Source organism: Winogradskya humida (assembly GCF_016862215.1).
Taxonomy (GTDB): domain Bacteria; phylum Actinomycetota; class Actinomycetes; order Mycobacteriales; family Micromonosporaceae; genus Actinoplanes; species Actinoplanes humidus.
This window is the reverse complement of record NZ_BOMN01000115.1, coordinates 115,344-159,410: the sequence shown is the minus strand read 5'-3', so window position 1 is coordinate 159,410 and position 44,067 is coordinate 115,344. Positions and strand designations below refer to the sequence as shown.

42 protein-coding genes and 1 pseudogene (1 of these 43 cut by a window edge) are annotated in these 44,067 nt (G+C 70.1%); 18 read left to right on the top strand and 25 right to left on the bottom strand.

Annotation, left to right across the window (positions count from 1 at the left end; all coding sequences use genetic code 11):
* Positions 1-78: 78 nt before the first annotated feature.
* Positions 79-534, top strand: a complete 456-nt coding sequence (locus Ahu01nite_RS40650; RefSeq protein WP_203842087.1) for a hypothetical protein — start codon at positions 79-81, stop codon at positions 532-534.
* Entirely contained in the window at positions 513-1,553 is a 1,041-nt protein-coding gene (locus Ahu01nite_RS40645; RefSeq protein ID WP_203842086.1) for a hypothetical protein, read from the top strand. The genes Ahu01nite_RS40650 and Ahu01nite_RS40645 overlap by 22 nt, the downstream gene beginning before the upstream one ends.
* A gap of 269 nt (positions 1,554-1,822) precedes the next feature.
* Here the strand turns inward: Ahu01nite_RS40645 and Ahu01nite_RS40640 are convergent, their stop codons facing one another.
* From Ahu01nite_RS40640 to Ahu01nite_RS40625, 4 genes are all read right to left on the bottom strand, one after another.
* Positions 1,823-2,218, bottom strand: coding sequence for a hypothetical protein (locus Ahu01nite_RS40640; protein WP_203842085.1), 396 nt, complete (start codon positions 2,216-2,218; stop codon positions 1,823-1,825).
* Positions 2,219-2,271: 53 nt separating this feature from the next.
* Positions 2,272-3,183: a VHL beta domain-containing protein gene (locus Ahu01nite_RS40635; protein ID WP_203842084.1), complete on the bottom strand. Its 912-nt coding sequence runs from the start codon at positions 3,181-3,183 to the stop codon at positions 2,272-2,274.
* A 60-nt stretch (positions 3,184-3,243) separates the two neighbouring features.
* Positions 3,244-4,353 (bottom strand): glycoside hydrolase family 26 protein, encoded by a 1,110-nt coding sequence (locus Ahu01nite_RS40630; RefSeq protein ID WP_203842083.1) that lies wholly within the window; start codon positions 4,351-4,353, stop codon positions 3,244-3,246.
* Positions 4,354-4,476: 123 nt separating this feature from the next.
* The gene (locus Ahu01nite_RS40625) at positions 4,477-5,505 is read right to left on the bottom strand and encodes an LLM class flavin-dependent oxidoreductase (protein WP_203842082.1); all 1,029 of its coding nucleotides are present in this window, start codon (positions 5,503-5,505) and stop codon (positions 4,477-4,479) included.
* Positions 5,506-5,575: 70 nt separating this feature from the next.
* Here Ahu01nite_RS40625 and Ahu01nite_RS40620 point away from each other — a divergent pair, with 70 nt between their 5' ends.
* Complete coding sequence (locus Ahu01nite_RS40620; protein WP_203842081.1) at positions 5,576-6,169, top strand: MarR family winged helix-turn-helix transcriptional regulator; 594 nt, start codon at positions 5,576-5,578, stop codon at positions 6,167-6,169.
* On the opposite strand, the gene Ahu01nite_RS40615 is transcribed toward Ahu01nite_RS40620, so the two are convergent.
* From Ahu01nite_RS40615 to Ahu01nite_RS40605, 3 genes are all read right to left on the bottom strand, one after another.
* Positions 6,112-6,684, bottom strand: coding sequence for a hypothetical protein (locus Ahu01nite_RS40615; protein ID WP_203842080.1), 573 nt, complete (start codon positions 6,682-6,684; stop codon positions 6,112-6,114). The genes Ahu01nite_RS40620 and Ahu01nite_RS40615 overlap by 58 nt on opposite strands.
* A 167-nt stretch (positions 6,685-6,851) precedes the next feature.
* Entirely contained in the window at positions 6,852-7,055 is a 204-nt protein-coding gene (locus tag Ahu01nite_RS40610; protein WP_203842079.1) for a cold-shock protein, read from the bottom strand.
* Positions 7,056-7,241: 186 nt separating this feature from the next.
* The gene (locus Ahu01nite_RS40605) at positions 7,242-8,102 is read right to left on the bottom strand and encodes a L,D-transpeptidase (protein ID WP_239159526.1); all 861 of its coding nucleotides are present in this window, start codon (positions 8,100-8,102) and stop codon (positions 7,242-7,244) included.
* Positions 8,103-8,307: 205 nt separating this feature from the next.
* Here Ahu01nite_RS40605 and Ahu01nite_RS40600 point away from each other — a divergent pair, with 205 nt between their 5' ends.
* Positions 8,308-9,501 (top strand): PP2C family protein-serine/threonine phosphatase, encoded by a 1,194-nt coding sequence (locus Ahu01nite_RS40600; protein WP_203842078.1) that lies wholly within the window; start codon positions 8,308-8,310, stop codon positions 9,499-9,501.
* Between the two features lie 64 nt (positions 9,502-9,565).
* Positions 9,566-10,141: a hypothetical protein gene (locus Ahu01nite_RS40595; protein ID WP_203842077.1), complete on the top strand. Its 576-nt coding sequence runs from the start codon at positions 9,566-9,568 to the stop codon at positions 10,139-10,141.
* Here the strand turns inward: Ahu01nite_RS40595 and Ahu01nite_RS40590 are convergent, their stop codons facing one another.
* Positions 10,142-11,932 carry a sensor histidine kinase gene (locus Ahu01nite_RS40590; protein WP_203842076.1) on the bottom strand — a complete coding sequence of 597 codons (1,791 nt, stop codon included), beginning with the start codon at positions 11,930-11,932 and terminating at the stop codon, positions 10,142-10,144.
* Positions 11,932-12,630 carry a response regulator transcription factor gene (locus Ahu01nite_RS40585; RefSeq protein ID WP_203842075.1) on the bottom strand — a complete coding sequence of 233 codons (699 nt, stop codon included), beginning with the start codon at positions 12,628-12,630 and terminating at the stop codon, positions 11,932-11,934. The genes Ahu01nite_RS40590 and Ahu01nite_RS40585 overlap by 1 nt, the downstream gene beginning before the upstream one ends.
* Before the next feature lie 90 nt (positions 12,631-12,720).
* On the opposite strand from Ahu01nite_RS40585, the gene Ahu01nite_RS40580 reads away from it, so the two are divergent.
* The 3 genes from Ahu01nite_RS40580 to Ahu01nite_RS40570 are packed head-to-tail and all read left to right on the top strand — an operon-like array spanning position 12,721 to position 15,823.
* Positions 12,721-13,932 (top strand): efflux RND transporter periplasmic adaptor subunit, encoded by a 1,212-nt coding sequence (locus tag Ahu01nite_RS40580; protein WP_203842074.1) that lies wholly within the window; start codon positions 12,721-12,723, stop codon positions 13,930-13,932.
* On the top strand, positions 13,929-14,621 hold the full coding sequence (locus Ahu01nite_RS40575) for an ABC transporter ATP-binding protein (RefSeq protein ID WP_203842073.1): 693 nt from the start codon (positions 13,929-13,931) through the stop codon (positions 14,619-14,621). The genes Ahu01nite_RS40580 and Ahu01nite_RS40575 overlap by 4 nt, the downstream gene beginning before the upstream one ends.
* A complete protein-coding gene (locus tag Ahu01nite_RS40570) occupies positions 14,618-15,823 on the top strand; it encodes an ABC transporter permease (protein WP_203842072.1) in 1,206 nt (401 codons plus the stop codon). Before Ahu01nite_RS40575 ends, Ahu01nite_RS40570 begins: the two co-directional genes overlap by 4 nt.
* Positions 15,824-15,841: 18 nt before the next feature.
* Here Ahu01nite_RS40570 and Ahu01nite_RS40565 read toward each other — a convergent pair whose 3' ends face one another.
* Positions 15,842-16,294: a MarR family winged helix-turn-helix transcriptional regulator gene (locus Ahu01nite_RS40565; RefSeq protein WP_203842071.1), complete on the bottom strand. Its 453-nt coding sequence runs from the start codon at positions 16,292-16,294 to the stop codon at positions 15,842-15,844.
* 64 nt (positions 16,295-16,358) lie between these two features.
* Between Ahu01nite_RS40565 and Ahu01nite_RS40560 the strand changes: the two genes are divergently transcribed.
* Positions 16,359-17,243 (top strand): cyclase family protein, encoded by an 885-nt coding sequence (locus Ahu01nite_RS40560; protein WP_203842070.1) that lies wholly within the window; start codon positions 16,359-16,361, stop codon positions 17,241-17,243.
* A gap of 57 nt (positions 17,244-17,300) precedes the next feature.
* Here the strand turns inward: Ahu01nite_RS40560 and Ahu01nite_RS40555 are convergent, their stop codons facing one another.
* Positions 17,301-17,873, bottom strand: a complete 573-nt coding sequence (locus Ahu01nite_RS40555; RefSeq protein ID WP_203842069.1) for a hypothetical protein — start codon at positions 17,871-17,873, stop codon at positions 17,301-17,303.
* 98 nt (positions 17,874-17,971) lie between these two features.
* Positions 17,972-19,048 (bottom strand): spore photoproduct lyase family protein, encoded by a 1,077-nt coding sequence (locus tag Ahu01nite_RS40550; RefSeq protein ID WP_239159525.1) that lies wholly within the window; start codon positions 19,046-19,048, stop codon positions 17,972-17,974.
* A gap of 106 nt (positions 19,049-19,154) precedes the next feature.
* Here Ahu01nite_RS40550 and Ahu01nite_RS40545 point away from each other — a divergent pair, with 106 nt between their 5' ends.
* Positions 19,155-20,519, top strand: a complete 1,365-nt coding sequence (locus tag Ahu01nite_RS40545; protein WP_203842068.1) for an NAD(P)/FAD-dependent oxidoreductase — start codon at positions 19,155-19,157, stop codon at positions 20,517-20,519.
* On the opposite strand, the gene Ahu01nite_RS40540 is transcribed toward Ahu01nite_RS40545, so the two are convergent.
* Positions 20,468-21,193, bottom strand: coding sequence for a helix-turn-helix transcriptional regulator (locus Ahu01nite_RS40540; protein ID WP_203842094.1), 726 nt, complete (start codon positions 21,191-21,193; stop codon positions 20,468-20,470). The genes Ahu01nite_RS40545 and Ahu01nite_RS40540 overlap by 52 nt on opposite strands.
* A gap of 58 nt (positions 21,194-21,251) precedes the next feature.
* On the opposite strand from Ahu01nite_RS40540, the pseudogene Ahu01nite_RS40535 reads away from it, so the two are divergent.
* A pseudogene (locus tag Ahu01nite_RS40535) lies at positions 21,252-21,745 on the top strand (HAD family hydrolase).
* Here the strand turns inward: Ahu01nite_RS40535 and Ahu01nite_RS50920 are convergent.
* Positions 21,710-21,937: a Rossmann-fold NAD(P)-binding domain-containing protein gene (locus Ahu01nite_RS50920; RefSeq protein WP_239159524.1), complete on the bottom strand. Its 228-nt coding sequence runs from the start codon at positions 21,935-21,937 to the stop codon at positions 21,710-21,712. The pseudogene Ahu01nite_RS40535 and the gene Ahu01nite_RS50920 overlap by 36 nt on opposite strands.
* Before the next feature lie 166 nt (positions 21,938-22,103).
* Positions 22,104-22,532 (bottom strand): SDR family NAD(P)-dependent oxidoreductase, encoded by a 429-nt coding sequence (locus tag Ahu01nite_RS50915; protein ID WP_239159523.1) that lies wholly within the window; start codon positions 22,530-22,532, stop codon positions 22,104-22,106.
* Positions 22,533-22,698: 166 nt separating this feature from the next.
* Here Ahu01nite_RS50915 and Ahu01nite_RS40525 point away from each other — a divergent pair, with 166 nt between their 5' ends.
* Positions 22,699-23,193 (top strand): DUF6624 domain-containing protein, encoded by a 495-nt coding sequence (locus tag Ahu01nite_RS40525; RefSeq protein WP_203842067.1) that lies wholly within the window; start codon positions 22,699-22,701, stop codon positions 23,191-23,193.
* A 1-nt stretch (position 23,194) separates the two neighbouring features.
* Here the strand turns inward: Ahu01nite_RS40525 and Ahu01nite_RS40520 are convergent, their stop codons facing one another.
* The 9 genes from Ahu01nite_RS40520 to Ahu01nite_RS40480 form a co-directional block, all read right to left on the bottom strand.
* Complete coding sequence (locus Ahu01nite_RS40520; protein WP_203842066.1) at positions 23,195-24,919, bottom strand: allophanate hydrolase; 1,725 nt, start codon at positions 24,917-24,919, stop codon at positions 23,195-23,197.
* On the bottom strand, positions 24,916-25,548 hold the full coding sequence (locus Ahu01nite_RS40515) for an urea amidolyase associated protein UAAP2 (protein WP_203842065.1): 633 nt from the start codon (positions 25,546-25,548) through the stop codon (positions 24,916-24,918). The genes Ahu01nite_RS40520 and Ahu01nite_RS40515 overlap by 4 nt, the downstream gene beginning before the upstream one ends.
* The gene (locus Ahu01nite_RS40510) at positions 25,545-26,435 is read right to left on the bottom strand and encodes an urea amidolyase associated protein UAAP1 (protein ID WP_239159522.1); all 891 of its coding nucleotides are present in this window, start codon (positions 26,433-26,435) and stop codon (positions 25,545-25,547) included. The genes Ahu01nite_RS40515 and Ahu01nite_RS40510 overlap by 4 nt, the downstream gene beginning before the upstream one ends.
* Before the next feature lie 15 nt (positions 26,436-26,450).
* Positions 26,451-27,251, bottom strand: coding sequence for an MBL fold metallo-hydrolase (locus Ahu01nite_RS40505; protein WP_203842064.1), 801 nt, complete (start codon positions 27,249-27,251; stop codon positions 26,451-26,453).
* Positions 27,248-28,807, bottom strand: coding sequence for an ATP-binding cassette domain-containing protein (locus tag Ahu01nite_RS40500; RefSeq protein ID WP_203842063.1), 1,560 nt, complete (start codon positions 28,805-28,807; stop codon positions 27,248-27,250). The genes Ahu01nite_RS40505 and Ahu01nite_RS40500 overlap by 4 nt, the downstream gene beginning before the upstream one ends.
* Positions 28,804-29,808 carry an ABC transporter permease gene (locus tag Ahu01nite_RS40495; protein WP_203842062.1) on the bottom strand — a complete coding sequence of 335 codons (1,005 nt, stop codon included), beginning with the start codon at positions 29,806-29,808 and terminating at the stop codon, positions 28,804-28,806. Before Ahu01nite_RS40495 ends, Ahu01nite_RS40500 begins: the two co-directional genes overlap by 4 nt.
* Complete coding sequence (locus Ahu01nite_RS40490; RefSeq protein WP_203842061.1) at positions 29,808-30,644, bottom strand: ABC transporter permease; 837 nt, start codon at positions 30,642-30,644, stop codon at positions 29,808-29,810. Before Ahu01nite_RS40490 ends, Ahu01nite_RS40495 begins: the two co-directional genes overlap by 1 nt.
* Before the next feature lie 35 nt (positions 30,645-30,679).
* Positions 30,680-32,296 carry an ABC transporter substrate-binding protein gene (locus tag Ahu01nite_RS40485; protein ID WP_203842060.1) on the bottom strand — a complete coding sequence of 539 codons (1,617 nt, stop codon included), beginning with the start codon at positions 32,294-32,296 and terminating at the stop codon, positions 30,680-30,682.
* 111 nt (positions 32,297-32,407) lie between these two features.
* A complete protein-coding gene (locus Ahu01nite_RS40480) occupies positions 32,408-33,037 on the bottom strand; it encodes a TetR/AcrR family transcriptional regulator (RefSeq protein ID WP_203842059.1) in 630 nt (209 codons plus the stop codon).
* A 106-nt stretch (positions 33,038-33,143) separates the two neighbouring features.
* Here Ahu01nite_RS40480 and uca point away from each other — a divergent pair, with 106 nt between their 5' ends.
* Together uca and Ahu01nite_RS40470 are read left to right on the top strand one after the other, a co-directional pair.
* Entirely contained in the window at positions 33,144-36,689 is a 3,546-nt protein-coding gene (gene uca / locus Ahu01nite_RS40475; protein WP_203842058.1) for an urea carboxylase, read from the top strand.
* A 481-nt stretch (positions 36,690-37,170) separates the two neighbouring features.
* A complete protein-coding gene (locus tag Ahu01nite_RS40470; RefSeq protein WP_203842057.1) occupies positions 37,171-38,148 on the top strand; it encodes a hypothetical protein in 978 nt (325 codons plus the stop codon).
* A gap of 156 nt (positions 38,149-38,304) precedes the next feature.
* On the opposite strand, the gene Ahu01nite_RS40465 is transcribed toward Ahu01nite_RS40470, so the two are convergent.
* A complete protein-coding gene (locus Ahu01nite_RS40465) occupies positions 38,305-39,255 on the bottom strand; it encodes a glycoside hydrolase family 6 protein (RefSeq protein ID WP_203842056.1) in 951 nt (316 codons plus the stop codon).
* Between the two features lie 93 nt (positions 39,256-39,348).
* Here Ahu01nite_RS40465 and Ahu01nite_RS40460 point away from each other — a divergent pair, with 93 nt between their 5' ends.
* The 4 genes from Ahu01nite_RS40460 to Ahu01nite_RS40445 all read left to right on the top strand — a co-directional run.
* Positions 39,349-40,401, top strand: coding sequence for a substrate-binding domain-containing protein (locus Ahu01nite_RS40460; protein WP_239159521.1), 1,053 nt, complete (start codon positions 39,349-39,351; stop codon positions 40,399-40,401).
* Between the two features lie 74 nt (positions 40,402-40,475).
* The gene (locus Ahu01nite_RS40455; protein ID WP_203842054.1) at positions 40,476-42,638 is read left to right on the top strand and encodes a glycoside hydrolase family 9 protein; all 2,163 of its coding nucleotides are present in this window, start codon (positions 40,476-40,478) and stop codon (positions 42,636-42,638) included.
* Positions 42,631-43,596 (top strand): glycoside hydrolase family 6 protein, encoded by a 966-nt coding sequence (locus Ahu01nite_RS40450; protein ID WP_203842053.1) that lies wholly within the window; start codon positions 42,631-42,633, stop codon positions 43,594-43,596. Before Ahu01nite_RS40455 ends, Ahu01nite_RS40450 begins: the two co-directional genes overlap by 8 nt.
* Positions 43,597-43,725: 129 nt before the next feature.
* On the top strand, positions 43,726-44,067 hold the 5' end (the start) of the coding sequence (locus Ahu01nite_RS40445; protein ID WP_203842052.1) for an endo alpha-1,4 polygalactosaminidase. It continues 486 nt past the right edge of the window; the window shows 342 of its 828 coding nt (coding positions 1-342); its start codon is at positions 43,726-43,728; its stop codon lies beyond the right edge, outside the window.

Below are 44,067 nucleotides of genomic sequence, written 5' to 3'. Positions count from 1 at the left end.
ATATGTTCGAATGATAGCCCAAGTCGTTCCGGCGGTCGGGCCGCCGGGTAACCGGGAGGGTGCCCTGTGCTGGAACCGGTGGTGGACTCACGCGCGATATCGAGGCTGGCCGAGGCGCTCATCAAGCGGGCCGGAGTGGAGTCTGAGCGTGACCTGTTCCGGGTGCTGGCCCGGGCCTACTTCCGGGATCGGGAGCGGGCGCTCGGCGGTGCGGACGTGCCGTTCACCACGCTCATGCTGGAGGCCGCCCGGATGATCTCGGACCACCTGATCGAGGTTGCGCTGCGACCCGGCGGTCCGGGTTTCAGGGGCCTGGATCTCGGCGGGGCAGGGCTCGATGGGGCAGGGCTCGGCGGGGCAGGGCGGCTGCTGTCGGGGGATGTTCGGGTTCATTCGATCATCGTTGAGGTGCTGACCGGCGCTGGGCGGTGGGCGCCGGGGCGGGCGCTCCGGCTCGCCGACGCGATCGCGGGGCCGGCGTTGTGGGGCGGGGCATTTCAGGGTGGGGCGTTGTGGCTGGACGGCGCGGCGTGAGGTGGTGGGTGGTCCGGATCGTCGGCGGTGCTGGGATCTGCGCCGTTCTCGCGCTGCTGTCCTATGGTGCGGTGCCCTCGCATGCGGCTGCACTGGTGGCGGTCCGGGAGCAGTGTTCGACGCTGCCCGGCGATGCTTTCCGCGACTGCATCACGCCGGTCGTCGACGGTTTGGTCAGCTGGGTCGCTCGGGTCATGATCGTCGGCGTTGCCATGGTGGTGGGGGTTGCCGCGCTGCATCCGTGGTGGATGCTGCGGGGCAGCGATCAGGTGCCGGAGGGACTCGGGGCGGAATTGGCCGGGTTGGCCGGGTTGGCCGGGCCCGGGCGGGAGCCGGCGTGGGTGCTGGCGCCGTATGCGTACACATCGGAGGGCCGGGCTTTCGGGTTGCCCTGGCGGCCCTGTGTGCGGCTCGATGTAGGGCTGGTCATTCTGTTCCGGACCGACCGGGCACGGTTCCGGGCGGTGATCACGCGGGAGCTCGACCGGTTGCGAGACCGGGCCGTTGGCGCGTGGTGTCTTGCGGCCGGAAGCTTGCTCGTGCTGGCTGCGGCGATACCGGCAGCCGGGTGGCCTGGGCCGCGCACGGTGACTGCGATCGACGCGTGCCTGGTCGGGTTCTGGGCCGAGGTGCCACATCTGCAGCCCGCGTTGCTGCGGGATGCGACGGTTGCCTGGGTCGAACGCCGAGGTGCGATCTGGTCGTTCACCGGCGACGGCGCGGCGACGCTCTATCTTGGCTCGGAGACCGTCTCGGCGGTGGCGCACTCAGGCGCGCAGACCATCGGGACGGTCGCATATTCGGGGGCGGGGACCATCCGGTGGCGGCTGGATGCGCGGCACGGCCGGATGGAGCTGGCCGAGCCCGCCGTCACGGCGACGCTGAGCGAGCCGGGCGGGGCTTCCCTGGTCCCGGAGGCCGGGGACTTCGCCCTGCCCGACTCGTACTCCTGCCGCGGCAACACCACCACCACGCCGACCGAACTGACCACGATCACCCTACGGCGAATCGGACCATGACCATCGCTCCCAACGCCCCGCCCGCCCACCATGCCCGCCCACGCCCATCATGCTTGGCCACGCCAGCCGGGCCCGGCCATACAACCGGGCTCGGCCACACCAAACGGGTTCAGCCACACCAACCCGGCTCGGCTCCAGCAACCGGCTCGGTCGCGCCAAACGGCCTGGCTCACACCAACCGGCCTGGCTCACACCAAGCGGGCTCGGCTCCAGCAACCGGCTCGGCCACACCAATCGGCCTGGCTCACACCAAGCGGGCTCGGTGAGGCCTAGGAGGAGAGGTACCACATGAACAGCGTCATGAGTCCGCCCACGATCAGGACGTCCGCAGCCAGGACCGCGGCCAGGACCGCGGCCAGGCGCAGCTGGGGAGCGGCTGCCCACTTTCCTTGGTAGAGCCGGACCGCGGCGAACGGGGACAGTGCCAGCAGGACCGCGGCCAGTGCGAAGGGGACGGAGTAGAGCATGTTCGTGTTCGAGCACGAGTCACTCATGCACAGGAACGAGGCGAAGGCCAGGAACACGAAGTACAGCGCGGGCAGTGCGGCGATGAGCGCGGTGACGCACAGGACTGCTGTTGCTCCTCCGGAGCGGGGAAGCCAGGCCGATCGTTGCGGACGGGTGATCGGTGGTGCTGTGAGATCGTTCGTCGGAGTTGTGGACATATAGATGATCATGTCAGGTCGGGTGGAGGGCGGTACGGGTGGGCGGGCGGGGGTCAGCGGATGATGGCTCGGCAGGGGTGGGTTGTCGGCTGGAAGACTGCGATCGCCTCGGCGTTGTCGGTGCGGGCGGCGACCCAGAAGTGGCCGACGTAGGTTTTCTGGGTGTAGGTGTCGCCGGGCTTCAGGGTTGCGTACTCGACACGTTTGCCGTCGGTGTCCAGCCACGAGATGCTCACGGTGCCGGCGGTGGTGTTCACGAACGCGACCTTGGTTTCCGGGCCGTCCTTCGCGAAACGCAGTGATGCCTCGGCGCTTCCGGGCAGCGCCCGCAACTCCGGCCAGGATGCGACATCGTCACTGGCCGAGGAATCTGACGAGCCGGTTCCGGATGGCGTGGGGTCCGACGGCGTGGGGTCGGACGACGCGGGATCGGAGGCTGCCGGGTCGGAGGCTGTCGGGTCGGCGGGCGCGGGGGCCGGGGGTGCGGGGGCCGGGGCGGACGAGGCTGTGGCCGCGGCTGCGGGGGTTTGGCCCGCTGTTTTGTCGTGGTGCCAGAGGCTGACGATCACTACCGCGGCGCCGATGAAGAGCAGGGCGCTCAGTCCGATGACGATGCCCGTGAGGCTGCGGTTGCCGGGGACATTGCCGGGCCCGCGGGGAGCATCGAGGGAGCCGGGGTGCTGGGTCCCGAGGTGCTCGGCGCCGAAACTCTGCGTGCCGGCGAGCTGAGGGGCGGGGTGGTGAGCGCCGAAACTCTGAGCGCCAAGGTGCTCGGCGCCGAAACCCTGCGTGCCGGCGAGCTGAGGGGCCGGGTGGTGAGCGCCGAAACTCTGAGCGCCGAGACTCTGGGGGCCGAGAGTCTGGGTGGCGGGGGGCGGGGAGTTGGGGTCGTGCATTGGGGGGTCGAAGGGGTCTACCGGGGGTGCGAGGGGGTGCTGGTACGCGTTGGAGGGCTGATCTGTCACGGGGCAACCGTATTGACAGGCTTTCGTGGCAATGATGCCGGGGGCGGGGCTGCGGCCGGGTTAGCCCTGGAAGTGGGAGTTCGCGGCCATTCGGCGGTAGGCCGCGAGGGACGCTGTGGTGCTGTCTATGCGGAAGTTGGTGTCGTTGTGGGTGTCGGTGTCGAACCAGACTATGGCGCTGAGTTCGGGGGTGCGGCGGGCGTAGGCGGCCAGGTCGTCGGTCCAGTCGGCCTTGGTGGTGCCGCCGAAGTCGATGGCGGCGGTTTCGGTGACGATGATGGGCTTCTTCGCGCCGTAGGCGTTCACGATGGGGTTGAACAGGGTGGCCGGGGATTCCTTGTAGAAGTTGTAGCCGGAGACGCCGACCCAGTCCACATAGTCGTCGCCGGGGTAGTAGCGCTGCATTTTGTTCCAGGCGTCGCCGGGGCTGGAGTTCCAGTTCGGGCTCCAGACCCAGGAGACGTTGTCAGCGCCCTCGTCGGCGAAGATGCCGTGGATGCGGCGCCACGCGGAGACGTACCCGTCGGCGTTTTTGCCGTTGCTCGCGCCGCCCCACTCGAACCAGTCGCCGTTCATCTCCCAGGCCCAGCGGACGAGGAGGGGTTTGCCCTGGGCGGCGAGGTTGCGGGCTGCGGCGGCGATGAGCTTGTCCGAGGCGCCGCCGTTGATTTTGTTCCAGGCAACGCCGTGCCAGGAGATCATGAGCGTGCTGCTGGACGGGACGTTGGAGCGGGTGCGTGGCATTGCCTCGTCCCACGCCCAGAACTGGTGGACGATCCGCTGGTCGCGGCCGAGTTGGGAGCGGCGCAATGCCAGGCTCTCGCTCGCTGACCGGCCGCTGAGGCTGAGGTACGCGCCGAGCATGACCTTGCCGGTGGCCGGCGACACCGGACCGCCCCGGCCGGTGTCGCGGGCGACCTTGGCGTTCTTGGACGCGGTGGCCGAGGCGGACGCGGACGCCGACGGGGAGGCGGTGACGGTGGCCGCGGGGCCGAGGCTGCTCACCGCCGACGCGGAGGCCGCCGGGGATGCCGGCGGCGCGAGCGATGCGGACGGTGAGCCCGCCGGGGTGGGCAACGCGGACGTCTCGGGCGATTGGCGCGAACAGGCCGCCGGGAGGGCGGCCACGGCGGCCAGCGTGAGCAAACTGCGACGCGACACCCGCGACATGCGGTGCACCCTCTTCCCTAGGCAACAGCGACGGACGCTACCGCCCTGAGCAGCGCAAACCCAACCCTGGCGGCCTCACTGAGAGCAAAGCGCCGGACTTCTGCCCGGGAGTCCGAAAGAAAATCACGCCAGCATGTCGCGGACCATGGGCATCACCTTGGAGCCGTAGAGCTCGACGGCGTGCATGCGGGCGCTGACCGGCTGTGCACCGGCCGTGTAGACGAGGTCGAAGCGGCCGACGCCCAGGGACTTCACCGCCGCGGCGATGCGGCGGGCCACGGTCTCGGGGCTGCCGACGTACATGGAGCCGTCCTTGACCTCGGCGTCGAACTCCGCGCGGCGCAGCGGGGGCCAGCCGCGCAGGGCGCCGATCCGGTCACGCATCACCTTGTACGTCGGGTAGTACAGCTCGCGGGCCTGCTCGTCGGTGTCGGCGATGAAGCCGGGCGAGTGCATGCCGACGGGGTGGGCGAGCGTGCCGAGCTGGTCAGCGGCACGCCGGTAGAGGTCGACGTACGGGGCGAAGCGTTCCGGGGCTCCGCCGATGATGGCGAGCATGAGGGGCAGTCCGTAGCGAGCGGTACGCACCACCGACTGCGGCGACCCGCCGACGCCGACCCACGTGTCTAGCCGGCCGGATTCGGTCTTCGGGAACACGTCGGCGTCGGTCAGCGCGGCTCGGGTGGTGCCGTCCCACGTGACGGGTTTCTCGTCGAGCAGCTTCACGAACAGGTCGAGCTTCTCCTCGAACAGGACGTCGTAGTCGCTCATGTCGTACCCGAAGAGGGGGAAGGATTCGGTGAACGAGCCGCGGCCGAGGATCGCCTGCGCGCGGCCGCCCGAGATGGCGTCGACGGTCGCGAAGCGCTGGAAAACCCGGACCGGGTCGTCGGAGCTGAGGACGGTCACGCCGGAGGCGAGCTTGATCCGGCTGGTACGCGCGGCGATGCCGGCAAGCACCGTCTCCGGGGTCGAGATCGAGTATTCGGGGCGGTGGTGCTCCCCCAGCGCGATCACGTCGACACCGAGCTCGTCGGCGAGCACGGCCTCGTCGATGACCTGCCGGATCGCGGCGGCGTGGCTCAGCGGCACCCCGGAGTCGTCATCCGGGACGTCGCCGAACGTGTCGAGACCCATCACGAGGTCGGTCATGGCACTGTCCTCCAGTAATTGACGTGTCAGCTATACGATCGACATGTCAAACAGAGAAGGGTGGATTCTTATGCCCGGTTCCCGGCGCCGTCTGCCGACCCGTGACGAGCTGCGGACATGGCGCGACTTTCTGGAGGCCACCGAGGCCCTGCGCTCGGTGGTGGCCACGCGTCTGCAGAGCGATACGGGGTTGTCGCCGGGCGATTACGGCGTACTCCTGGCATTGAGCGAGGCCCCGGAGACCCGGATGCGGTCGTCGGAGCTGGCCACGACGGTCGGGTGGGAGCGCAGCAGGCTGTCGCACCACCTCGGGCGGATGGAACGGCGAGGGTTGATCCGCCGGGAGAAGACGCCCGCCGACAGCCGGGGTGCGGAGATCAGCCTGGCGGCCGCGGGTGCGGAGGCGTTCCACGCGGCGACGGTGCCGCACCTGCGGGCGGTACGGGAGCTGTTCGTCGACGCCCTCACGCCGGAACAGCTCGCCGCAGCGGGAGAGATAGCCGCGGCCCTTCGGGAGCAACTGCCGCCGCAAAAGCGCGAGCAGCTCCCGGCGCAAAAGCGGGAGCAGCTCCCGGCGCAAGAGCGCGACCAGCTGCCCAGGAGCGGTCAGCGGGCGCAGAAACCGGCCAGCTCCACCGCGTCCGAGGAGCCGATCCACTCATAGGTGCCCCGCAGCAGGTCGGCGCGTTGCGCGACGGTGCTGACCGTGGCGGTCAACTCCCCCCACGGCATCGAGACGTGCACCATCGTGCGCTCGATGTCGGGCGGGAGGGACGGCATGGCGCGCAACAGCAAGCCGACCGTCGAGATGTCCTCCACGCGGCCGGTCAGGGGGACCAGGCGACGCCCGTCGGCGGTCTGGATCTGCGCGGTGCCGACGGCGGGCAGCGCGCCCGAGCGCCGGGGTGCCGAGCGACGCTGAACGATGTCCGTCGGCGCGTCGCCGATCACCCGGAACTGGTCGTCGCGCAGCTCACCCTCGACCCAGGTCAGCCCGGCGGTGGTGACGAGTTCGAGGATGCCGAACCTGCGTACGCCGGGGCCGTCGAGGCTCAGCACGGGAATGGGCGGCAGCTCGGCGATGAAGTCGGCCCGCACCTCGGCCAGGGTGACGAGTACGCGGTCCTGCGTACCGGGGCAGCGCAGGGTGAGACTGCTCCCCGCAGGCACGGTGATCACCAGCCGGACATTACCGGCTACCCTCGGCCCCCACCTGGGAAAACGCGGACAAGGAGACGGCCGATCTCCCCTGGGAGATCACGCGCAGAACGCGGATCTCGACCTGGGGCGACCGGCCGCCACCACACCCGATGTCCCCGTTGCGGGGGTCACTGGGCTGTTTTACATCAGAGCGGGCGAATGTTCTCCGCCTGGAGGCCCTTGGCGCCCTGGGCGACGTCGAACTCGACGCGCTGGTTCTCCTCGAGGCTCCGGAAACCGGAGGACTGGATGGCGGAGAAGTGCGCGAACACGTCAGAGCCCCCGTCGTCCTGGGTGATGAAGCCGAAGCCCTTGTCGCCGTTGAACCACTTTACGGTGCCTGTAGCCATAACCTTCTCCTGCCAACTGGTGGCTTCCGCACTGTGCGGAACCCGCGCTGCTGTCCGGGGAACCCTGAAAGCGACGAAACACCGATAGCCCGGCGGGTTGAGTAACCCACCAGGCGTTGAGAACGTCTAAGGAAACCAAAACTGCAACGGGCCCAAGCTAGCACACCGTCGTCCCCGACGACACGGTCAGTTGATGATGTGTACGACGACACCGGGCTTGACCTGCCGCAACACGGTTCGCTGGGCGGCGGGTGACATGCGGATGCACCCGTTCGAGGTGCTGCGGCCCAGGGCCGACGGGCGGTACCAGGCGTGGATCGCGGTGTGGCCGTCGCGCAGGCTGGGTGCCAGCGCCCCGGGGTTCTCCGGGATCGAGCCGAGAACAAGAGCATCGAGCTGCGCGTACGCCGCCCCGTCCGTCCCGGTCCGGCCCAGCACGAACGTACGGCCGAGGGGTGTCGGTGTGTTCTCGGTACCCGTGGCGACCTTCCACTCCCCCTGTTTCGCACCGTCCCGCAGCCAGGTCAGGCGGTGGGTGCTGAGTTTCATGATCAGCTGATCGCGCAGCGTCGCCGGGGTCCAGCCGCCGTCGGGGATCCAGCCGACGCGCCGGTTGAGCGTGGGCAGCAGAACTCCGACCCAGCCGTTGGCGCGTTCCACGATCGGGACGACCACCGGCATCCCGCTGATCTTCGGCGGCAGCACGGCCCGGGGCCGCCCGCCCTCGGCGTCATAGACGACCAGGTTCCGATGCGGGCTGAGTCCCTCGAGGACCATCCTCACCGACGTCGACGCGCGGTCCGCGGGGAAGCCTGCGGCGGCACCCCAGTAGTCGATCTTCGGCAGCCCGGCGGGGGCGGGGGCGGCCCGCAGCGGCGGGACCGTCCGCACCAGGGCGGCCTGCGGGGGCACAACGGGATCGGCCTGCGCCATGACGCCGTCACGGCCGGCTGCCCGGTTGATGGCCAGGGCTCCCGCACCGATGATGAGCACGAAGGCGACCAGGCCACCGCAGGCGGCGACCCGCGCTCGGGGAAAATCGGGCACGCCACCACGCTAATGGACAAAAGTGCCCACCGGCCACCATATTGACGGGTGACGACGGTTCATTTCGCGTTCCGTTCACCGTCTGGTTCACTCGGGAACCAAGCCGGTTCGCTGCCGGAGGATTCGGTCCGCAGCCGGGCCGGTTCGCTGCCGGAAGAGTTCCGGTCTACCGCCCAGCCGGTTCACTGCCGGAGGAGGAGGTCCCGTGAGCACTCTTGCGGCACTCCGGCAACTGATCCGGCAGGGCTACCAGGCCCGCCCCGAGGATCTTTCCGCCATGGCCATGCAGGCGGCCGGCCTGCTCGGTGTCACCGCACTGGTCATCTACGTCGTCGATCACCGGCAACGGGGGCTGCTGCCGCTGCCCGGCGACCGGGAGCCGCAACCGGAGCCCGTCGCCGTCGACGGCACCGTCGCGGGCCGCGCGTACACCACGGGGAGGCCACAGGTCGTCGAGGTCGACCACGGCGGTCACGTGGTGTGGATCCCGCTGCTGGACGGCAGCGAGCGGATGGGTGTCCTGCAGGTCGTCACCGGTGGCCCGCTGGACGAGCAGGCGGTTGACGACTACGCGACCGTTGCCGCGCTGGTCGGTGAGCTGGTGGTGACGTGCGACCTCTACAGCGACACGATCGAGCGGCTGCGCCGGCGCGAGCCGATGCGGCTGGCCGCCGAGATGCTGCGGGCCCAGCTGCCCCCGCTGACGTTCGCGACGAGCCGCGTCGTGATCGCCGGCATCCTCGAGCCGTGTTACGACGTCGGCGGCGACGCCTTCGACTACGCGGTCAACGAGGACACCGCCCACCTGGCGCTGTTCGACGCCGTCGGGCACGGCTCCGCCGGGGGTATGCGCGCGGTGATCCTGGCTTCGATCGCGCTGGCCGCGTACCGGAATGCTCGCCGGGGTGGTCTGGATCTGACCGCGACCTACCACCACCTCGACGATGCCGTCCGTGACCACGACCGCACCGGCATGATCACCGCGGTGCTCGCCGAGCTCGACCAGGACACCGGCATCCTGCGGGTCATCTCGGCCGGGCACCCCAGCGGCATCGTGCTGCGTGGCGGCCGGGTCGTCACCGTCCTGCCGACCCCCACCGCGCTGCCCGTGACCCTCGGTGACCGCCGGCCGCCGGTGGTGATCCAGGAAGCGCTCGAACCCGGCGATCAGGTGCTGCTCTACACCGACGGCATCACCGAGGCCCGCGGCAAGGACGGCGACCCGTTCGGCGTCGACCGGCTGATCGACTTCGCCACCCGCGCCGTGGCCGACGACCTGCCCGCTGCCGAGACCGCGCGCCGGCTCGTGCACGCCATCCTCGAGTACCAGCAGGACTGTCTGCAGGACGACGCCACCATCCTGCTGCTGCAGTGGCAGGGCGATCTGACAAAGTCCTAACTTCTCGCCGGAAGGCTTTCCGACGGGCCTGGGAACGTCCCGGGCCGGACAGGGAGCAACCGCAATGCGCAGGAGTCACATACTGGTAGCCGCGATTGCGCTGACCGCGCTGACGGCGTGCGGATCGTCGACACAGGCCGACGCCCCGCCCAAGGTCGCCACGCTCGTCAGCGCCGTCCCCGCGGCGAGCCCCTCGCCCACCTCGGAGCGGCCCCGGCACCGCCTCGACGAGACCGACGAGGAGTACGAGGCGCTGTTCACGCCGCTGTACAAGTGCCTCGAGGAACACGGCGTCGACAACCCCAGCAACAACACCGTGACTCTCAAGAAAGCCAGTGACGCGGCGCACCAGCCCGCGACGTCCAAGGGGGACACGACCGCGGTGGCGGCGTTCCGATACTGCGAACCGCTGTACGCACCACTGCCGCCGTGGGAGAAGGACCCGGCCAACCCGGAGGCCCGCGACTTCAACCTCGCCGTGATGAAGTGCCTCAAGGCCAAGGGCGTCAAGCACCTCGAACCGACCGAGGACGGCCTCAGCTATTCGCTCGGCGGGAGCCAGGACGACGAGGCCTCGATCGTCGAGGCCATGAGACTCGAGCCGGACTGCGAGCGCGAAGCGGCCGCCGCGAAGAAGTAGCTAGAGCGGCAGAGTCACAGTGAAGAGCGTGCCGTGGCCCGGTTCGCTCTCGACGTCGATGGTGCCGCCGTGGGCTTCGGTGATCTTGCGGGCGATGGCCAGGCCGAGGCCGCTGCCGCCGGTGGCTCTGCTGCGGGACTCGTCGGCGCGCCAGAAGCGGTCGAAGATCTTCGGGAGGTTCTCGGGGGCGATGCCGATGCCGGTGTCGCGTACGGTGATCGTCCCATGATGGGACGCGACCGTGACCGTGCCGCCGGGTGGGGTGTGGCGGATCGCGTTCGACACGAGGTTGCCGATCAGCTGGCGCACGCGCACGGCGTCGGCGGGCAGGATCGGGTCGCCGCGCACCAGGGAGACCAGCGAGACCCCCGCCGCGTGTGCCGTGCCCCGGTGGCTGTCCACCACCTGCGTGAGGACGTCGCGGATCGGCGTCGGCTCGGCGTGGATCCGCAGGGTGCCCGCGTCCGCGGCGGCCAGGTCGCTCAGGTCGTCGATGATGTGCTGCAGGAGCAGGGCCTCCTCGTGCAGCAGGCCGAGCAGCTGGGCGTCGGTCGGGGCGAGGTCGTCCTGGGCGGCCTCGAGCCAGCTGCGGATGTTGGTCAGCGGGGTACGCAGCTCGTGCGCCACATCGCTGACCATCGCCCGCCGCTGGGCCTCCGCGCGGTCCCGGCGGCTCGCCGAGTCGTTGAGGGCGCGGGCGAGCCGGCCGATCTCGTCGTGCGTCGATACCGGGGCGGTGGTCTGCCCGTCGGCGGCCACGGTGAGCGCGCGCAGCGGCCGGACCAGGCGGCGGCCGGCGAGGACCGTGGCGAGGATGGTGGCGAGCAGGACGGCGCCGGTCACCCCGATGACCCGGGTCCGGTTCTCGCCGGACAGGGTGAACGTGGTCTGGTCGGTGCCGGTGGCCGGGTTGGTCACGAACAGCAGTGCGGGCGGGGCCACGTACGGCCGGAGCTGGGCCTGCCGCGACTTCTCCACGCAGCCGCTGACCCGGCCGGTGGCGCCTGCGTCCATCAGTTCCCGCGCCGCGGCCACCTGGGTTCTCGGCAGGTCGCGCTCGGGGACCTTGTACATGTACGTGGTGAAGTCGGGCCGGACCCCCACCCCCACCTCGTTCTGCACGCCGAGGCAGCGCGCCACCGACCGCCCGAGCGTGACCAGCGCCTTGTCCTCGGACTTGGTGGTGGCTTCGGCGAGTTCCTGCCGGCATCGGGAGGCCTCACCCGCGGGGTCCGGCGTGGTGAGAGTGATCGTGGGACGGCCGCTCGGCAGCCGCTCCACCTTGGCGTCCAGGCCCGTCTTGCGCAGGCAGTTCAGCTCGTCGTCGGCGATCTTGTCCAGCACGGTCCGGTCGGCGGGCGCCACCTTGAACGGCCCGACGACGCGGGCGTCGATGCGCTCGGTGCCCCCGGTCAGGCCGAGGTCCAGGTCGAGCGGGTCGACCTCGGCCGACGGGCGGGCGCTGCGCAGCGACGGGCCGCCGGGGCCGCTGTCGGCGATGACCGCCCGGTCACCGGTCATCAGGGTGATCCGCCGGCCCAGCTTCGCCGCCCGCGCGTCGATCAGCGCCGGGGCGCCGGACCAGTCCGCATGGGTGGCCGCGTAACCGATGAGCATGTCGTAGACGCCCTTGTCGTCGGTGAGCGACTGCCCCCGTTCCTGGGTGATCGCGCGGGTCGCGGTGGTGGTGGCGAGCCAGGCTGTCGCCGCGATGGCCGCCACCGCGATCAGCACCGACGTCACCAGCAGCCGCGTCACCAGGCTGTGCCGCAACGGCACCCGCTTGGGCATCAGGACAGGCCGTTGGTGAGCCGGTAGCCGACGCCGAAGACGGTGAGCAGCTGGGCGGGGCGCTGCGGGTCGATCTCGATCTTCCGGCGCAGGTTCATCACGTGTACGTCGATCGTGCGCTCGGTGGAGCTGCGATCGATCCCGCGCGTGTGGTGCAGCAGCTGCGCCCGGGTGAAGACGCGCTCCGGCTGCTCGGCCATGGCGGCCAGGATCGCGAACTCACCCCGGGTGCATTCCACGGGTACGCCGTCCACGGTCACCTGGTGCCGGGTGGGGTCGAGACCGATCCGCCCGATCCGGCGTACGCCGGGCACGGCCTGCCCGGGTGCCCCGCGCGACGCCCGCCGCAGCAGGGTCCGGACCCGGGCCATCAGCTCGCGCGGGCTGTACGGCTTGGTCAGGTAGTCGTCGGCGCCGAGCTCCAGCCCGAGCAGCAGGTCCTCCTCGCTGGTCCGCGCGGTCAGCATCAGCACCAGCACGTCCGACTCCGCCCGCAGCGTCCGGCACACGTGCAGCCCGTCGAGCTTCGGCATCATCACGTCCAGCACCACGAGGTCGGGGCGCAGCAGGCGGGCCTGGTCGAGGGCCTCCCGCCCGTCGTGCACCACGACGGCCGTGTGACCGTCGGCGGTCAGGTAGCGGCGCACCACCTCGGCCTGGCGGGGATCGTCATCGGCTACCAGGACCTGAGCACCCATGGCGGCGATGATAGGCCCGCCCCGCCCGCGCGAGATCATTCCCGGCGTTACCTGACATCTTTCTAACGAGTCCCGGCCACTCTCGTCGGCATGCCTCCGTTGCCAGACGCCGTCACCGAGCTCATCCCGATCGTCACCGAACCGCCCCCGCGGCGGCGGCGCCGGTTCGCCCGGTGGCTGATCGCGGGTCTCGTCGTGGTGGCGCTGGCGGTCGGGGCGGTCGTGCTCGTGAGCCGCCACCGGGCCGCCACGGCACCACAGCCGGAGCAGACCGTCGCGGCCTCGACGGCGCAGCTCGAACGCAAGGACCTGTCCACGACGATGTCGCTGCCGGGGACCCTCGGTTACGGCACGCCACGCCCGCTCGCCGGGCACAAGGAGGCCACGGTGACGTGGCTGCCGCAGATCGGCGCCACGATCAAGCGGGGCAAGCAGCTGTTCCGCGCCGACGACCGGCCGGTGACGCTGTTCTACGGCAGCATGCCGCTCTACCGCGACATCACCGGCACGAACCTCGTCGGCCGCGACGTGAAGATCATCGCCACGAACCTGTCAGCCCTCGGCTACTCGATCGGCCACCAGCCGTCGGAGGGCTCCTGGGTCTCCGTGCCCCAGCCCGCGGCGGCCACCCCGCCGAGTACGCCGCCTACTCCGCCGCCCACCAAGCCGGTGGAGGTGAAGGATGGCGAGGGCGTGCTGACCGCGGCGTTGAAGAACGCGATCAAGAGCTGGCAGGACGACGCGGGCCTGCCGCGGACCGGGACGATAACGGTCGGTGACGTCGAGGTGCTCAGCGGCGCGGTCCGGGTCGATGCCGTGGCCGTGCAGCCCGGCTCCCCGGCGAACGCGGACCTGATGTCGGTGACCCCGACCCGCAAGGTGATCACGGTGGACGCGCAGCTGACCGAGGCCGGCTCGATCAAGCAGGGCGCGAAGGTCACGGTGGTCCTGCCCGACGAGAAGACGGTCAAGGCCCGGGTCACCGCCGTCGGCCGGAAACTGGCCGCCGAGGGTGACGCCGGCACCGGCCCGCCGACGCTGACCGTGACGGTCACCGCTGACCAGCCGAAGGACCTCGACAAGCTCGACGCCGCCGACGTGAACGTGACCTTCCCCGGGCGTTCGGCGAAAGGCGTGCTCGCTGCCCCGGTCGAGGCGCTCGTGGCGCTCACCGAGGGTGGCTACGCCGTGCAGGGCCCGGCCGGCCTGATCGCGGTGCAGACCGGCATGTTCGCCGACGGCTGGGTCGAGCTGACCGGCGACGGCCTCACCGAGGGCATGGCCGTGGTGGTCTCCTCATGACCGAAGGACCCGTTCTGGAAGTACGCGACGTGAGCATGATCTATCCCGGCGGTGTCACCGCCCTCGCCGGCGCCACCCTCGACATCGCCGCCGGGGAACTCGTCGCGATCGTCGGCCCGTCCGGCTCGGGCAAGTCGACCCTGCTCAACATCATCGGCACTCTCGACCGGCCGAGCTCTGGCACCGTACGCATCTCCGGCCACGACGTCGCGAAGCTCAGCGACCGGCAGCTGTCCGCCCTGCGCGCCCGCGAGATCGGCTTCGTCTTCCAGCAGTTCCACCTCGCCGACGGGCTCAGCGCCACGGACAACGTCGCCGCCGGCCTGCTCTACGCCGGGGTTCCCCGCCGGCAGCGCCGCGAGCTCGCCCGGCAGTCCCTGGCCCGGGTCGGTCTCGCCCACCGCACCGGCCACCGCCCGCAGCAGCTGTCGGGCGGCGAGAAGCAACGCGTCGCGATCGCGCGGGCGCTGGTCAACGAGCCGTCGCTGGTGCTCGCCGACGAGCCCACCGGAGCGCTCGACACCGCGACCGGGCAGGCCGTGCTGGGGCTCCTGCGCCGGCTCAACGAGGAGGGCACCACCATCGTCCTGATCACCCACGACCGGGACATCGCCGCGTCGCTGCCCCGCCAGATCGAGATCCGCGACGGCCGCCTGGTCCGCGACGGTAAGCCCCTGGTGAACAAGTGAGCGCTCAGGTGCGTACGGTCAGACTGGCGCCCCTGGATCTTCTGGGTCTGGGTCTGATCGGCCTGCGGACCCGGCCGGCGCGGGCGATCCTGTCGGCGCTGGGCATCGCGGTCGGCATCGCGACGATGGTCGTGGTGACCGGCATCCCCGCGTCCAGCCAGGCGAAACTGCTCGAAACCCTCACCGCGCTGGGCACGAACACACTGCAGGCCACGGCCGTGCAGGATCAGGACCCACCGGCTCAACTGCCGGAATCGGCGATGGGAATGGTCCGGCGCATCGGCCCGGTCACGGCGGTGAGCGCGGTCGGCAACACCCACACACGGGTACGCCGCAACGACCGCACCGACGAGACCGACGGCAGCGGGCTGACCGTCCTCGCCGGGCAGATCGACCTGCTCCCCGCGATCAACGCGCGGGTCCGCTCCGGAAAGTGGCTGAGCCCGGCCACCGCCGCGTTCCCCACCGTCGTGCTCGGCTCGGTCGCCGCCACCCGCCTCGGCATCACCGAGGTCACCGGCCGGACCCCCGGCCCCCAGGTGATGATCGCGGACCGCCTGTTCACCGTGATCGGCATCCTGGCCACCACGCCGCTGTCGCCGGACATCGACCGCTCGGTGCTGGTCGGCTGGGACACGGCCCGCACCGAGCTGCGCTTCGACGGCCATCCGACCGTCCTCTACATCGCGTGCGAGGAGGCGCAGCTCGAGGCCGTACGCGGCGTCCTGGCCGAGACGATCTCCCCGGAACGCCCGGGCCAGGTCGTGGTCACCCGCCCGTCGGACGCGCTCGCCGCCAAACGCGCCACCGAGAGCAGCCTGTCGGTGCTGTTCCTCGCCCTCGCCGGGGTCGCGCTGGTAGTCGGTGGCATCGGAGTGGCCAACACCATGGTCGTCTCCGTGCTCGAACGCCGCTCCGAGATCGGCCTGCGCCGCGCGCTCGGCGCCACCCGAGGGCAGATCCGCGGCCAGTTCCTCACCGAATCGGTCGTCCTCGCCACGATCGGCGGCCTGGCCGGCACACTCCTCGGCCTGCTCGCCACCGTCGGCTACGCGAGCTGGCAGCAGTGGCCGATCGTGATCCCCGCGTCGTCCCTCGTCGCCGGGGTCGCCGGCGCGGTGGCCGTCGGCGTGCTCGCGGGCGTCTACCCCTGCGTGCGCGCCGCTCGCCTGACACCCACCCAGGCCCTCGCCACGGTGTGACACCGGAGCGGCGGCCGCTCAGGCTCCGAGCGCGGCCAGGATGGCGTGCAGGTCACCGTTGAGTCTCCTGTACGACGCCTCGTCGAGCCCTACGGCTTCCGGAGCGAACGCAGCGAGCACATGCGGAGTGACGTCGTCCAGGAGCGCACGGCCGGCCGGCGTGGCGTAGACCGCGGACGGCCGGCCGCGCCCGGCCGGTGGGGTGCGCTCGATCATGCCCTGCTGTTCCATGCCGCGGAGCAGCTCTCCCACCGACTGGGGCGTGGCCATCAACTCACGGGCCAGGACGGCCTGGCTGCGACCGGGCTCCTGGACGAGATGAAGCAGCACGTTGAACTGCTGCGGGGTCAGGCTGTGGGGAGCGAGCGTGGCGATGAAGACCCGCCGCATCGACAGGGCGGTGCGTACCAGCGTGAGGGCCGTGAACGCATCGGGGTCCCCTCCGCTCCAGCCGGGGGGTGTCGTCGTCATGGCAGGAGTGTAAGGTAACTGATAGACCATAAGTTTCCTTATACCCCCGGCGTGAGGTCATGCGATGAAGCAGGATGCCAGCGATGCGTTCCCGAGCAACTGGGGGCGATGGGGTGCTGACGACGAGCTCGGCACCCTGAACCTGATCACCGACGAGGTTCGCGCGAGGGCCGCCGCGGAAGCGCGCACCGGACGGTGGGTGCCCCTGGCGATGCCCACGCAACCGGCATCGATGCTTGGCGGACCGTTCGCCCCTCCGGCGCCGGCGTCCCCGCCGGTGCAGCAGGCCCTGCTCTACACCGGGACCCCGCCCATGGGCATGGCAGAACTGCTCATCCTGAACCCGCACCACCCCGGGCTGACCCACCTCGACGCGCTGGCGCACATGCCGGTCGGCGGGCTCGTCTATCCGGGTCGCCCGCTGACCGAGGCGGTGACCCCGGGCGGTGTCGTGCACGGGTCGACGACGGCCTTCGCCGACGGCGTGGTCACCCGCGGGATCCTGCTCGATCTGGCCCCCGGCAGCCGTCTCCCGTCCGCGCACCCGATCACCGCCGCCGACCTCGACGCCGCGGAGGCCCGCAGCGGGGTGCACGTGGAACCCGGCGACGCCCTGGTGGTCCGCAGTGGATGGACGTTCTCCTGGGACGGAGGGACACCAGCACCCGGCATGACCGTGGACGCCGTCACCTGGATGCGCCGGCATGACGTCTCCCTCTACGCCGGCGACATCAGCGACACGTTCCCGCCCATGGACCCGCAGGTCCCGATGCCACTGCACATGATCGGGCTGACTCAGCTCGGCATGCCGCTGATCGACGGCGTCCAGGTCGAGGAGCTGGCCGCGGTCTGCGCCGAGCTCGGCCGTTACGCCTTCCTGCTCACCGTCGCGCCACCTCGGCTGCGCGGCGCCACCGGTGTGCCGGTGAACCCCCTGGCGATCTTCTAGTATCGCGCCGGCAGGCGGCCGGACCAGCCGGGTTCCGGCCGCAGCACCGGTGCGGGGTCACTTCTTGGCGGCTACCTCGCGCTCGCAGTCGGGCGCGAGATCCATGCCCTTGCTGATCGACGCGGCATCGTTCTGGTCGCCGCCGAGCGCGTAGCTGAGGCCGTCATCGGCGACCTCGACATACTTGACGCCCTTTTCCTTCAGGCACTTCACCACGGCGACCGCGAAGTCCCGGGCCTCCGGATTCGCCGGGTCCTTCTCCCACGGCGGCAACGGGAAGTACTGCGGCTCGCAGATCTTGCTCGCCGCCGTCAACTTCTCCTCCTCGGCCGAGGTCGCGGGCCGGGCCCCTGCGTCCTGGGCCAGCTTCCGCTTCTCCATCGTGTCGACGCCGTGCTCCTTCATGCACTTGTTGTACGGCGCGAGCAGGGCCTCGTACTCCTCGCTCGTGGTGTCGAGGCGTTCCCGGGGCCGCTGCGACGTGGGCGACGGCTTCGCCGAGGGGGCAGCGCTGACGAGGGTGGCGACCTTGGCATCGTTCTTGACAGGGGCATCGGCCTGCTCCGACGATCCGCACCCCGTCAACGCCGCCACCGCGATCGCTGCTACCAGTACGTGACTCCTGCGCATGCCATTGCCTCCCGGTCGGGTCCGGCCCGGGACACTCCCGGGCCGGCGGCCAGCCTCTCGACCGGAAGTCAGAATCGTGTGAGGTTCGGGCGCTGAATTCAGGTCCAGTAGAGGATGCGGCAGGACGGGATGCGGGTGGCCAGTTCCTGCTCGAACCAGGTACGCAGGGCGGTCATGGTCGCGCGCGGGTAGACGTACTTCACTGCTCCGAACTTGCCGTGTTTGCGGTCCCGGCTGGTCTCGTCCATCTCCAGCTGGGTGAAGGGGTACCAGCCGGTCAGGACCTCTTTGCTGCCGGGCGTGAACCGGTGGGTGATCAGCTCGGCGGTCAGGTCGAGGCCGGGCACGTCGCGCACCGAGCGGGCCACCTCGTCGAGGAGCAGGCCGTAGTGCTCCTGCCAGTCCGGTAGCGCCATGATCGGCGCGATCGTCAGGCCGACCGGGTAGCCCGCGAGGGCGAGGCGGCGCAGGGCGGCGAGCCGGTCCTCCAGGCGTACGGTGCCGCCTTCGAATCTTGTCGTCACCGGGAGGCAGTTGACGCTGAAACGGACCCGGGTGCGGCCCGCGTGCGGCAGCGCGAGGAAGTCGTCGACTCCGGCGAATTTGGTGGTCCAGCGCAGCTGCACGTTCTCGTCCCACGCACCGAAGAACTCGACGGCGCGCTGCCAGCTGCCGGTGAGGTGGTCCAGGGCGAGCGGGTCGGTGTAGCAGGACGCCTCAAAGGTGGTGCCTTCCCCGGGGCGGCGTCTCGCGGTTCCGGCGTACGCCGTGAGCCCTTGCAGGATGTCGTCGAGGTCGGCGTACACCCTGGTCACGGGTGGTCCGCTCAGGGACCCCGCCAGATAGCAGTACTGGCAGTGGGCCGGGCATCCCTCCGCGAGGTCGACCCGCCAGTCCGCGCTCGGCGCGATCGGCTGCAGGGTGCGGCGTGACGGCGGGCTGACCACGATTGCGAGCGTCGACTTCGCCCGGGCGTACGTCTCGCGCTCCGTGTCACCGCGCACACCGGTCAGCCTGTTCCCACGCAGCCGTTCGACCTCGAGTCCCCGCTCGGCGAGCCGCTGCATGATCCGCAACCCGTGCGGGTGGTCGTACGCCGCCGGTGTCGCCACCACCCGCCGCGGCAGCCATCGCCGTCCCGGACCGGCCGCATGTGCTGTTTCCGTCAGGTCCATGCCGGCGGAATACCCCTGGTCAGCGCGATATCACCGGCGCCTGTCACGTTTCGGGAGGCTACGCGGTCCTGTATGTGGGACCACCGAAACACAGGGAGCGTGTGACATGACGGAGAACCACCGGCACCGGGTCGTCATCATCGGGGCGGGCTTCGGGGGTCTCAACGCCGCCCGGGCGCTGCGGAAGGCACCGGTCGACGTCACGGTGATCAACGCGACCAACCACCACATCTTCGAGCCGCTGATCTACCAGGTCGCCGCCGGTGTCCTCTCCCCCGGCGAGGTCGCCGTCCCGATCCGCGAGGCGCTCAGGCACCAGAAGAACATCGAGGTGCTCGTCGGCTGGGCCACCGACATCGACGCCGAGGGGCGTACGGTCACCGCGGCCGGGCCCGACGGCACCCGCTACCAGGTGCCCTACGACACCCTGGTGCTGGCGGCGGGCGCGACCCAGTCCTACTTCGGCCACGACGGGTACGGCCAGTGGGCCCCGAGCCTGAAGACCATGGACGACGCCCTCGAGATCCGCGCCCGCATCTTCGGAGCGTTCGAGGAGGCCGAGCTCGCGACCGACCCCCGGCAGGTCCAGCGTCTGCTGACGTTCGTGATCGTCGGCGCCGGGCCGACGGGCGTGGAGATGGCCGGGCAGATCGCCGAGATCGCCCACCGGACCCTGCCCGGCCGCTACCGCCGCATCGACCCGCGTACGGCCCGCGTCGTGCTCCTCGACGCCGCCGACCGGGTCCTGCCGACCTTCGACGCACGCCTGTCGCAACGCGTAGTCACGAAGCTTCGCAGCATCGGTGTCGAGGTCCGCCTCGGCGAGAAGGTCGTCGACCTCGACGAGACCGGGGTCAAGGTGGAATCCGCCCAGGGCACCGACCGGATCGAGGCCCTGACCAAGATCTGGGCCGCGGGCGTCGCCGGCACCACCCTGGCCCGGCGGCTGGCCACCTCGGTCGGAGCCGAGACCGACCGCGCCGGGCGCATCCTCGTCGGCCCCGGCCTCACCGTCCCCGGCCACCCGGAGATCTTCGTGCTGGGCGAGGCCATGAGCCTGCGCGACCTGCCCGGCGTCGCCCAGGTCGCGATGCAGGGCGGCACGTACGCCGGCCGCACCATCGCCCGCCGCCTCGCCGGCCGGTCCACCGCCAAGCCGTTCTCCTACTTCGACAAGGGCAACATGGCGGCGGTGTCCCGCTTCTACGCCATCGCCGACCTGGGGCCCGTACGCCTGACCGGGCTGATCGGCTGGCTCGGCTGGCTCGCCGTCCACCTCTACTACCTGCCGCGCATGCGTAACCGCGTGACGGTCCTGCTGCGCTGGGCGGTCAGCTTCCTCGGCCGCGGCCGCCCGGAAGCCGTCATCACCTCCCAGCAGGTCCTGGCCCGCGACGCCCTGCGGCACGCCCCGGCCGCTCAGCGCGAGGTCGCCGCCCCGACGACGGAAAGCAGCTCCAGCCTGTCGTAGCTCTCACTGCCCGGCGTCGCCGTGTAGACGACCAGCGACTGCGACTGATCCGGGTCGACCAGCATCTGACAGTGCAACTCCAGCAGCCCGACCTGCGGGTGCAGGAGCCGCTTCGGCGCGCAGTACGGCCCGGACACCGGATGCCCACGCCACAGCCCGGCGAACTCCGGACTGCGCGCCAGCAGGGCCTCCGCCAGCTCGGCGGCCTGAGAACCAGACCCATCCCGGGTGTACGCCGCATGCTGGACACTGTCATCACCGAGCAACGCCACCGCGAGCCGCGTCTGCCGCAACGTCTCCCCCACATGACTGACCACCTGCGCCGCGGCCCCGTCGAGCCCGTCCATGATCCGCATCATCCCCGGATTGACGTGATCGGCGCGCCGCCCCCGCTGCGGCACCGCGTACCCGCCGAGCTGGAACAGATGGTCGCGTTCCTCCAGCGACAACCGCAGCCCCCGGGCCAGCGCAGCCAGCATCTGCTCCGACGGGTGCGGGCCGCGCTTCTGCTCCAGCCGGTTGTAGTAGTCGATCGACATGTCCGACAGCACCGCGACCTCTTCGCGACGCAACCCACCGGTGCGACGCCGCTGCCCACGCGGCAGCCCGACATCCTCCGGCTGCAACGCCTCCCGCCGACTACGCAGAAACTCCGCAAGCCTGGCCCGGTCCATTCTGGTCACGCCTCCTTTCGTCCGCTGACCGCCGAGACCTCCAGGTCAGGCTCGGCGCATGATCCGCGCGGTGGTGTTCGACGTCGGTGAGTGCCTGATCGACGAGACCCGGGAGTACGGCACCTGGGCCGACTGGCTGGGCGTGCCGCGGCACACGTTCTCCGCGATGTTCGGAGCAGTGCGGCCGGCTTCTGGGTCGGCATCGCCGGCAATCAGACGGTTCGGGCGGGCGGCCTGTTGAGGTCCTTGGATCTCCCCTCCGACTTTATCGCGACCTCGGACGACTGGGGTGTCTCGAAACCGGATCCGGGCTTCTTCGAGGCGTTGGCAAGGGAAGTGCCGGCCGCTCCGGAGGAGACGCTGTACGTGGGTGACCGCTTGGACAACGACATCCGGCCGGCGGCTCTGGCGGGCTTCAGGACAGCGCTGATCCGGCGGGGACCGTGGGCGACCATCCAGCAGGACGACGCCGACTCCGCCAGGCTACCGACGCTGCGGATCGACTCCCTCGTAGAGCTACCTGATCGGATCGCCGCGTTGCCATTCTCCTGACGTGGTGCCGCTCAGTTTCTCCAGGACGTCCCAGAGCCGTTTCTGGTCGGCGGGTTGCCGGGCGGACGGGTAGATCTTCAGCTCGGTCGGGGCGCCGGTGAACTGGCCGAGGCCGTCGGGGCCGTAGAGGCGGCCGCCGTGGGCTTCGGGGCTTGTTGCGGCGTAGAGGACGGGCAGGACGCCGCGGTCCACGGTCTGGGCGAGGATGCCCCAGCCCGCGGCTTGCTGCGCCGGTCAAGCTCCAGAGCAAAGATCAAATTCCCGAGCTTGGATTGACCGTACGCCCGGACCGGCCCATATTTCCCGTCGCCCTGCAGATCGTCGTAGTCGATCCGCCCCTGCCGCGCCGCGCTGCTCGTCAGCGTGGTGACCCGCGCGTGCCCGGCCCGCGCAACGGCAGCAACCGCCCGGTGAGCGCGAAGTGACCGATAACGTTCGTCCCGAACTGGAGCTCGAACCCGTCGCTGGTCGTGTGCCGCACGGGCGGCGCCATCACCCCGGCGTTGTTGACGAGGATGTCGATCGGCCGGCCCTCGCGGTTCATCGTCTCCGCGAACCCGGCCACCGACTCGAGCGACGCCAGATCGAGCGTCTCCAACCGGATCCGCGCCCCGGGGACCTGCGACCTCAGCCGCTCAGCGGCCGCCGCGCCCTTCGCCGGGTTGCGAACCGGAAGCACCAGCTCGGCACCGGCCTGCGCCAGCCGCCCCGCCAGCGCGAACCCGACGCCGTCACTGCCGCCGGTCACCACCACGAGCTTCTGCCGCAGATCCTGCACTTGTTCCACAGCTGCTCCTCGATGAGGGGTATTTCCTCAAAGAGTCGCGCTGCGGAACGGCCGTAACCATGCTCTGGCAATACATGCCTGCTCTATAAGTATTCGCGATAGTCGCACGCCTACCCGCGCACAGGGTGTCGCCGTTCACCAACCATGTGTTACCTACGGTGTGGGCATGGTGAATGACGCGCTCGCGCAGGAACTGATCGACATGACCGACGAGGACCGGCGGCTGCAGCCCGGCGCCCTCAGTGATGACTTCGCCGCGCAGCTGGCCCATCGGCGGATCACCGTACGCAACGGCGATCGGCTCGCCGGGATCCTCGACGAACACGGGTGGCCCACCGGGGAACTCGTCGGCCAGGAGGCAGCACGCCGGGCGTGGCTGGTGGCGCAGCACGCGGACCGGCAGCTGGACCTGCAACGCCGGGTGCTGACCCTGATGACCGAAGCGGTCCGGGCCGGCAAGGCCGACACCGCGCAGCTGGCCATGCTGCAGGACCGGCTCCTGATCAACGAGGGCCGGCCCCAGATCTACGGCACCCAGATCGCCGGCGTCGTCGACGGCGCCCCCGTCCCGTGGCCGTGCGAGGACCCCGGGACCATGGACCAGCGGCGGGCCGAAGTCGGTCTCGACCCGTTCGCCGTCCACGTGGCCCGGCATGCCTGAGCTATCGGCCCGCCAGATAGGCGGGCCAGCTGCCCGCGGCGCTGATGTCCTCGGCGCCCTCGGTGGCGACGGTTTCGCACAGGAAGCCGGTCACCGCGGTGCCGTCGGAGAGCTCGACGGTGCCGATGGCCATCGGGGCGGGTAGCGCGGCGACGAACGCCCCGAACGCCGCGGCGGGCAGCGACCACAGCTCCCCGGTGACGGAAGTGCCGCCGTCGGCGACGCGGACCAGTCCCGGTTTCGGCGGTGTGGTGGCAAGAGCGAACATCCGATACCCCTCAGTGGTACGCACACCGCGCACCAGCCGTCCCCCCACGCTCGTCAGCTGGTGGTTGAGCGGCTGTCCACTCAGGTGCGCCCCGAAAACGGCGAGCTCGACCGCCGGATAGCGCAACGCGTCCGAGATGAGGGTGGCGAAGTCGGCCAGCCGCTCGTCGTCGAACGCCGCGCCGGTGAGCATCAACCCGAACGGCAGGCCGTTGACGGTCCCCGCCGGGAGGGCGACGGCGCTGAGGTCGAGCAGGTTGGCGTAATTGGTGAAGCGGCCGAGCGCGGCGTTCGCCCCGATCGGGTCGGCGGCCACCTCGGCGAGCGTCGGGTGGCCGGTCGTGGTCGGGGTGAGGATGGCGTCGTAGCCGGCGAGCAGGTCGCGGGCGGCTGCGCGGGCGGTGTCGAGGCGTTCGAGGTCGTCGAAGAGCTGGACCGCGGACGGGTCGCGGCCGGCCAGGACGATGCCGGCGACGGTCGCGTCCAGGCCGGTGCCGACGAGCTCGGGGTGCGCGGCGATGTGCGCGCCCACGGCGGAATAGCGCTCGGCGACGAACGCGCCGCCGTAGAGCAGTTTCGCCGCGTCGAGCAGCGGGGCGATGCTGACTTCGGTCACCTCGACGCCGGGCAGCGTGGCGATGGCCGATGTGAACGCGTCGGCCCAGCCGGGTGCGAGGGTGCCGAGCTCATCGGCCGGGGGTACGGCGATCCGGCGCACGGGCGGCCTGGCCGGCACGGTGAACGGGCGGCTGAGCATGTCCCCCGCGTCCGGGCCGGTCATCAGTGCCACGGCGAGGCGGCCCAGCGACGGCTCGCGGCTGAACACGGTGACGCAGTCGATGCTGCGGCACGCCGGGACGACACCGGTCGCCGGGATGCGGCCGCGGGTGGGCTTGAAGCCCCAGATGCCGTTGAGGGCGGCGGGGACCCGGCCGCTGCCCGCGGTGTCGGTGCCCAGCGCCAGGTCGGCGATGCCGAGCGCCACCGCCACGGCCGATCCCGAGCTGGAGCCGCCGGAGATGCGCGTGAGGTCCCAGGCGTTGCGCACCGCGCCGTGCGGACTCCGGGTGCCGACGAGACCGGTCGCGAACTGGTCGAGGTTCGTCTTGCCGAGCACGATCGCCCCCGCCGCCCGCAGCCGGGCAACAGCCGGAGCATCAACCGCCGGAGAGTACGCGTAACTGGGCGCCCCCGCCGTGGTGTCGAGCCCGGCCACGTCGATGTTGTCCTTCACCGCGAGCAGCATCCCCGCCAGCGGCAGGTGTTCCCCGGCCGCCACCCGCTCGTCGATGAGCGTGGCCTCGGCAGTCAGGTCGGCAGCGGAACGCAGGCTGATCCAGATCTCCGGCCGGTCCGCCGCGGCCAGCAGGGCCAACGCGGCGTCCATCCGATCACGGACGACCGCGCTCACCGAGCCGGCCCCGCTACCGCGGCTGCCCACCCGGTCGGCGGCGGTCATGCAGCCGCCGGGCGGGTGACGATCATGCGGAGGGGGGTGGGGTTGAAGTCGTTGCAGGGGTTGTTGATCTGGGGGCAGTTGGAGACGACGACGAGGACGTCGCGGTCGGCGCGGAGGGCTACTCGTTTGCCGGGGGCGCTCATGCCGTCGACGATGCCGAGGGCGCCGTCGGGTTCGACGGGGACGTTCATGAAGAAGTTGAGGTTCGAGACCAGGTCGCGGGCGCCGAGGCCGTGGCGGGCGCCCTCGCGGAGGAAGTTCTCGCGGCAGGCGTGCTGGGAGTGGGTGTGGTGGCCGTATCGCAGGGTGTTGCTCTCCTTGCTGCACGCGCCGCCGATCGTGTCCTGCCGGTCGACCTCGTTGCCGACCACGGTCATGAGCGGCCGGCCGGAGCCTGACCGCAGCACGGTGCCCGTACGCACATAGGCGTTGCGCTGGAAAGCGATCGTCTGCTGCGCGTCGTAGCGCTCGACAGTGTCCACGGCGTCGTAGATGAGGGTGTCCGCGGACTGGTTGCCGCCGACGTCCACGATCGTGAGGACGTCACCCGCGTGCACGATCCCGGACCAGGCGGCCCGCTCGGCGACGTGCGCGTCGAGGATCGGCTCGCCGTCAACCAGCGCGGTCATGACAGTTCTCCCGTCGAGGTCAGGTAGTCGAGGGTGTTCAGGTATGCGCGTTCACGCTCGGGGGAGGCGTTCCAGAACTGATCGCCGGCGTTCGTCGGCGCGGAAGCCCATGCGTGAACGCGCAACGGCGTGACGTGGTAGCCGGGCCGGGGATCGATCGGGTGTGGCACGTTGGCCACGAGCACGATCAGCGGCATCTCGGCGACCAGGTCCACGTGTCTGCCCGCGCCCGCCGAGCCGGTGAAGTCGAGGGAGCCGTCCGGGGCGACGCGCACGCCCTGGAAGAACGAGACGCTCGGGGGCAGGTCCCGTTCACCGAGGCCGTGTTTGAGCGCCGCGAGCAGGAACAGTTCGCGACCGGCGGGGGTGGCCGACTCGGGAAGCCAGGCGCCGTAACGCGAACGGGCGAGCTCGGGGCTGCTCGTGCCGCAGAACGCGTCGTGGTGACCGGATGAGTCCTCGACCACCGTGGCGAGGACCCGGCCGTCGCCGCTGAGCAACGGGTGGCCCGTGCCGACGTACGCCTGCCAGGGGATCTTCTGGGTGTCCGCGATGTTGAGCCGTTCGGCGGGTTCGCGGGCGTTGTAGAGCAGCACATGCGCGCACGCGTCGCCCGCCGGGTCCTCGAAACGGATCCGGGCACCACGCGGCAGCAACCGGTGCGTGTAGCCGCCGCCGGCCACGGTTTCGGCCCACAGCAGGCTTTCCGGCGCCACTCCCGGCGGGCAGTAGGGCGAGGTAGAGGCCGGCACGTAGGGCATCGCTTCAGCAACCTCGCCGGCCCGGGCCCGCGCATCGGCCCGCGCGGCGAGCACGGAATCCGTGGTGTGAGAGGCGCGAGCGTCAGACACGGGGTCGGTGGTGTGGGCGGCATGAACCTCAGTCACGAGGGGAACTCCTTACTACAGAACGGTTTGCTCGAGCCAGGACGGCCAGTCGGGGTCGTGCCCGGGCCAGACCTCGGTGCCTTCGGTACGGTCCAGATCCCGCAATCGCCGTGCTGCTGCCGCTGCCAGCGGGGCGTCCTCGGGGCGCATGGTGGTGCCGCAGGCGACCGCGTCGACGATCTGGCCGCGCAGGTCGGCCGCGTCGCAGGCGAGGACGACGGTTCGCGAGGGCAGAGTGACCGCGAAGGACTGGTGGCCCGGGGTGTGGCCGGAGGTGTCGAGGGCGGTGAGGCCGGGGGCGAGGGGGGTGTCGCCGTCGAGGAGGACGATGTCCAGGTCGTCGCGGAGGAAGTCGCTCTGCACCACCGTGCGGGCGAGCGCCTGGGCGGGAGTCAGCTGGGCACCGTACTGATATTCGTTGCGTTGAAACGCGACCGGCACGCCTGGCGGGACCAGACGCAGGCCGCCGGTGTGGTCGACGTGGATGTGCGAGATGGCGCAACCGCGCAACTGCGACCACGCCAGCCCGAGTGCCCCCAATTGATCAGCCAGGGGGTCGCCGGGCGGCACGACGGCCGTGTAGCTGTCGTAGTTGAAGTGCACCCCACGCCGCGCGGGATCGCGGACGATGTCCACGTTGAAGCCGGCGTCGAGCAGCACCCAGCCGTCCGCGTAGACGACCGCGGCGGCGGTGACGGGTTCGAGCAGGTAGCGGGCGGGGTCGCCGCCGAGCACGGAGAGGGATTCGGCGATCGGCTCGTAGCCCACGATCATCGGGTGCAGGCGCAGCGGGTCGCCGGCGACGTCGAACTTCACGATGCCACCGCCGCGAGACTCGGGGACGCTTCGAGCAGTTGCTTGGTGTACGGGTGGGCGGGTGACGCGAAGATCTGTTCCACGGGGCCTTCCTCGACGATGCGGCCGTCGGTCATCACGGCGATCCGGGTGGCTATGCGTTTGGCGACGGCGAGGTCGTGGGTGACGAGCAGCAGCGACACGCCGGTCGAACGGCGCAGGTCGTCGAGCAGATCGACGACCTGGGCGGCGAGGGTGGCGTCGAGCGCGCTGACCGGCTCGTCGCAGAGCAGGATGCCGGGTGACGACGCGAGGGCGCGGGCGATCGCGGCCCGCTGGCACTGCCCGCCGGAGAGCTGGCGTGGTCTGGACGCCGCCATGCGGGCGTCGAGGCCGACCTGGCCGAGCAGTTCGGCGACGCGGGCGGGACGGTCCTTGCGGGGCACTCCGGCGGCGGCGAGCCGTTCGGAGAGCTGGCTGTTGATGCTGAGCCACGGGGTGAGCGACGACCGGGCGTCCTGGAAGATGAGCTGGGGGCGGCCGGCTGCGGGTGGGACGTCGGCGCGGCCGCCGGTCGGGGTTTCGAGACCGGCGGCGATCCGCAGCAGGGTCGACTTGCCGCAGCCGCTCTCCCCCACGAGCACCAGCGATTCGCCGGCTTCGAGGCGTACGTCGACGCCGTGCAGCACGCGCCGCTTCTCGCCACGCTTGTGCGGTGCCGGGAAGTCCTTCACCACCTCGGACAGCGTCAGCACCGGCTCGCCGGCCTCGACGACCGAGGCGGGCGGCAGCGGACCGGCGATGTCCAGCCGCGATTCGAGCAGCTTCTTCGTGTACGCGTGCTGCGGCTCCCTCAGCACCCGCGCCGTGGGTCCGTGCTCGCGGATCTCGCCCTCGCTCATCACCACGATCCGGTCGGCGATCTGCGCGGCGACACCGAGGTCGTGCGTGATGAGCAGGATCGAGCAGCCGTGATCGTCGCGGAGCCGGGCGAACAGCTTGATGATCTGGTCCTGCACCCGGACGTCGAGCGCGGTGGTGGGCTCGTCGGCGACGATGAGTGAGGGGACGCCACCGGGATCCGCGGCGGTGATCGCACCGGCGATGCTCACCCGCTGGCGCAGGCCGCCGGAGAGCTGGTGCGGCCAGTAGCGGATGCGCTGCCCCGGCTCGGGCACCCCGCATTCGGTCAGCGCGTCCAGGGCCCGTTGCGCGGTGGCGCCCCGCTCGCGGACCTGCTTGCCGACGCGCATGGTCGGGTCCAGCGAGGTGAGCGGGTCCTGGAAGACGGCGCCGAGCTCGTTCCGGCGTACCCGTCGCTTGTCCTTCTCGGGGCCGCCCACCATGTCGGTCCCGCCGACCTCGACCCGTCCGGTGATCCTTGTCCGGTGGCCGCCGGGCACGAGGCCGAGCAGGCAGTTGCCGAGTACGGTCTTGCCCGAGCCGGACTCGCCGACCAGCGCGACGATCTCGCCGGGGGCGATGTCGAGGCTGACGCCCTTGAGCGCCCGGAACGGCGTACCCGAGCGGTCGAACTGCACGACCAGCTTCTCGATGCGCGCGACGGCGTCGCTCATACCGGCTCCCTCAGCCTCGGGTCGATCAGGATCTGCAGTGTGTCGACGACGAACGTGATGAGGACGTACGCGAAGCCGAGCACGATCACGACGCCGGCGATCGCCGACAGGTCGGAGTTGGCGATCGCGTCGGACAGGTAGTTGCCGAGGCCCGGCCATGAGAAGAGCATCTCGATGATCACCGAGCCGCCGAGCATGACGCTGACCTGGACACCGGCGATGGACAGCGCCGGGCCGAGCGCGTTGCGCAGTCCGTGGCGCCACACGACGGCGGGCCAGCTGCCGCCCTTCGCGCTCGCGGAGCGCACGAAGTCGGTGGCCATCGTCGCGCGCAACGAGCTGCGCAGCACCCGCCCGATCGCCATCGCCGGGGACAGTGCGAGCACGAGAGCGGGCAGCACGAGGTGATTGACCGTGTCGGCCAGCGCGGCGCCGTCGAGGTGCACGAGGTTGTCGATCAGTCGCAACCCGGTCGGTTCGCTGGCGGCGAGGGCGTCGCCGCGGCCACCGGCGGGCAGCCAGCCGAGATCGCGGTAGAAGACGAGCAGCAGCAGGATGGCGACCAGGAACGTGGGGGCTGACGCACCGGCCACGCTCACGAACCGGACGGCACCCGCGAGCCAGCCGTCGCGGGCACCGATCACGCCGAGGATGAGCCCGCCGATCAGAGCGAGAACGCCCGCGACGACCACCAGCTCCAGCGTGGCGGGCAGGTACGTGCCGATGTCGCTGCTCACCTCGTTGCGCGAGGTAACCGAGATGCCCAGGTCGCCGTGCAGGAGCCGGCCGAGATAGTGGAAATACTCGAGCAGGAACGGCTTGTCGAGGCCGAGCTGCTCGCGGGCGGCGGCGAGGGCCTCCGGGGAGGCGGTCCGGCCGGCCAGGACCCGGGCGGGGTCCGAGGGCAGCTGGCGCTGGATGAAGTAGACCGCGAACGTGAGCACCACGAGGACGCCGAGCATCGACGCGACCCGGCTCGCGATCTGTTTGAGGAGTCCCATCAGCCCATCCGCTCCTGCACGGCGTCACCCGCGAAGTTGGAGATCATGGCGACCGCGAACAGGACGCCGGCCGGGGCCAGGGCGACCCAGGGGGCGCTGAAGACGTAGGTGAACCCGGCCGCGGCCATGCTGCCGATCTCGGCGGCGGGCGGCGGTGCGCCGAGGCCCACGAACGAGAGCCCGGCGAGGACGAGGAGGACGGCGCCGACATCCATCGAGGCGACGACGACGACCGAGCGGAGTACGCCGGGAAACACGTGCCGGGTGACGACACGGAACGTGGAGAATCCCGCCGAGCGGGCCGCGTCGACGTGCGGGAGGCGGCGCAGGACGCGCACCTGGCCGCGGACGATGCGGGCGTACCAGGGCCACCAGGTGACGATGACCGCGATGAGCACGTTACGGAAGCTCGGGCCGAGCGCCGCCACCACGAGCAGCGCGACGAGCGGGCCGGGCAGCGCCAGGAACGCGTCGGTGAGCCGCATGAGCACGGTGTCGACGAAGCGGCCCGACATCCCGGCGACCGTGCCGATCACGGCCCCGATCACCACGCCGCTCGCGATGACCGCGATCGCGCCCCACCAGCTGGCCGACAGCCCGATGACGACGCGGGACAGCACGTCGCGGCCCTGGTCGTCGGTGCCGAGCAGATGCCCGGCGCCGGGAGCGGTGAACGGCACGCCCACGATCTCCGTCTCGCCGGCCGGCATCAGCCGGGCGGCGATCGGCAGCAGCACCGTCAGCAGTGCCACCACCCACAGACAGATCTTCTCCGCGGAGCCGCTTCGTACCCGGCCGGGTACGACACGCCACCGCCGTGGACGCGGATCGGCCACCTCGGCCGACTGTTCCGCCACCGCCCCCGGGCGCATCAGTTACCGGCCCGCTTGAGGGTGCGCAGGTCGAGCGTCAGCGGTGCGGGCAGCCAGTGCCCGCCACCGGTCAGGTCGCTGCGCATGATGAACGAGTCGTTCATGTCGGCGAGCGTGATGTACGAAGCCTGCGCGTGCACCAGATCGCCGGCCTTGGCGTAGTCGGCGTCGATCGTGGCCTGGTCGGTCGCCGCGGCACCCGCGTCGATCGCCGCGTCGGCTTCCTTCGTGCCGCCCACCAGATAGTTCAGCGCACCGTTGCCCTTGGCCGTGTCGGAGTACCAGAACAGCCGCGACCAGGTGTCCGGGTGCGTGGAGTCGGGGTACGCCGTCTCGTAGATCATGTCCGGTGCCGAGGCCAGGTTGCTGCTGAGCCCGTAGATGTCGCTGCCCTGGACGGCGACCAGCTCGACCTTCGCCCCGGCGGCGGCCCACTTCGCCTGCAGCGCCTCGGAGGCCTGCTTGTCGCGGGCGTGCCCGGAGACGTACCCGAGGGTCAGCGTCTTGCCCGCGGCGAGGGTGGTCAGCGCTGTGGGGTCGGTGGTCCAGTCGTCCTTCGCCGTGCCGGCGGGGACGTTCTTCACCGGGTACATCTGCGTCGAGACCGCTGCGTGCGTACCGAAAATCTGTTTGGTGAAAGCGTCCCGGTCGATCGCGGCCCGCAGCGCCTCGCGCAGCTTGACGTCCGCCAGGTTGCCCGTGACCTTGAGGTGCAGCATCGATTTCTGCAGCGTCGGGTACTCCGCGACCTTGTAGCCGGAGTTCTTCGCAAACTGGTCCAGCGTCGCGACCGGCTGGCCGGTGACGATGTCGAGGTCACCGCCCTGCAGCTGGAGCAGCTGGGTCGCCGCGTCCCCGATGACCTTCACCGACACCTTGGCGAAGCCGGGCTTGCCACCCCAGTAGTCGGCGCGGCTGGTCAGCTCGTAGCCCTGGCCCTTGGTCATGCTCGTGAGCTCGTAGGGGCCGGTGCCGGCGGTGTGGTCCTTCAGGTATGTCGTCGCGCTGTCGGCCGCGTTCTTCGTGAGCACGTCCGAGTCGATGATCTTGGGGCCGAACGGGCTCGCGACCAGCGACAGGAACGAGCTGCTCGGCGCGGCCAGGGTCACCACGAACGTGTGGTCGTCGGGCGTCGCGTACTTCGCCACCCCCATCACCATGTACGACATCTGCGACGCGACCTTCTTGTCCGCGAGCCGCTCGAAGCTGGCCTGCACATCCTTGGAGGTCATCGTGCGCCCGCCGGTGAACGTGACGTCGTCGCGCAGGGTGAACGTGTAGGTCAGGCCGTCCTTGGACACGTCGTACTTGCTGGCGAGCTGCGGCACGATCGCCTCGGTGGAGTCCGGGGAGTAGCTGAGCAGGCCTTCGTACACGGCGGTGAGGACCTGGTTGCCCTCGTACTGGTAGACGGTCGACGGGTCGAGCGTCGGCAGGTCACTGGACACCGCGAGCCGCAGCTGGTCGGCGGGCCCGGTGGCCTTGGTGCCCGAGTCGCCCGAACCGCAGGCGGCGAGCGAGAACGTGGCGGCGAGGAGCCCGGCGGCGAGCACGCGCCGTGTCACCCCACGACGCAGGGAGGGCGGAAGGTTATCGGCAACACGGGGAACTGTCATGGATGCTCCTCGTCCGTCAGGACGTTACTTTCGATCGACCGACAGATATTCGGTCGGCCCATTCAGCGCTCGCCGTGTTACAGGCGTACTACGGCCCCATGGCCGATCACGTTAAAAAGCCTGTGCCCGCAACTTCTTCAGCCGCTGCTCAGGGACGCGCAGGACGCGCAGGACGGCGTCGGCGAGGGCCGGGGCGACCGTGTCGGCGTCCAGCTCCGGCTCGGCGCGGCGGCGCAGGATGACCGACTCGACGAGCCCGAACACCAGCCCGGTGACGGCGGCGTCGTCCACGCCCGTCACGGCGGTCACCAGGTCGTGATAGACGGCGTACAGCCGGGCGTGCTCCGCCCGGAACTCCGCGAACGCCTCGTCCCCGACCTCAGGGATCAGGTACAGGGCCCCGATGTTGTCCCGGCCGGAGAGCAGCAGCCGCACGTCGTACGCGCACAGCCCCCACAGCCGGACATCGGCGGGCTCGTCGCGCCCGGCCAGCCCCAGCGCGTACGTGACCGAGGGCCGGACCGTGGCCAGCAGCAGCCGCAACAGGATGGCCTGTTTGCCGGGGAAGTAGTGGTACATGGTGGCCTGGCTGATCCCGGCCGCCGCGGCGATCTTGTGGGTGCTCGCCCCGCCATAGCCCGCCTCGCAGAACAGCCGCGCGGCAGCGACCAGGATGTCCTGCTCGGTGCTGAGCCCCGACTTCGACGGACCCTTGGCGCGCGGGCGTCCCAGCGAAGTCATGCCGGGGAAGGTACAGCACCCGCGTTACGCCGACTTAACGCACCGGAGACGCGATGACAACGCCCGGCTCGTTGACTTTCGATCAGTCAATAGAAAGTCGGGCCGCATGAGCACTCTTCTCATCGCCAACCGTGGCGAGATCGCCTGCCGGATCATCCGATCGGCGCGCGAGCTCGGCCTGCGTACGGTCGCGGTGTTCTCCGAGGCCGACCGCGGCGCCGCGCACACCCGCCTGGCCGACGAGGCGGTCCTGATCGGCCCGGCCGCGCCGTCCGCGAGCTATCTGTCGATCCCCGCCGTGCTGGACGCCGCCCGCCGGACCGGCGCCGACGCCGTGCACCCGGGATACGGCTTCCTGTCCGAGGACGCGGCGTTCGCGGAGGCCGTCGAGGCGGCCGGGCTCGCATTCGCCGGCCCCACCCCGGACCAGCTACGCGTGTTCGGGCAGAAGCACACCGCGCGGGCGGCGGCGCTCGCGGCGGGCGTACCCGTCTTCCCCGGCACCGGGCTGCTCGCCTCGGCCGACGACGCCGTGGAGCAGGTCGCCGCGATCGGGTATCCGGTGATGCTCAAGGCCACCGGTGGGGGCGGCGGCATCGGCATGACCGTGTGCCGCGACGAGGCCGAGCTGCGCGCCGCGTACGAACGCGTCACCCGGCTGGCAGCTCAGAGCTTCGGCTCGTCCGGGGTGTTCGCCGAGCGCTATGTCGAGCACGCCCGCCACATCGAGGTCCAGGTCTTCGGCGACGGTACGGGCGCTGTCGTGTCGCTGGGTGACCGGGACTGCTCGCTGCAACGCCGCCACCAGAAGGTCGTCGAGGAGGCACCGGCCCCTGGTCTGCCTGCGGAGCTGCGTGAACGGCTGCACGCCGCGGCCCGCGACCTGGCGGCGTCGGTGTCGTACCGGTCGGCCGGCACCGTCGAGTTCGTCTACGACCCGGCCCGCGAGCAGGCCTCGTTCCTGGAGGTCAACGCGCGGCTGCAGGTCGAGCACCCGGTCACCGAGGCGGTCACCGGCGTCGACCTGGTGGCCTGGATGCTGCGCCTGGCCGGCGGCGAGACCGGGTTTGTGACCGCCGGCTCTCTTCCTGTCCGGGGGCACGCCATCGAGGCCCGGGTGTACGCGGAAGACCCCGCGGCCGGGTTCCAGCCCAGTGCAGGACGGCTCACCGGCGTACGGCTGCCGTCCGGCCCGGACGTGCGCGTCGACGGCTGGGTGGAGACGGGCACGTCGGTGTCCACGGCGTACGACCCGTTGCTGGCCAAGGTGATCGTGCATGCCGCTGACCGGACCGCCGCGATTTCCAAGCTCGGCGACGCCCTGAACGACACCCGTATCGACGGCATCGAGGTCAATCTGGGGCTGCTGCGGGCTATCACGGCGCTGCCCGCTTTTGCCGGCGTCACGCATCACACAACCACGTTGGACGGTGTCGGCGATCCCTCGCCGCGGATCACCGTCACCCGGCCCGGACTGATGACGACCGTGCAGGACGCGGACGGGCGGCTCGGGCTGTGGCAGGTCGGGGTGCCGCCGAGCGGGGCGATGGACGACCGCTCGCTGCGCGCCGGCAACCGGCTGCTCGGCAACAATGACAACGCACCAGGCCTGGAATGTACGGCGACCGGGCCGGCCCTGACGTTCACCCACGACACGGTTGTCTGCGTGACCGGCGCACCCGCTCCTCTCACCGTCGACGGCGTTGACGTTCCGATGTGGACGATGCTCACGGTGCCGGGCGGATCCACGCTTGATGTCGGGGCGGCCAGCGCGGGGCTGCGTACCTATGTCACCTTTGCCGGTGGTCTGGATGTGCCGTTGTATCTGGGCTCGGCGGCGACTTTCACGCTCGGTGGGTTCGGCGGGCACGGCGGGCGGGCACTGCGGCCGGGTGACGTGTTGCGGACCGGCAGTTCAGGGGGCGCGCCGGCTTCTTTTGTGGAGCCGCTCGAGTTCGGGTCGCACTGGGAGCTCACGGTCGCGATCGGGCCGCACGGCGCGCCGGACTTCTTCACGCCCGCCGACATGAAGGAGATCCTGTCGAGCCGCTTCGAGGTGCACTTCAACTCGGCGCGCACCGGCGTCCGCCTGATCGGGCCGAAACCGGTCTGGGCGCGGCGCGACGGCGGCGAGGCCGGGCTGCACCCGTCGAACATCCACGACAACGCGTACTCGATCGGCGCCCTGGACTTCACCGGCGACACGCCCATCCTGCTCGGCCCGGACGGCCCCTCGCTCGGTGGCTTCGTCTGCCCGGTCACCGTGGTCACCGCCGACCGGTGGAAACTGGGACAGCTAAGGCCGGGCGACACGCTGTCGTTCGTACCTGTCGCTGTGCCTGTGATTTCAAAACCGCGTGGCTGGTCCATGCCCGACGAGGACGGCGTGCTGCTGCGCCGCGATCCCGGCGACGGCAGGCCATCGGTGACCTACCGGCGCAGCGGCGACGACAACGTGCTCATCGAGTACGGCGACATCGTGCTCGACCTCGGCCTGCGCGCCCGCGTCCACGCCCTGCACCAGGCCCTCACCGCGCGGGCCACCCCCGGCGTCATCGACCTCACCCCGGGCATCCGCAGCCTGCAGGTGCACGTCGACCCGCGCACGCTCCCGATCCCCCGGCTGCTCGGCCTGCTCGCCGAGATCGAGGACGAACTGCCCGCGGTCTCCGACCTGGTCGTGCCGAGCCGCCGGGTTCGCCTCCCGCTGAGCTGGGACGACCCCGCCACCCGCGAGGCGATCGCCCGCTACATGGCCGGCGTCCGCGACGACGCCCCCTGGTGCCCCTGGAACATCGAATTCATCCGCCGCATCAACGGCCTCGAAGGCGTCGACGACGTCTTCCGCACGGTCTTCGACGCGGAATACCTGGTTCTCGGCCTCGGCGACGTCTACCTGGGCGCCCCGGTGGCAACCCCGCTCGATCCGCGGCACCGCCTCGTGACCACGAAGTACAACCCCGCCCGCACGTGGACCGCCGAGAACTCGGTCGGCATCGGCGGCGCCTACCTGTGCATCTACGGCATGGAAGGCCCGGGCGGCTACCAGTTCGTCGGCCGTACGACCCAGGTCTGGCGCCCCTACCCGGCCCCCGGCCAGAACCCCTGGCTGCTGGACTTCTTCGACCGCATAAGCTGGTACCCCGTCTCCCCCGAGGAACTCCTCGACCTCCGCGCCGACATGGCCGCCGGCCGGGGCAAGCTGGACATCACCGAGGGCACGTTCTCCCTCGCCGACCACGAGACATTCCTGGCTGACAACGCCGACTCGATCTCAGCGTTCCGCCGCACCCAGGCCACAGCCTTCCAAGCCGAACGCACCGCCTGGGAAGCCGCCGGCGAATTCGACCGCGCCGAAGCCGCCGCGGCAACAGTGGTCACCGACGCCCCCGAGGTCATTGTCCCCCCGGGCGGCGTCCGCATCGACGCCCCATTCGTGGCCAGCGTCTGGAAGGTCTCGGTTGCCGTCGGCGACGTGGTCGCGGCCGGTCAGCCGCTCGTAGCCCTGGAGGCCATGAAAATGGAGACCAACCTGGTCGCCCCGACTGCCGGAGTGGTCACCGCGCTGCCCGCGTCTCCCGGTGCTCAAGTCGCCCCGGGCGACGCCCTCGTCGTTCTGGGCCCCAGCCAGTTGCGACGGCGGGCCATCTGACACCGCGACCACCACGATCCGTCACCCCAGCCAGAATGTATATGTCATGCGCTGAAGAATATTTGCCGCATGTTTGACGACCAGCACCACTGAAAGTTGCGCCATTCCCCATTTCAACGCAATGTCCAACCCCACTCTTTTGATCCACTCCTCGCACACCAGCCGTGGCCACCGTGCGCCGATCGGCAACGATCTTTTACCGGTCGCTCTGAGTGAGCGCTCTAGGCGGGGACGGACCTCACGACCCGAGGCTACGAGTGAGAGGGCCGGGATGTTGCACTGAAGCTTGAAACCTCGGTTGCATGCGGATCTGCCAACGAGAGTTCGGACGGCGAGTCCGGTCAGATGCACGACTGTTCCATGATCAGCGCCGGCATCAGGTGATGTGAGCCGAGTCGTGGCATACCCTGCAGAGGGAATTTCTTTCCATAAGCTTCGCACACGCACCTTGCGCTCTCCACCGATCAGGGGCCGAGCTGTCATGATTGAAGTTTTGATCACCCTTCTTGGAGCCGTGCTGGGCGAGGTCGGAAAGCAGACGGTCGCCAGCGCTTTCTCCTCGGCACGGAAAGACCCTGCAGCCTCAGCCAAAGGGACGAATCAGAGAAATGCGGTCGAGCCATCCTTCTCCGCCGCACGAGGAACAGGCCCTGACCGGGCCGTCAGATATGCGGCACCACGGCGCCAGGCGAGCGTCTACGTAGAAGTATTCAGCGAAGAGTCATTGAATGGGTTCGACCCTGTCGCGGCATACCTGGTGATCATCGTCGACGAGATCAACGGCGGCGCCTCGATCTTCCCGTCCACAGGTGAGTCATTTTGGGTCAACGTCGAGCCAGGAATATATTCGTTCTATATGATCATGGCGGATCGCAGATATGGTGATGCCCTCGAGGCCCCGCTGTACGGCCTCGGGCTCCCTTTCAATGGTAGCCTTCCGCTTTGGGATAACCAGTATGAGTTAAGCGATTCTGCACTTAACAGCCTGGTCCTCGATGCGCCTATTGAGGTCGACGGAGCCGGGCCTCTTGGAATCCAGATGGTCATCCTTGACGCAAACCGCTTCGGGGACGACGTCCGGTCATTGGCGAATGTTTTTGGAGACGACGACGGATTCCTCACCGGCGACTGGGCAGTCTCTGCCGACTACCCGGAAGGTGACTGGTCACGCTCATCGGCGCAGTTTTCTCAGCGCGGCAACTCGGTAATGGGAGTCGTACACTCAAGTCATGTGGACAACGGATCTGAAATAGATGTTCAGCAGCTTGTTCACGGCAGCATCGACTCGGATGGCGTAGTACTGCTGAAGGCTTATGAAGCGCGCATTTTCAGAGGACCTTCGCGAAGTTACTGGAACCTCGATACCTGGCGTGGAAAGGTCCTCGACTCGAATACTGTTGAAGGGTCGGTGTACGACGTAGAAAGCGCCCCGGGATACTTCCTTATGGCACGACTGTAGATCTGACCGAGTTACGACTCTGTCACCACGAGGTACGGGTCAGCGTGTGTCACGTCGTCAGTTCCACGACGGCGCGGGGCGCTGCTGGGCACCCGCACCGCCCCGTTCCTCGGTGTTGACGGGATCGACGGCGCACCCGGCGCAGGTGGATGGTTGCTACGTGCCGGAGATCAGGTGCATGGCGAGGTCGGGGGTGAAGGTGCCGGCGGGGGTGGTGGGGGCGGTGCCGCAGAGGCCGTCGGAGGTGCCGACTGTTTTGATCCAGAGGAGCATTTCGGCGCCGCCGCCCAGCTGGGGGTGGGTGCCTAGTTTGCGGCCGGCGGGGTTGCACCAGACGCCGTTGCTGCCGTTGCCGTTGCGGCTGGTGTCGATCACGAAGGGCTTTGCTGTGCCGAGGGCGGCGTTGACGTTGTTGGCGTAGGTGATGGAAGACGTCGTTGTGTAGTAGTTGGAGACGTTGACCGCGAAGCCTCGGAGGGTGGCCACGCCGGCGTTGCGGAGGTAGGTCGCCATGGTTGCCGGGGCGACCCAGCCTGCGTTGCCGGCGTCCAGGTACGCCCAGGTGTTCGTTGAGCGGGTGGCGAACTGGTTCGCGGCGAAGTTCAGCAGGGCGTTGCGGGCGGTGATCTGGGCGGCGGTCATGCAGGAGTAGTCGCCGAAGGCGTCGGGTTCGATGATGACGATCGCCGGGCGGGTGCCGATGGAGTCGGCGAAGGCGGCGATCCAGGTGCGGTAGGCCGCGTCCGAGCCCGCGCCGCCGCTGGACTGGCCGCCGCAGGCGTCGCGGCCGGGGAGGTTGTAGGCGACCAGGATGGGGAGTTTGGCCGCGTTGGCGCCGCGGCCGACGTAGGCGCCGACCGTTGTGCCGATGCTGCCGGAGGAGTTGGTGAACCATTTCGCGATGGGATAGTTCCCGATCTGGGCCTTGATGGTCGCGGCTCGCGAGTCTGACGGGTTCGCCTTCACCCAGGTGTTGGGGACGGAGTCCGGGTCGACGAGAAAGCCGTTGGTGGAGCCGAGCGGGTCCGCGGCTGCGGAAGCGGGGGCAGGAGCGGCAGTCACGGTGAGGAGAGCGGCGAGAGCGAGGGTGAGGGCACGTTTCATCATGGCGTCTCCCGTGTTAAGCAGGGATGACAACGATGAACAGGAATGCGTGGGGTGGCCAATGAAGTGGTCAATCTCGATCAGATCGGATCAAACGTGAACACGGCGAACTTCCTCAACGTGCAGCGGCGCGAGCGGCTCCTGGCGGAGCTGCACAAGCATGGCGCCGTACGCGTGACGGAGCTGGCCGTGCTGCTGCGGGTCAGCCCGATCACGATCCGGCGGGACATCGCCACGCTGGCCCGGGAGAAGCGGCTGACCCGGGTGCACGGGGGCGCCATGCTGCCACCGGACGCGGCGCGCAGCCCCCAGCCCGTCCAGCGGCTGACGCTGGGGATGATCGTGCCCAGTCTGGACTTCTTCTGGCCGCAGGTCATCACGGGCGCCCGGACCGCCGCCGCGATGCTCGGTGTCGACCTGCGGTTGCGGGGATCGAGCTACGACCCGGCCGAGGACCGGCGGCAGATCGCCCAGCTGATGGATGCGGAGCGCCTCGACGGTCTGCTCGTCGCCCCGGACATGCGCGACGACCTGAGCGGGATCGGCGCGCTGCCCGTGCCGTGTGTCCTGGTGGAGCGGGCGGCGCCGGCCTGGGGGCCGAACCCGCGGCCGCTGGAGTCGGTGCGCAACGATCACGATGCCGGGGTGGAGGTCGCGCTGCGGCACCTCGCCGCGCAGGGGCATCGCCGGGTCGGGCTGATCGCCACGCCGCTGAGTCCGAACGCCGACCTGATCGAGCACGCCTTCGAGCTCGGGTGCCCGGTCGCGGGGCTCAGTGCCGAGATCAAGATCCGGGATTCGCTGCGTACGGACACCGCGCTCGCGATCGAGGTTCTACGGCTGTGCCGGTTGACGGAGACCACGGCCCTGATCGTGCACAGCGACCCCGATGCCATCGCGCTGAGCCGGGCGGCGGCCGCTCACGGCGTACATATTCCGGATGATCTGGCTCTGATCTCCTATGACGACGAGACGGCGCATCTGGGGGAACCGCCGCTGACCGCGGTGCGGCCGGCGAAGGGGCAGATCGGGCGGATGGCGGTGGAGATGATCGTGTCGCGGCTGGGTGAGGGTGATCGGCGACCGGCGAACCGGCTGCTGCTCGTGCCCGATCTGATCGTGCGCAAGTCGTCCATCAGGTACCACTGATCACTTCTGATCGTTTCGGATCGGGGGCGATCAGGTCGTAGCGCTCAGTGGCAAGGTTCCTTTACTAAAAGGGCATGCTTCGAGTCGTCCTGCTGAGCCTGACCCTGGCCGCCGCACCGTACGAAGCCGCCGCACCGCACGACGCCGCCGCACCGTACGACCAGGTCACCAACGGCACGTTCGATACGGCGACCACGCCGTGGGTCGCGTACGGTGGCGCCTCCGGGAAGCTGCGCGCCGTCGACGGGCAGGCGTGCGTGGACACCGGGACCGGCACGATAAATCCGTGGGACTCCATGCTCGCGCTGCCGTTCCTGCGCATCCAGAACGGCGTCGGCTACACGCTCACGTTCTCGGCGCGGACGACCGTACCGATCCCGGTGACCGTGGTTTTCCAGCAGAACTCGCCCGCGTACTCGACCGTGCTGGCGTCGAGCATCACCGTGCCGGGCACGCTGACGACGTACACGCTGACCGGGACCGGGAAGGGTGAGTTCCTCGACGGGCAGCTGGGGTTCCAGTTCGGCGGGCAGGCGCAGACGACGTTCTGCATCGACGACGTCAGCCTCACGGGTGGCGAGCCGCTCCCGCCGTACGTTCCGGACACCGGCCCCCGGATGCGCGTCAACCAGGTCGGCTATCTGCCGGGCGGCCCGAAGGGCGCGACCCTCGTCACCGACGCGACCGGCCCCCTGCCCTGGCAGCTCACCGACGCCGCCGGCCGCGTCGTCCGAACCGGCCGCACCACACCACGCGGTGTCGACCCGACCTCCGGGCAGAACGTGCAGACCCTCGATTTCACCAGCTTTCATGGAGAAAGCGACGACTATCGGATCAGCGCCGACGGCGCCACCAGCTATCCGTTCCCGATCCGCGCCGGCATCTACGACGAGCTGGCCCGCGACAGCAAGACGCTGTTCTACACGCAGCGCAGCGGGACGCCGATCCTCGACTCGGTCGCCCCCGGATACGGCCGGGCCGCGGGCCACATCGGCATCGCCCCCAACCAGGGCGACACGGCGGTGCCCTGCCTGCCACCGGCGGCGTTCGCGGACAACTGGACCTGCCCGGCGGGCTACACCCGGGACGTGACAGGCGGCTGGTACGACGCCGCTGACCACGGCAAGTACGTCGTGAACGGCGGGATCGCCGTCGCCCAGCTGCTGTCCGAGGTGGAGCACGGCAACAACGCCCCGGCGCTGCGCGACGAGATCCGCTGGGAGCTCGACTTCCTGCTCACGATGCAGGTGCCGGACGGGCAACCCCTGGCAGGGATGGCGTACCACAAAATCACCGACACGAGCTGGACCGGACTCCCCCTGGACCCGGCGGCCGACGCGAAACCCCGGGCCCTGCACCGTCCGTCCACGGCGGCGACCCTCAACCTGGCCGCTGCCGCCGCGCAGGGGGCCCGGGTCTTCCGAAAGAGCGATCCCGCGTACGCCGCCCGCCTCCTCAACGCCGCCGAGATCGCCTACACAGCGGCAAAAGCCAACCCCGCCCTCTACGCACCGGCCGCGGACACCTCAGGCGGCGGCGCGTACGCGGACACCGACGTCACCGACGAGTTCTACTGGGCCGCCGCCGAACTCTCGATCACCACCCGGCGACCACCCCCGCCCCCGCGCCCCGGCACTTTTGACCCCGACGGCTTCTACTGGGGCTCGGTGGCAGCGCTCGGCAGACTCGACCTGGCGACCGAGGCCCACGACCCCCTCGCGACGCTCTCCGTGATCGCCGCCGCCGAACGCCTCATCGCCCTGCAGCGCAAGCAGCCCTACGGCCAGCCCTACGCACCCGCGAGCGGCAAATGGGCGTGGGGCTCGAACGGCAACATCCTCAACAACATCGTCGTGCTGGCCACCGCCGCGGAGCTCACCGGCGCCCGCCGCTACCACGACGCCGCGCTCACCGGCGTGGACTTCCTCTTCGGCCGCAACGCCCTGAACATCTCCTACGTCACCGGTTACGGCACGGTCTACGCCAAGAACCAGCAGAGCCGCATGTACGCCCACCAGCTCGACCCCCGCCTGCCGAACCCGCCCGCCGGAACCCTCGCCGGCGGCCCGAATTCCGGGCTGCAGGATCCCCTCTCCGCGCGCCGGCTCGCCGGATGCCTTCCCCAGTTCTGCTACCTCGACGACATCAACTCGTACGCCACCAACGAACTGACCATCAACTGGAACTCGGCTCTGTCCTGGGTCTCCGCCTACCTGAAAGATTCCCCCGATGCGTAAATCGATCACCGTGTCGCTGGTAGCCGCCGTGGCGGCCGCTTGCGTCGCTGCCGTACCGCTGCTGTCGGCGGACGCGGCAACGGCATCCCCGCTCGCGCAGACCACCGGCGGCTTCGCTGATCCGAAGCTCCCCGCCATGAAGTGGGTGACAGCACATCCCACGGACGGCCGCGCGGCCACGATCAGGGCGAACATCGCGACCCAGCCGATGGCCCACTGGTTCACCGGCACCAGCGACCCCGACATCGGCGCGGCCGTCGCGAAGTACACCGGCACCGCGAGGTCGGCGGGCAACAAGCTGCCCGTGCTCGTGGCCTACAACCTGCCCGGCCGTGACGCGTGCGGTGCCGAGTCCGCGGGCGGTGCGGCCACGGTGGCGGCGTACCAGACGTGGATCTCGACCTTCGCGGCGGCGATCGGCAGCAGCCCGGCGATCGTCGTCCTCGAGCCGGACTCGCTCGGCGACTTCGAGTGCATGACCGCAGCACAGATAGCCACCCGTACAACCCTGCTGAACTTCGCCACGCGGATGTTCGCCGAGAAGGCCCCGAACACGTGGGCCTACCTCGACGCGGGCAACGCGAACTGGGGTGTGCCCGCGACGATGGCCGCGCGGCTCAAGGCCTCCGGCGTGACCCGGGTACGCGGCTTCTCCGTCAACGTCTCCAACTTCGTGAACACCACCCGCTCCAAGGACTACGCCGCCAAGATCAAGGCAGCGCTGGGCACCTCCGCCGGGTATCTCGTCGACACCAGCCGCAACGGCGACGGCTACAACGGCGAGTGGTGCAACCCCGCCGGCCCCCGCATCGGCAGGCGGTCGACGGCCGACCCCGCCGCGCTCGAACTCTGGATCAAGAACCCCGGCAACTCCGACGGCACCTGCGGCATCGCACCGAGCACCCCGGCGGGCACCTTCGACCCGAACCTCGCGCAGCGCCTCATTACCGGCGCCTAATATATGTTAGTTTGTCGATGAATGCGGTCGAACCCAGCCGGTATCACCAGCCCGGCATCGGATCGCCAGGAGAACGGCCGCGGCCTTTCTCCGAGGCGGGGCAGACCGTTGAGACCATGGAGAACCAACATGGCATTCCGCACGAGAAAGTTCGTCATCAGCGCCGTAGCGGTATCCGCCGCCCTGGCCGGAGGCGTGGCACTCGCCTCCTCATCGGACGCGGCGGTCACCGCGGCGGCGGTCACGCTGCCTCCGGTCAACGCCAAGTTCGACTACCAGATCGGCGCGGCGTACACCCCGCCCTCGGGGGTGACGGTGGTCAGCCGGGACCGCAAGGCCACGCCGGCAGCCGGGATCTACAACATCTGTTACGTCAACGCGTTCCAGGTGCAGCCCGACGAGGTCACCTGGTGGCAGCAGAACCACGACGACCTGCTGCTCAAGGATTCCAGCGGTGAGTACGTCGTGGAC

What these genes read in the sequence shown, in the direction of transcription:
- Ahu01nite_RS40640 (WP_203842085.1), bottom strand. Translation starts at nt 2,218, where the DNA reads ATGTCCACAACTCCGACGAACGATCTCACAGCACCACCGATCACCCGT.
- Ahu01nite_RS40630 (WP_203842083.1), bottom strand. Translation starts at nt 4,353, where the DNA reads ATGTCGCGGGTGTCGCGTCGCAGTTTGCTCACGCTGGCCGCCGTGGCC.
- Ahu01nite_RS40625 (WP_203842082.1), bottom strand. Translation starts at nt 5,505, where the DNA reads ATGACCGACCTCGTGATGGGTCTCGACACGTTCGGCGACGTCCCGGAT.
- Ahu01nite_RS40620 (WP_203842081.1), top strand. Translation starts at nt 5,576, where the DNA reads ATGCCCGGTTCCCGGCGCCGTCTGCCGACCCGTGACGAGCTGCGGACA.
- Ahu01nite_RS40610 (WP_203842079.1), bottom strand. Translation starts at nt 7,055, where the DNA reads ATGGCTACAGGCACCGTAAAGTGGTTCAACGGCGACAAGGGCTTCGGC.
- Ahu01nite_RS40595 (WP_203842077.1), top strand. Translation starts at nt 9,566, where the DNA reads ATGCGCAGGAGTCACATACTGGTAGCCGCGATTGCGCTGACCGCGCTG.
- Ahu01nite_RS40590 (WP_203842076.1), bottom strand. Translation starts at nt 11,932, where the DNA reads ATGCCCAAGCGGGTGCCGTTGCGGCACAGCCTGGTGACGCGGCTGCTG.
- Ahu01nite_RS40585 (WP_203842075.1), bottom strand. Translation starts at nt 12,630, where the DNA reads ATGGGTGCTCAGGTCCTGGTAGCCGATGACGATCCCCGCCAGGCCGAG.
- Ahu01nite_RS40580 (WP_203842074.1), top strand. Translation starts at nt 12,721, where the DNA reads ATGCCTCCGTTGCCAGACGCCGTCACCGAGCTCATCCCGATCGTCACC.
- Ahu01nite_RS40575 (WP_203842073.1), top strand. Translation starts at nt 13,929, where the DNA reads ATGACCGAAGGACCCGTTCTGGAAGTACGCGACGTGAGCATGATCTAT.
- Ahu01nite_RS40565 (WP_203842071.1), bottom strand. Translation starts at nt 16,294, where the DNA reads ATGACGACGACACCCCCCGGCTGGAGCGGAGGGGACCCCGATGCGTTC.
- Ahu01nite_RS40560 (WP_203842070.1), top strand. Translation starts at nt 16,359, where the DNA reads ATGAAGCAGGATGCCAGCGATGCGTTCCCGAGCAACTGGGGGCGATGG.
- Ahu01nite_RS40555 (WP_203842069.1), bottom strand. Translation starts at nt 17,873, where the DNA reads ATGCGCAGGAGTCACGTACTGGTAGCAGCGATCGCGGTGGCGGCGTTG.
- Ahu01nite_RS40550 (WP_239159525.1), bottom strand. Translation starts at nt 19,048, where the DNA reads ATGGACCTGACGGAAACAGCACATGCGGCCGGTCCGGGACGGCGATGG.
- Ahu01nite_RS40545 (WP_203842068.1), top strand. Translation starts at nt 19,155, where the DNA reads ATGACGGAGAACCACCGGCACCGGGTCGTCATCATCGGGGCGGGCTTC.
- Ahu01nite_RS40540 (WP_203842094.1), bottom strand. Translation starts at nt 21,193, where the DNA reads ATGGACCGGGCCAGGCTTGCGGAGTTTCTGCGTAGTCGGCGGGAGGCG.
- Ahu01nite_RS40525 (WP_203842067.1), top strand. Translation starts at nt 22,699, where the DNA reads ATGGTGAATGACGCGCTCGCGCAGGAACTGATCGACATGACCGACGAG.
- Ahu01nite_RS40520 (WP_203842066.1), bottom strand. Translation starts at nt 24,919, where the DNA reads ATGACCGCCGCCGACCGGGTGGGCAGCCGCGGTAGCGGGGCCGGCTCG.
- Ahu01nite_RS40515 (WP_203842065.1), bottom strand. Translation starts at nt 25,548, where the DNA reads ATGACCGCGCTGGTTGACGGCGAGCCGATCCTCGACGCGCACGTCGCC.
- Ahu01nite_RS40500 (WP_203842063.1), bottom strand. Translation starts at nt 28,807, where the DNA reads ATGAGCGACGCCGTCGCGCGCATCGAGAAGCTGGTCGTGCAGTTCGAC.
- Ahu01nite_RS40495 (WP_203842062.1), bottom strand. Translation starts at nt 29,808, where the DNA reads ATGGGACTCCTCAAACAGATCGCGAGCCGGGTCGCGTCGATGCTCGGC.
- Ahu01nite_RS40485 (WP_203842060.1), bottom strand. Translation starts at nt 32,296, where the DNA reads ATGACAGTTCCCCGTGTTGCCGATAACCTTCCGCCCTCCCTGCGTCGT.
- Ahu01nite_RS40480 (WP_203842059.1), bottom strand. Translation starts at nt 33,037, where the DNA reads ATGACTTCGCTGGGACGCCCGCGCGCCAAGGGTCCGTCGAAGTCGGGG.
- uca (WP_203842058.1), top strand. Translation starts at nt 33,144, where the DNA reads ATGAGCACTCTTCTCATCGCCAACCGTGGCGAGATCGCCTGCCGGATC.
- Ahu01nite_RS40470 (WP_203842057.1), top strand. Translation starts at nt 37,171, where the DNA reads ATGATTGAAGTTTTGATCACCCTTCTTGGAGCCGTGCTGGGCGAGGTC.
- Ahu01nite_RS40465 (WP_203842056.1), bottom strand. Translation starts at nt 39,255, where the DNA reads ATGATGAAACGTGCCCTCACCCTCGCTCTCGCCGCTCTCCTCACCGTG.
- Ahu01nite_RS40455 (WP_203842054.1), top strand. Translation starts at nt 40,476, where the DNA reads ATGCTTCGAGTCGTCCTGCTGAGCCTGACCCTGGCCGCCGCACCGTAC.
- Ahu01nite_RS40450 (WP_203842053.1), top strand. Translation starts at nt 42,631, where the DNA reads ATGCGTAAATCGATCACCGTGTCGCTGGTAGCCGCCGTGGCGGCCGCT.